At 64.5% G+C, this 49970-nt stretch carries 55 protein-coding genes and 3 pseudogenes; 30 read left to right on the top strand and 28 right to left on the bottom strand.

Annotated elements, in window-relative coordinates:
* Positions 1–56: 56 nt before the first annotated feature.
* The 5 genes from HGO92_RS19995 to HGO92_RS19975 form a co-directional block, all read right to left on the bottom strand.
* Positions 57–557, bottom strand: a complete 501-nt coding sequence (locus tag HGO92_RS19995) for a multicopper oxidase domain-containing protein (RefSeq protein WP_346769034.1) — start codon at positions 555–557, stop codon at positions 57–59.
* 9 nt (positions 558–566) lie between these two features.
* Positions 567–863 carry a hypothetical protein gene (locus tag HGO92_RS23485; RefSeq protein ID WP_205834793.1) on the bottom strand — a complete coding sequence of 99 codons (297 nt, stop codon included), beginning with the start codon at positions 861–863 and terminating at the stop codon, positions 567–569.
* A gap of 85 nt (positions 864–948) precedes the next feature.
* Complete coding sequence (gene lspA, locus HGO92_RS19985) at positions 949–1458, bottom strand: signal peptidase II (protein WP_169997967.1); 510 nt, start codon at positions 1456–1458, stop codon at positions 949–951.
* Positions 1455–3407 carry a heavy metal translocating P-type ATPase gene (locus tag HGO92_RS19980; RefSeq protein WP_169997965.1) on the bottom strand — a complete coding sequence of 651 codons (1953 nt, stop codon included), beginning with the start codon at positions 3405–3407 and terminating at the stop codon, positions 1455–1457. The genes lspA and HGO92_RS19980 overlap by 4 nt, the downstream gene beginning before the upstream one ends.
* The gene (locus tag HGO92_RS19975; RefSeq protein ID WP_169997963.1) at positions 3404–3796 is read right to left on the bottom strand and encodes an ArsR/SmtB family transcription factor; all 393 of its coding nucleotides are present in this window, start codon (positions 3794–3796) and stop codon (positions 3404–3406) included. The genes HGO92_RS19980 and HGO92_RS19975 overlap by 4 nt, the downstream gene beginning before the upstream one ends.
* 85 nt (positions 3797–3881) lie before the next feature.
* Here HGO92_RS19975 and HGO92_RS19970 point away from each other — a divergent pair, with 85 nt between their 5' ends.
* From HGO92_RS19970 to HGO92_RS19915, 12 genes are all read left to right on the top strand, one after another.
* On the top strand, positions 3882–4268 hold the full coding sequence (locus tag HGO92_RS19970) for an ArsR/SmtB family transcription factor (protein WP_169997961.1): 387 nt from the start codon (positions 3882–3884) through the stop codon (positions 4266–4268).
* Complete coding sequence (locus tag HGO92_RS19965; protein ID WP_169997959.1) at positions 4265–5182, top strand: cation diffusion facilitator family transporter; 918 nt, start codon at positions 4265–4267, stop codon at positions 5180–5182. Before HGO92_RS19970 ends, HGO92_RS19965 begins: the two co-directional genes overlap by 4 nt.
* A 48-nt stretch (positions 5183–5230) precedes the next feature.
* Entirely contained in the window at positions 5231–5887 is a 657-nt protein-coding gene (locus tag HGO92_RS19960; RefSeq protein WP_169997980.1) for a DsbA family protein, read from the top strand.
* Positions 5888–5897: 10 nt separating this feature from the next.
* A complete protein-coding gene (locus HGO92_RS19955) occupies positions 5898–6914 on the top strand; it encodes a cytochrome c oxidase assembly protein (RefSeq protein ID WP_240974805.1) in 1017 nt (338 codons plus the stop codon).
* Positions 6911–8815: a bifunctional copper resistance protein CopD/cytochrome c oxidase assembly protein gene (locus HGO92_RS19950; RefSeq protein WP_264669841.1), complete on the top strand. Its 1905-nt coding sequence runs from the start codon at positions 6911–6913 to the stop codon at positions 8813–8815. The genes HGO92_RS19955 and HGO92_RS19950 overlap by 4 nt, the downstream gene beginning before the upstream one ends.
* A gap of 5 nt (positions 8816–8820) precedes the next feature.
* Positions 8821–9561 carry a hypothetical protein gene (locus HGO92_RS19945; protein ID WP_169997957.1) on the top strand — a complete coding sequence of 247 codons (741 nt, stop codon included), beginning with the start codon at positions 8821–8823 and terminating at the stop codon, positions 9559–9561.
* Positions 9562–9604: 43 nt separating this feature from the next.
* Positions 9605–10237 carry a copper resistance CopC family protein gene (locus HGO92_RS24345; protein WP_169997955.1) on the top strand — a complete coding sequence of 211 codons (633 nt, stop codon included), beginning with the start codon at positions 9605–9607 and terminating at the stop codon, positions 10235–10237.
* A gap of 80 nt (positions 10238–10317) precedes the next feature.
* Positions 10318–11067: a cytochrome c biogenesis CcdA family protein gene (locus tag HGO92_RS19935; RefSeq protein WP_169997953.1), complete on the top strand. Its 750-nt coding sequence runs from the start codon at positions 10318–10320 to the stop codon at positions 11065–11067.
* A 15-nt stretch (positions 11068–11082) separates the two neighbouring features.
* A complete protein-coding gene (locus HGO92_RS19930; protein WP_169997951.1) occupies positions 11083–11712 on the top strand; it encodes a TlpA family protein disulfide reductase in 630 nt (209 codons plus the stop codon).
* 32 nt (positions 11713–11744) lie between these two features.
* A complete protein-coding gene (locus tag HGO92_RS19925) occupies positions 11745–12368 on the top strand; it encodes a vitamin K epoxide reductase family protein (RefSeq protein ID WP_413542066.1) in 624 nt (207 codons plus the stop codon).
* A gap of 170 nt (positions 12369–12538) precedes the next feature.
* A complete protein-coding gene (locus tag HGO92_RS19920) occupies positions 12539–13498 on the top strand; it encodes an arsenic resistance protein (protein WP_169997948.1) in 960 nt (319 codons plus the stop codon).
* A 182-nt stretch (positions 13499–13680) separates the two neighbouring features.
* Complete coding sequence (locus tag HGO92_RS19915) at positions 13681–13887, top strand: hypothetical protein (protein ID WP_169997946.1); 207 nt, start codon at positions 13681–13683, stop codon at positions 13885–13887.
* A gap of 258 nt (positions 13888–14145) precedes the next feature.
* On the opposite strand, the gene HGO92_RS19910 is transcribed toward HGO92_RS19915, so the two are convergent.
* The 3 genes from HGO92_RS19910 to HGO92_RS19900 are packed head-to-tail and all read right to left on the bottom strand — an operon-like array spanning position 14146 to position 15240.
* Positions 14146–14532, bottom strand: a complete 387-nt coding sequence (locus HGO92_RS19910; RefSeq protein ID WP_169997944.1) for a DsrE family protein — start codon at positions 14530–14532, stop codon at positions 14146–14148.
* Positions 14533–14949 carry a DUF302 domain-containing protein gene (locus HGO92_RS19905; RefSeq protein WP_169997942.1) on the bottom strand — a complete coding sequence of 139 codons (417 nt, stop codon included), beginning with the start codon at positions 14947–14949 and terminating at the stop codon, positions 14533–14535.
* Positions 14950–14982: 33 nt separating this feature from the next.
* On the bottom strand, positions 14983–15240 hold the full coding sequence (locus HGO92_RS19900) for a metal-sensitive transcriptional regulator (protein WP_142117514.1): 258 nt from the start codon (positions 15238–15240) through the stop codon (positions 14983–14985).
* Between the two features lie 122 nt (positions 15241–15362).
* Here HGO92_RS19900 and HGO92_RS19895 point away from each other — a divergent pair, with 122 nt between their 5' ends.
* From HGO92_RS19895 to HGO92_RS19850, 10 genes are all read left to right on the top strand, one after another.
* Entirely contained in the window at positions 15363–15986 is a 624-nt protein-coding gene (locus HGO92_RS19895; RefSeq protein ID WP_169997940.1) for a rhodanese-like domain-containing protein, read from the top strand.
* A complete protein-coding gene (locus tag HGO92_RS19890) occupies positions 15983–16894 on the top strand; it encodes a sulfite exporter TauE/SafE family protein (RefSeq protein WP_169997939.1) in 912 nt (303 codons plus the stop codon). Before HGO92_RS19895 ends, HGO92_RS19890 begins: the two co-directional genes overlap by 4 nt.
* Before the next feature lie 71 nt (positions 16895–16965).
* Complete coding sequence (locus HGO92_RS19885; protein WP_169997937.1) at positions 16966–17307, top strand: rhodanese-like domain-containing protein; 342 nt, start codon at positions 16966–16968, stop codon at positions 17305–17307.
* 44 nt (positions 17308–17351) lie between these two features.
* Positions 17352–17648, top strand: coding sequence for a rhodanese-like domain-containing protein (locus HGO92_RS19880; protein ID WP_169997935.1), 297 nt, complete (start codon positions 17352–17354; stop codon positions 17646–17648).
* A 77-nt stretch (positions 17649–17725) separates the two neighbouring features.
* The gene (locus HGO92_RS19875) at positions 17726–18088 is read left to right on the top strand and encodes a thioredoxin family protein (RefSeq protein ID WP_169997933.1); all 363 of its coding nucleotides are present in this window, start codon (positions 17726–17728) and stop codon (positions 18086–18088) included.
* Positions 18089–18102: 14 nt separating this feature from the next.
* Entirely contained in the window at positions 18103–18501 is a 399-nt protein-coding gene (locus HGO92_RS19870) for a rhodanese-like domain-containing protein (RefSeq protein WP_169997931.1), read from the top strand.
* A gap of 111 nt (positions 18502–18612) precedes the next feature.
* Positions 18613–20019 (top strand): MBL fold metallo-hydrolase, encoded by a 1407-nt coding sequence (locus tag HGO92_RS19865; protein ID WP_169997929.1) that lies wholly within the window; start codon positions 18613–18615, stop codon positions 20017–20019.
* An 83-nt stretch (positions 20020–20102) separates the two neighbouring features.
* A complete protein-coding gene (locus HGO92_RS19860; protein ID WP_169997927.1) occupies positions 20103–20375 on the top strand; it encodes an SHOCT domain-containing protein in 273 nt (90 codons plus the stop codon).
* Positions 20372–21868, top strand: a complete 1497-nt coding sequence (locus HGO92_RS19855; protein ID WP_169997925.1) for a multicopper oxidase family protein — start codon at positions 20372–20374, stop codon at positions 21866–21868. Before HGO92_RS19860 ends, HGO92_RS19855 begins: the two co-directional genes overlap by 4 nt.
* A 182-nt stretch (positions 21869–22050) precedes the next feature.
* Positions 22051–23346 carry an MFS transporter gene (locus HGO92_RS19850; RefSeq protein WP_169997923.1) on the top strand — a complete coding sequence of 432 codons (1296 nt, stop codon included), beginning with the start codon at positions 22051–22053 and terminating at the stop codon, positions 23344–23346.
* 100 nt (positions 23347–23446) lie between these two features.
* On the opposite strand, the gene HGO92_RS19845 is transcribed toward HGO92_RS19850, so the two are convergent.
* From HGO92_RS19845 to HGO92_RS19820, 6 genes are all read right to left on the bottom strand, one after another.
* A complete protein-coding gene (locus HGO92_RS19845) occupies positions 23447–24058 on the bottom strand; it encodes a recombinase family protein (RefSeq protein ID WP_169997921.1) in 612 nt (203 codons plus the stop codon).
* An 89-nt stretch (positions 24059–24147) separates the two neighbouring features.
* Positions 24148–25353 (bottom strand): TniQ family protein, encoded by a 1206-nt coding sequence (locus HGO92_RS19840; RefSeq protein WP_264669843.1) that lies wholly within the window; start codon positions 25351–25353, stop codon positions 24148–24150.
* Positions 25350–26258 (bottom strand): TniB family NTP-binding protein, encoded by a 909-nt coding sequence (locus HGO92_RS19835; protein WP_169997917.1) that lies wholly within the window; start codon positions 26256–26258, stop codon positions 25350–25352. The genes HGO92_RS19840 and HGO92_RS19835 overlap by 4 nt, the downstream gene beginning before the upstream one ends.
* A 2-nt stretch (positions 26259–26260) precedes the next feature.
* Positions 26261–27949 carry a TnsB C-terminal domain-containing protein gene (locus HGO92_RS19830; protein ID WP_169997915.1) on the bottom strand — a complete coding sequence of 563 codons (1689 nt, stop codon included), beginning with the start codon at positions 27947–27949 and terminating at the stop codon, positions 26261–26263.
* A gap of 277 nt (positions 27950–28226) precedes the next feature.
* Positions 28227–28568 carry a hypothetical protein gene (locus tag HGO92_RS19825; protein ID WP_205834791.1) on the bottom strand — a complete coding sequence of 114 codons (342 nt, stop codon included), beginning with the start codon at positions 28566–28568 and terminating at the stop codon, positions 28227–28229.
* The gene (locus HGO92_RS19820) at positions 28502–28702 is read right to left on the bottom strand and encodes a hypothetical protein (protein ID WP_169997911.1); all 201 of its coding nucleotides are present in this window, start codon (positions 28700–28702) and stop codon (positions 28502–28504) included. The genes HGO92_RS19825 and HGO92_RS19820 overlap by 67 nt, the downstream gene beginning before the upstream one ends.
* 248 nt (positions 28703–28950) lie before the next feature.
* Between HGO92_RS19820 and HGO92_RS19815 the strand changes: the two genes are divergently transcribed.
* Entirely contained in the window at positions 28951–29121 is a 171-nt protein-coding gene (locus HGO92_RS19815) for a hypothetical protein (RefSeq protein WP_169997909.1), read from the top strand.
* A gap of 133 nt (positions 29122–29254) precedes the next feature.
* Here HGO92_RS19815 and HGO92_RS19810 read toward each other — a convergent pair whose 3' ends face one another.
* From HGO92_RS19810 to HGO92_RS24905, 5 genes are all read right to left on the bottom strand, one after another.
* Positions 29255–30256, bottom strand: coding sequence for an ATP-dependent DNA ligase (locus HGO92_RS19810; protein WP_169997907.1), 1002 nt, complete (start codon positions 30254–30256; stop codon positions 29255–29257).
* Between the two features lie 288 nt (positions 30257–30544).
* Positions 30545–30688 carry a hypothetical protein gene (locus HGO92_RS19805; protein WP_169997906.1) on the bottom strand — a complete coding sequence of 48 codons (144 nt, stop codon included), beginning with the start codon at positions 30686–30688 and terminating at the stop codon, positions 30545–30547.
* 51 nt (positions 30689–30739) lie between these two features.
* Positions 30740–31390 carry a GntR family transcriptional regulator gene (locus tag HGO92_RS19800; protein ID WP_264669849.1) on the bottom strand — a complete coding sequence of 217 codons (651 nt, stop codon included), beginning with the start codon at positions 31388–31390 and terminating at the stop codon, positions 30740–30742.
* A 191-nt stretch (positions 31391–31581) separates the two neighbouring features.
* Positions 31582–31932: a DsrE family protein gene (locus tag HGO92_RS19795; RefSeq protein WP_169997902.1), complete on the bottom strand. Its 351-nt coding sequence runs from the start codon at positions 31930–31932 to the stop codon at positions 31582–31584.
* Positions 31929–32105 carry a DUF8730 family Cys-rich protein gene (locus HGO92_RS24905; RefSeq protein WP_502305992.1) on the bottom strand — a complete coding sequence of 59 codons (177 nt, stop codon included), beginning with the start codon at positions 32103–32105 and terminating at the stop codon, positions 31929–31931. Before HGO92_RS24905 ends, HGO92_RS19795 begins: the two co-directional genes overlap by 4 nt.
* Positions 32106–32286: 181 nt before the next feature.
* Between HGO92_RS24905 and HGO92_RS19785 the strand changes: the two genes are divergently transcribed.
* On the top strand, positions 32287–33696 hold the full coding sequence (locus HGO92_RS19785; RefSeq protein ID WP_169997898.1) for an MBL fold metallo-hydrolase: 1410 nt from the start codon (positions 32287–32289) through the stop codon (positions 33694–33696).
* Between the two features lie 431 nt (positions 33697–34127).
* Here HGO92_RS19785 and HGO92_RS19780 read toward each other — a convergent pair whose 3' ends face one another.
* Both HGO92_RS19780 and HGO92_RS19775 read right to left on the bottom strand, forming a co-directional pair.
* Positions 34128–34496, bottom strand: coding sequence for a hypothetical protein (locus HGO92_RS19780; RefSeq protein ID WP_169997896.1), 369 nt, complete (start codon positions 34494–34496; stop codon positions 34128–34130).
* A 375-nt stretch (positions 34497–34871) separates the two neighbouring features.
* Positions 34872–35158: pseudogene (locus tag HGO92_RS19775) on the bottom strand (DUF1540 domain-containing protein).
* A gap of 359 nt (positions 35159–35517) precedes the next feature.
* On the opposite strand from HGO92_RS19775, the gene HGO92_RS19770 reads away from it, so the two are divergent.
* The 3 genes from HGO92_RS19770 (at position 35518) to HGO92_RS19760 (ending at position 39691) form a co-directional block, all read left to right on the top strand.
* The gene (locus HGO92_RS19770; RefSeq protein ID WP_169997894.1) at positions 35518–36600 is read left to right on the top strand and encodes a TerC family protein; all 1083 of its coding nucleotides are present in this window, start codon (positions 35518–35520) and stop codon (positions 36598–36600) included.
* 641 nt (positions 36601–37241) lie between these two features.
* Entirely contained in the window at positions 37242–38660 is a 1419-nt protein-coding gene (locus tag HGO92_RS19765) for a hemolysin family protein (RefSeq protein ID WP_074703593.1), read from the top strand.
* A complete protein-coding gene (locus HGO92_RS19760) occupies positions 38657–39691 on the top strand; it encodes a CNNM domain-containing protein (RefSeq protein WP_074703594.1) in 1035 nt (344 codons plus the stop codon). The genes HGO92_RS19765 and HGO92_RS19760 overlap by 4 nt, the downstream gene beginning before the upstream one ends.
* Before the next feature lie 217 nt (positions 39692–39908).
* On the opposite strand, the gene nhaA is transcribed toward HGO92_RS19760, so the two are convergent.
* Positions 39909–41279, bottom strand: a complete 1371-nt coding sequence (gene nhaA / locus HGO92_RS19755) for a Na+/H+ antiporter NhaA (RefSeq protein ID WP_074703595.1) — start codon at positions 41277–41279, stop codon at positions 39909–39911.
* 241 nt (positions 41280–41520) lie between these two features.
* Positions 41521–42675, bottom strand: a complete 1155-nt coding sequence (locus HGO92_RS19750) for a calcium/sodium antiporter (protein WP_074703596.1) — start codon at positions 42673–42675, stop codon at positions 41521–41523.
* A 57-nt stretch (positions 42676–42732) separates the two neighbouring features.
* On the opposite strand from HGO92_RS19750, the pseudogene HGO92_RS19745 reads away from it, so the two are divergent.
* A pseudogene (locus tag HGO92_RS19745) lies at positions 42733–43050 on the top strand (MFS transporter); the annotation flags it as partial.
* Positions 43051–43304: 254 nt separating this feature from the next.
* Here HGO92_RS19745 and HGO92_RS19740 read toward each other — a convergent pair.
* Entirely contained in the window at positions 43305–44180 is an 876-nt protein-coding gene (locus HGO92_RS19740; protein ID WP_019481129.1) for a DUF6671 family protein, read from the bottom strand.
* Positions 44181–44439: 259 nt separating this feature from the next.
* On the opposite strand from HGO92_RS19740, the gene HGO92_RS19735 reads away from it, so the two are divergent.
* Both HGO92_RS19735 and HGO92_RS19730 read left to right on the top strand, forming a co-directional pair.
* Positions 44440–45384, top strand: coding sequence for a sodium-dependent bicarbonate transport family permease (locus HGO92_RS19735; protein WP_019481130.1), 945 nt, complete (start codon positions 44440–44442; stop codon positions 45382–45384).
* A 4-nt stretch (positions 45385–45388) separates the two neighbouring features.
* Positions 45389–45691 (top strand): P-II family nitrogen regulator, encoded by a 303-nt coding sequence (locus HGO92_RS19730; protein ID WP_019481131.1) that lies wholly within the window; start codon positions 45389–45391, stop codon positions 45689–45691.
* Here HGO92_RS19730 and HGO92_RS24575 read toward each other — a convergent pair.
* The 4 genes and pseudogenes from HGO92_RS24575 to HGO92_RS19710 form a co-directional block, all read right to left on the bottom strand.
* Positions 45688–46248: a helix-turn-helix transcriptional regulator gene (locus HGO92_RS24575; RefSeq protein ID WP_264669851.1), complete on the bottom strand. Its 561-nt coding sequence runs from the start codon at positions 46246–46248 to the stop codon at positions 45688–45690. The two genes, HGO92_RS19730 and HGO92_RS24575, sit on opposite strands and share 4 nt — an antisense overlap.
* Positions 46175–47376: pseudogene (locus HGO92_RS19720) on the bottom strand (IS110 family RNA-guided transposase). Before HGO92_RS19720 ends, HGO92_RS24575 begins: the two are co-directional and overlap by 74 nt.
* Positions 47377–47922: 546 nt before the next feature.
* Positions 47923–48303 (bottom strand): ParB family protein, encoded by a 381-nt coding sequence (locus HGO92_RS19715; RefSeq protein WP_074703598.1) that lies wholly within the window; start codon positions 48301–48303, stop codon positions 47923–47925.
* Entirely contained in the window at positions 48300–49223 is a 924-nt protein-coding gene (locus HGO92_RS19710) for a ParA family protein (RefSeq protein WP_205834790.1), read from the bottom strand. The genes HGO92_RS19715 and HGO92_RS19710 overlap by 4 nt, the downstream gene beginning before the upstream one ends.
* Positions 49224–49970 lie beyond the last annotated feature (747 nt).

Here is a 49970-nt window from a genome sequence, read left to right as displayed (position 1 = left end):
AACCGGGGACACCGGCGGCACATCAGGCACGTCAACCTGCCTCGGGGGATCAAAAGTCACGAACACCCCAAGCATCCCGACCCTGCCGGGAAAATCAACCAACCACGCCGAGGACCTGAATAGTTACATTCAGGGGCAAATTCATCCCCCGGCGCAATGACCTGGTGGGGACCGCCGTCGTAGATGGCCGGCAGGTGCATGCCGTGCCAGTGCACGGTCGTGGCCTCTTCGAGGGCGTTCTCAATGGCGACGCGTACTGTCTCACCGCGCCGTGCCCGCAGGGTGGGCCCCAGAAAGGCTCCGTTATATCCCCAGGTAGGGGTCCGCCCACCGGGGAGAAAACGGCTGCTTCCTGCTTCGGCTGTGAGCTTGAAAACCCTTGTCCCGTTGGTGGCAACGGTGGAGGGAGCCAGCGGCGGAATGTTGAGTGAATTCGCGAAGTCCAGTGTTCCGGCGGTGGAAATGGGGTCACTGGTGCTGCCGCATCCGGTCAGGAGCAGCGTTGCGGCTCCCCCCGTTCCGAGCAGGAACGTGCGGCGCGAAACATGGTGGTACACCATTGCAGCCTAGGCTCGGACCCGGTCCGGGAGTGAATCGCCTGTGCCCGGGCGGGCGGGCGGGTCCGGTATCCCGGGGCTGCTCGCTGACGCTGTGCCCGTCGGTTCTGCGGCCATTTCCCGGTAGCGGACGCGGCGGATGCGTTTGGCCATGGAGCGCATCAGCAGCACGATGGCGAGCACCATGAAGAAGGTCGCGAAGAATCCGAGTGCTCCGGGGGTGACCTGGTCGGGATCGAGGCCGGGACGCAGTTTGGTTTCCTGGTCGGGGAAAGGATTGGTGACGCCCAGGATGAGATGTTTCAAAGGGTTTTCTCCTCTACAAAAAGTGGTACGCCGGATAAGCCGGATGCCGCCACCTGCCCGACGCTGCGGCGGCCGTTGGCTTTCCTCAGGTATCGGTCCCGGTCCGGGGCTGCAGGAAGGCGCCCAGGACGAACAGCGCCACTCCTGCCGTGACGAAGATATCGGCGAGGTTGAAGGTGGGAAACCAGCCCGTATGCAGGTAGTCCACGACGCCGCGTCCGTCGAGCCGGTCGATGAAGTTACCGGCCGCTCCGCCGAGCAGCAGTCCCGCGCCGGCCCTGGACACCCGGGTCATGGTGGGGGCCGACGAGAGGGCATACCAGACCAGGCCCGCAATGATCAGGCCGGTGGCTGCGATGATCACCCAGTCCGGCAGATCCGCGCCGAAGCTGAACGCGACCCCGGGGTTGTACAGCAGCCGGAAATTGAGCACCCCCAGATCGGCCGTCGCTCCGCCGGAGAGCAGGGCCTCGGCCGTTGACTTGACGGCCAGGTCGGCGGCGGCCAGCACCGCCGCCCAGACCAGCAGCACCGCCCGGACCCGGCGGCCGGCCCGGATCGGTGTTGCGGTCCGGGCCGTGGATTCGGCGCTCATGCCGCCGGCTCCAGCACGGGAGCCTTCGCCGGAGCGAAGGCGGATTTGCGGCTGATCCGGCCTGCCCGCACGCCGTTGGCGATGACGACGATTTCCGCCAGTTCGTGCACCAGCACGACGGCGGCAAGGCCGAGCACCCCGAACAGGGCCAACGGAATCAGCACGGCAATCAGCAGCAGGGACAGGCACACGTTCTGCAGCATGATGCCCCGGGTCCGGCGCGCGTGGTCGAGCACCTGGGGCAGGTGGTTCAGGTCCTCTCCCATCAGCGCGATGTCCGCGGTCTCGATCGCGACGTCGGTACCCATGGCACCCATGGCGATGCCGGTATCGGCAGTCGCCAGGGCGGGGGCGTCGTTGACGCCGTCGCCGACCATGGCGGTCGGCTGCCGGGCCTTGAGCGTGCGGATAATCTCGGCCTTGTCCTCGGGGCGGAGGTCGGCGTGGACTTCGCTGATGCCGGCAGCCTTGGCCAGGGCGTTGGCCGTGATCGTGTTGTCGCCAGTGAGCATGGCCGTGGTGTACCCGGATTTGGCGAGCCGGGCGATGACGCCGCGGACTTCGGGACGCAGTTCATCGCGCACCGCCACGGCGCCGATCACCCGCGCGTCCTCTTCGATCAGCACCGCGGTGGCACCGGCCTGCTGCATCCTCTCGACCTCGGCGGCCAGCGGCCCGGGAGCGATCCAGCCCGGGCGGCCAAGGCGGAGGCGTTTACCGTCGAGGCTGCCTTCCAGGCCGGCACCGGGGACCGTGTCCACATCGGTGACCACAGCCCTGTCGTCGGTTGCGGCGAGGATCGCGCGGGCCAGGGGATGTTCGCTGCGCGCTTCGAGCCCGGCGGCCAAGGCGAGTACACGCTCCCGGCTGACACCGTCGACGGAAGCAACATCGACGACTGCGGGCTGGTTGCGGGTGAGGGTGCCGGTCTTGTCCAGGGCGATGGTGCGGATTTTCCCGAGGGTTTCCAGGGCTCCCCCGCCCTTGATCAGGACACCGATGCGGCTGGCGGCGCCCACGGATGCGACGACCGTGACGGGCACGGAGATGGCCAGGGCACACGGGGAGGCGGCGACGAGGACGACGAGGGCGCGTTCGAACCACAGCAGCGGTTCCCCGGCCAGGAAGCCGAAGGCGGTGATCAGGGCGGCAACGATCAGGATGCCCGGCACGAGCCGGCTGGCGATGGCGTCGGCGAGCCGCTGGCCCGGGCCCTTGCGGGACTGTTCGGCCTCGACGATGTGCACGATCCGGGCCAGCGAATTCTCTTCGCTGGTGCTGGTGACCTCGACTTCGAGCGGTCCGGTGCCGTTGATCGACCCCGCGTAGACATCGCTGCCCGGTCCGGCTTCTACCGGGACGGATTCCCCGGTCAGAGCGGAGGTATCCAGGGAGGTGCGGCCGGTAATGATCCGGCCGTCGGTGGCCAGGCGTTCGCCGGGTCGCACGACCATCCGGTCCCCGGGCACAAGCTGGGCCGGGGCGACCGTGGTCTCTGTGCCGTTGCGCAGCACGGTCGCTTCGGCCGGGACCAGATCCAGCAGGGCGCGCAGGCCGCGGCGGGTTTTCGTCAGGGAGTATTCCTCGAGCCCTTCGGAGATCGAATAAAGGAAGGCCAGCATGGCCGCTTCCTCGAACTGTCCGAGAGCGACGGCGCCGGCGGCGGCGAGGGTCATCAGGGTGCCGACACCGATCTTGCCTTTCGCCAGGCGCTTCAGCGTGGAGGGAACGAACGTCCAGGCGGCAACGAGCAGCGCCGCGATTTCCAGCGGCAGCACCAGCCACGAGGGGGCACCGGCCAGGCCGGCGACCCAGCCGGCCAGCAACAGCACGCCAGCCGTCAGCGCGAAGCGGACTTCGGTCACCTGCCAGAACTTCACGGGCTCATGCTCCGCTGCCTCTGCCCCGGACCGCGGTTCCTCGTCATGGCTGCAGCAGGCGTCGCTCATCGTGCGTTCTCCTTCGCGGCGCGTGCACCGGCGGCACGGGTTGCGGCGGTGCCGTAGTTCGGGCAGAGGCTGACCGCGTTGCCGGTGGCTGCCAGGAGGACCTCGGCGTGGGCGAGCATGTCCATCAGCTCCGGGCGGGTCAGCGAGTAGTACACGCTGCGCCCCTGGGCGCGTCCGTCCACCAGCCCGCAGTCGCGCAGGCAGGCTACGTGCGCCGACACGGTGGACTGGGCCAGGCCGAGTTCACCGGTGAGATCGCCCACACGCGCTTCGCCCCGGGCCATCCGCTTCACAATCGCGAGCCGGGTCGGATCGCTGAGAGAATGGAACAGGGCAGCCGCCGGATCCAGGCCGGAAGCGGCATCACCGCAGGATTCATTGATCGTCATATGCCGATAATACCAAGAACTACCGATCGCCCTTGCCGGTTTGCCAGAAGTGACTGAATTCAGAAAATTCTGTATGGTTTGGGCCATGAGGATTCTCTCCACCACTGATGTGCTGGCGCGTTTCGGGAAAGCTCTGGCCGATCCGACGCGTGCGGCCGTGCTGCTGGAACTGCGCAACGGCCCGGCGTTTCCCTCGGATCTGGCCGAACAGATCGGTGTCAGCCGGCAGACCCTCTCCAACCACCTGGCCTGCCTGCGCGACTGCGGTCTGGTGGTTGCCGAACCGGCCGGCCGCCGGATGAGTTACGAACTCTCCGATCCGAAGCTGGCCCACGCACTGGGGGACCTGTTGAGCACCATCCTCACGGTCGAGCCCGTCTGCAGCTGCGATGACCCCGGCTGCGAGGCTGCCGACCCGGCCCGGAACGGCTCACCCGCGGCACTGCTGGGCCCTGCAGGAGCCGGGACGTGAGCGGGCACGACCACGACCACGGCGCTCTGGCCCGGGGCCGGCGCGGCAAACTTGCGGTGGTCTTCGCCCTCACCGCGACGGTCATGGTCGCCGAGATCATCGGCGCCCTGGTTTCCGGAAGCCTGGCCCTGCTGGCCGACGCCGGGCACATGTTCACCGATTCCGCGGGACTGCTGATCGCCCTGCTGGCCGCGTCGCTGGCTCTGAAACCCCCGACGGACAAGCGGACCTGGGGATACAAGCGGGTCGAAATCATCGCTGCCGCCGGCCAGGCCGCCCTGCTGCTGGCCGTGGGCGGGTTCATCCTCTACGAGGGTATCCGGCGGCTGATTGACCCTCCCGAAGTCGAATCGGAGGCCATGCTCTGGTTCGGCATTATCGGCCTGGCCGGCAACCTCATCGGCCTGATCATCCTGGCCGCGGACCGGCGCAGCAACCTGAACATGAAGGCCGCGTTCCTGGAAGTCCTCAACGATGCCCTCGGCTCCGTCGCCGTCATCGTCTCCGCGGTCATCATCGCCGCCACGGGCTGGACCCGCGCCGACGCCATCGTCTCCCTGCTGATCGGTGCCCTGATCATCCCCCGGACCCTGGTCCTGCTCCGGGACACCATCGACGTGCTGATGGAAACCGCACCCAGGGGCCTTGACCTTGACCAGGTCCGCCGGCGCCTTCTCGCGCTGCCCCACGTCATCGACGTCCATGACCTGCACGCCTCCCGCGTCGATTCCGACACCCCCGTGCTCAGCGCACACGTCACGGTCCGGGACTCCTGCCTGACGGCCGACCACGTCTCCGTCGTGCTCGCCGATCTGCAGACCTGCGTCGCCGATGATTTCGCGGTGTCCATCGAACACTCCACCTTCCAGATCGAACCGGTCTCCCACCGCGGAACCGAAACCATCCGCCATTAACGGCCAGCACGATAGAACAGGAAACACGTGAGCACGAGCACTACCGGCATGGACAAAACGAAGAAAGCGAAAATCTTTCTCTGGATCCTTCTGGGCCTGATCGTCATCGGCGGAATCATCGGATTCACCCTCACGAAGAACTCCCTCACCGCTGCCGAACCCACGGACGGCGGCCAGGTCGTACGCGAAAACAGCCGGGTACTCTCCCAGGCGCCGGATGAGAAGGCGCAGTTCGTCGAATTCCTGGACTTCGAATGCGAATCCTGCCTCGCCGCGTACCCCTTCATCGAAGAGCTGCGGGCCGAGTACGGTGACACGGTCACCTTCATCAACAGGTATTTCCCCTTGCCGGGACACAAGAACTCCATGAACGCTGCCCTGTCCGTGGAAGCGGCAGCCCAGCAGGGTCAGTACGAGGCGATGTACCGCAAGATGTTCGACACCCAGAAACAGTGGGGCGAATCCTCCAACGATCAGAGCGCACTGTTCCGCACCTACGCCGAGGACCTGGGCCTGGACATGGGCGCCTATGACGCCGCGGTCGCCGACCCGGCCACCACGGAACGGATCGAAGCGGACAAGGCCGACGGGCAGGCCCTGGGCGTGTCCGGCACACCGACCTTCTACCTGGACGGAAAACTCCTCGAGCCCAAGTCCCTCGAAGAATTCCGGTCCGTGGTCGAGGCCGCAGCGAACGGCTCCTGACGTGCCCGTGATGTTCCGGCAAACCCCGTTCCCCGGGCTGGATGATCCGGGTGTTACCGGCCCCGTGTGGGTGCCGGCCCTGCCGCCGAGCCTGGAAACCCTGCTGGCGCCTACCCTGCAGCCGGTCCCGCTCATCCCGGTCCTGGCGGCGCTCATGGCGCTGGCCTACCTGGCCGGGGCGGCCCGGCTCTGGGCGGCCAACCGGCGCTGGCCGCTGTGGCGGACCCTGGTGTTCCTGGCCGGCTGCGCACTGATCGCGGTGACCATGGGCGCTGGCATCGAAGGCTACGGGCTGCGGATGTTCTCGGTCTTTATGTTCCAGCAGCTGACCCTGATGATGGCGGCCCCGCCGCTGCTGATCCTGGGCCGCCCGGGCACCCTGCTGCTGCGCGCGACCCCGCACAAGGGTCCGGGAAAACTGGTGCTCCGGCTGGCCCACGCAGGGCTGCGCTCCCGGTTGTCCCGGATCGCGATCCATCCCGGGTTCATGATCCCGCTGTTCCTGGTCGCCTTTTACGGCGTCTATCTGAGCGAACTGGCCGACACTCTGCTGCCGACCTGGTACGGACATATCGGCCTGGAACTGCTGTTCCTGGCCTCGGGCATCCTCTTCACCGTTCCGTTGATTTCCACGGATCCGTTGCCGATCCGGCAGACCCATTTCGGCCGGCTCATCGACATTTTCTCGGAAATGCCGCTGCACGCCTTTTTCGGCGTGATCATTATGATGGCCACCACCCCCATCGTCGGCTTCTTCGCCAACCCGCCGGACGCCTGGGGCGTGGACCCTGTGTCCGACCAGGGCGTCGCGGGGGGACTGGCCTGGTCCTACGGCGAGCTGCCGTCCCTGCTGATCCTGCTCTTCATCATGGTCCGCTGGCAGCGCGACGAATCCCGGCAGTCCAAACGCGCCGACGCCGACGCCGAGATCTACGGCACCCCCGAACTTGACGCCTACAACGACTACCTCGCCCGGCTGCAGCGCGGCCAAACATCCCCGGGGCAATCCAATGGCAGGTTCCCGTGAAAACACTTTCCACCCGGCACACCGGTACGCCGGCCCCACGCCGGCTGACCACCGGGATCATCGCGGCCGCCGCGGCAGCCCTGATAATTGCAGCGGCCGTGACCGGAATCGCCGGGCCCCGGCTCCTGGCCGATCCCGGCGCGATCGTGCGCTGGGGCCTGCCCGCGGCCACGACACTGCACCACCTGGCCATGGCCGTCACCCTCGGCGCCCTCGCCATCGCCGCCACCGTCCTGCCTCCGGCAACCGGGAACGGCCGGCCGCATCCGGCGCGGGAACACGCCATGGCCGTGGCCTCGGCCGCCGCGACCGTATGGGCCCTGGCCGCCGCGTCCATCCTCATCCTCGCCTACGCCGACACCGTCGGCCTGCCGGTCTCCGGTTCCCCGGAGTTCACCGAACAGCTTGCCTTCTACATGACCAACCACACCCTGGGCAGGACCTGGCTGGCCATCACGGTCATTTCAGCCATCGTGGCGACGCTGGCCTTCGCCGTGCGCTCCCCCGGCGCCGTCACCGCCACCGCCCTGCTGGCCGCGACAGCGGTCGTGCCGCTGTCGCTGATCGGCCATGTGGCCGGCAGCGACGACCATAACGGGGCGGTCAACGCTCTGGCCCTGCATCTGCTCGGTGCCAGCCTCTGGACCGGAGGAGTCATCACCCTCGGGCTGATAGCAGGCAAGCTAACGGCCGGGACCGACCTGATGCGCACAGCTCTCGCAAGATTCTCCATTATGGCCGGTACCGCGTTCGCCCTTGTCGTTGCCTCCGGCATCATCAACACCGCCTACCGGATCGGCGGCTGGGACGGACTGGCATCCACATACGGGTCCCTGGTCATCTTCAAAACCAGCGCAACCTTGGCCCTGGGCTACATCGGCTTCGAACACCGCCGCTGGATCGCCGGGAACACCGGCTCCCTGACCGGCCGCCGTCTCATCTGGCAGCTGATCACCGTGGAAACCCTCGTCCTGGGCGCGGTCATGGCCGTCGCCGCGGTCCTGGGCAAGACACCGCCGCCGGTGCCCCGTGTGCCGGAACCGCCGGCTACCCCGGCCAATATCCTCACCGGCTACGACCTCCCTCCCGAAGTGAGCGTCGGCGCCTGGCTGACACAGTGGCGCTGGGACTGGCTCTGGATCGCCGTCGCCGTGATCCTGACTTTGGCCTACCTCACCGCCGTCCGGCGGCTCCGCGCCGCCGGAAAGTCCTGGCCGTGGCGGCGCACCGCCGCATGGCTGGCAGGACTGGCGCTGCTGGTCTATGTGACCTCCGGCGCGCCCACGGTGTACCTGCCGGTCCTGTTCGGCATGCACACCGCCGCGCACCTGCTGCTCATCTTCGCCGTCCCGCTGCTGCTGACCGGTGCACGCCCCTATCTGCTGGCCTCGGCCACCCTCCCCCGGCGCACCGACGCCACCCTCGGATGGCGGGAAGCGATGAGCGCCTGGCCGGACTCCGGACCGGGTCGGCTGCTGGCCCGGCCGGCCGCAGCGGGCGTGCTCACCGCTGCAGCCCTGGCCGTCTTCTACTATTCCCCGCTGTTCCGCTGGTCGCTGGCTGACCATGTCGGGCACGAACTGATGATCTCGGCCTCCCTGGCCATCGGCCTGGTGCTGGCCGCCGCCGTGCTCGGCACCCGCCCGGGCAGTGGGAACCGGGCCGGTGTCTTCACACTGCTGGGCTTGTCCGCGTTGCTGGTGCTCTGGGCGGTCCACACCGCGGCCCTCGGCCAGCCGGTGCAGGGCGAATGGTTCGCGTCCCTCGGCCGTACGGACGCCGCCGGGGTGCTCGCAGACTTCCGTTCCGGGGCCGTGGCCATGCTGCTGGCCGGGGCCGTGCCGCTGCTGTGCGCCGCCGCTGCCACCGCTTTGCGTTCCACCCGAACGCGGAGGCTTTGACCGCCATGCCCGCTTCCACGGCCAACCGGCACCTGCGGAGCGCGGGTGCCCTGCCTCGCACCATCGTGGTGACGGTCGTGGTCATCGCCCTCGCCGCCGGGGCGCACACTGCCGGCGGCGGAACCCTGCCCGCGGCCGGCATCACTGCCACCTTGGGCGCATTGCTGTTACTTCCCGTGCGACTGCTGGTTTCCCGCCAGCTGCCTGCACGTGCCCTGCTGCCCGTGCTGGCCGCGGGCCAGCTGCTCCTGCATGAACTATTCGGTCTGCTCTCCCCGCACCAGGGATGCGCGCCCGCCGGCGGTCCACCGGCGCACCACGGGCCCGGACCGGGTACGTGGTGCGCCGCCGCCGCGGATGCCGTTCCGGCGGCCCATCTGCATCTGGGTGAAGGGCTCCCGGCCCTGCCCATGGCATTGGCGCATCTGCTTGCCGCGGCGGTCGCTGCCCTGATGATCGCCCGCGGTGAAACCGCCCTGCGCTTCGCCGCGGACTGCCTCCTTGCCTTGTTCCGCCTGCCCGCGCCCGCGCAGTGGATACCGGCGGTCCGTGTCCTTCCCGGAACATGTGGTTCCGTCCCGGTAGCCCGCACGGGGTACCGGAGGGACTCGCCGCGCGGGCCACCGGCCGGCATTGGTCCGGCTCCCACGCTGCGCCTGTGGCCCGAACGGGCTGCCGGCTCATGCTCTGATCCCGCTGCTCAACGAGCACGGCACTTCACCTATATTCCTGCCCGCCCTGCCTGAGACGACGCGGGGCCGGGCGACCCGTTTCTTTAAAGGAAAAACCATGAACAACCCGATGCCCTTCCGCCTGCCGCGCGCCGCGGCGGCGGCCCTTGCCTTCCTCCTGGCGGCAGCGCTTGTCCTGCTGCAGCCGGTATCCGGGGCTTTCGCGCACGATGAACTGCTGGGCAGCGACCCTGCCGACGGCGACACCGTCGAACAGATGCCCGGAGACATCGTCCTGCGCTATTCCGCGGACGTGGTCGGCCTCGGCAGCACCGTCCTGATCCAGGACGCCGAGGGCAACGACTGGACCGACGGCGAAACCCGCATCGTGGACGACGCCATGATCCAGGAAGTCCGCTCCGGGGCGCCGGCCGGTGACTACACGGTGCTGTGGCGCGCCGTGTCCTCGGACTCGCACCCCATCGAAGGAACACTGACCTTCACCGTTGCCGGATCGGCGGAGAGCCAGGCAACACCGGAAAGTACACCGGCTGCCTCCCCGTCTGCTGCTCCGGCACCGGCCACTCCCGCGGACTCCGCAGCACTGTCGACGGAAGCCGCAGGGGACAGCGAACAGGCAGCCACCGGTTCGGATGCCACCGGCGTCCTTATCGGGGCCGCGGTGGTCCTGGTCCTCATCGTCGCCCTGACCGCGTTCGTCGTGAGGAGGAAGGCCAAGGCCGGCAACTAGCCGCCCCTGGCCCTTTCCCGTTGCCGGTACACCCACGGTGTGCCGGCAACGGGCCCTCCGCCGTGCTGTAAAGGAACGACATGAGTATTGGCGGATACTTCGCCGAAATGGTCCAGTCCGGTGCGCTGCTGGTGGCCATGCCGCTGGCCATGACCGCCGGTCTGGTCTCATTCATCTCGCCCTGCATCCTGCCGCTCGTCCCCGGGTATCTGGGCTACGTGTCCGGGCTGGCCGACCCGTCCCGGCCGGACAGCCGGCGCCGGGTCCTGGCCGGCGTGGGCCTGTTCATCCTCGGCTTCGCCGCCGTGTTCACCCTCTACGGGGCAGCGTTCGGCGTGATCGGCGGGTGGCTGCTGCAATGGCAGGACACCCTGATCCGCGTCCTTGGCGTGTTCGTCGTGCTCATGGGCCTGGTCCTGGTCGGCAGGTTCTCCTTCTTCCAGACCACCAAAAAACTCTCCTTCAAGCCCAGGACCGGCGTCGCCGGCGCCCCGCTGCTCGGCGTGGTCTTCGGACTCGGCTGGACCCCCTGCATGGGCCCGACCCTCAGCGCCGTCCTGGCCCTGAGCACCACCACCGGGGACGCCTGGCGCGGCGCGCTGCTGGGCTTCCTCTACTGCCTGGGCCTGGGCATACCCTTCGTCCTCGTGGCCCTGGGCCTGGACTGGGTCACGAAAAGCCTGGGCTTCATCCGCCGCCACATCCGCCCGTTCAACATCATCGGCGGCTCCCTGCTCATCCTCGTGGGCGTGCTGATGGTCTCCGGAATCTGGATGCTCTGGATCTACCAGCTGCAAAACCTCGCCGGCACCTTCACCACCCCCGTCTAACCGGAAGGCACCACCATGAACCCCCGCATCCCCGTTCCTCCCGGCACACCGCGGCCTGGCCGCCGCGGCGTCCTGCTCGGCACGGCATTCGCTGCCCTGCTCCTCGCCGGCTGCGCCGCACCGGATTCGCTGGCCGCCCAGGCCAAGGCAGGAGACAACAAGAACTACATCGCCGGCGACGGCTCGGTCTCCGAATACGCCCCCGCAGGCCGGGGCAAACCCGTCCAGCTCACCGGCCGGCTCTACGACGGCACAGCCGTGGGCTCCACTGAGTGGGCGGACCAGGTCGTGGTGCTGAACTTCTGGTACGCCGCCTGCGCCCCCTGCCGCGTCGAAGCAGCCGACCTCGAAGCCCTGCACCAGGAATTCCAGGACGACGGCGTGCTGTTCTACGGCGTCAACCTCCGCGACTCCGCCGCCACCGCGGCGGCCTTTGAACGCAACTTCGGGACCACCTACCCCAGCTTCGACGACACCGACGGCGGAATCCTGCTCGTCCTCACCGAGTACGTACCGCCGCAGGCCGTTCCCACCACCCTCGTCCTGGACCGCCAGACCCGCGTGGCAGCCCGGATCCTGGGCGTGGCGCAGAAAAGCACCCTGAAGGCACTCATCTCCGACACGGCCAAGGGGCGCACCCCGTGAACACGTCAAATCGTACCGCCACGCCACGTCCCGTGACAGCGGCCCCGGAAGGCAATGCCGCAGGCGGTGCCCTGCCGGTTTTCGCCCGACAGCGGCCGTTCGGGTTCCTCCTGCTGGTCACCGGGGCGATAGGTTTCATTGCCTCAGGGATCCTGGTCCTGGAACGGCTGGAACTGTACAAGGACTCCGGGCACGCGACCAGCTGCGATATCAATCCCTGGGTCTCCTGCGGCCGGGTCATGAAAACCTGGCAATCGGAACTGTTCGGCTTCCCCAACCCCCTGATCGGCATCGCCGCGTTCGCCATCATCATCACCGTCGCGATGGCCATACTCGCGGGCGCCCGGTTCAGCCGCTGGTACTGGCTCGGGCTGCAAGCCGGCGTGACACTGGGCATGGTTTTCGTTGCCTGGCTATGGGGCCAGGCCCTCTTCGAAATCTACATCCTGTGCCTGTACTGCATGGTTGTCTGGGCCGCGATGATACCCATGTTCATCCTGCTGACCGTCAGAAACATGGCCCGTGGAGTCATCAAAGTACCAGCTGGCCTGGCCAGGGCCGCCTCCGAGTGGGCGTGGACTCTCGTGGCGGTGGTCTACGTCGGTGTGGCAGCCTCGGTTGTCGTTCGCTTTTTTAACGCTTTCGTGGGCGCTTAAGCCAATCCTGCGCTTACCTCGCGCAGGGCAAAGTGTCCGATCGCCGCGCATAAAAGAGTCGCAACATCCAACGGGTTCTCGTTTCCTCACGCAGGCTTTGTGCGCTGTCATGCGTCGGGTACGCATCTGTCTAGGCTTGGTACGTGGGAATAACGCCTTTGATCAAAACCATGGAACGGCATCAGATCGCCCTGTATCTGCTGGCCATCATCGTCGGCGCGGTGTTCGGCTGGCTGGTCCCTGCCGCCTCTGGGCCCCTCGAGCAGGCGATCAACCCCGTCCTGGGGTTGCTGCTGTTCGCGACGTTCCTGGGCATCCCGTTCGCCTCGACCAGCCAGGCGGTACGCGATGTCCGGTTCATGGCCACCGTTCTCGTCCTGAATTTCGTGGTCGTCCCGGCCGTGGTCTTCGGCCTGTCGCGGTTCATCGCCCATGATCAGGCCCTGCTGATCGGGGTGATGATGGTGCTCCTCACTCCCTGCATCGATTATGTAATCGTGTTTTCCGGACTGGCCGGCGGCGCCAATGAACGGCTCCTGGCTGCCGCGCCGCTGCTGATGCTGACACAGATGCTGCTGTTGCCCCTGTACCTGCTGCTGTTCATCGGCCCCGGCCTTGTTTCAGCCATCGAACCCGGACCTTTCATCGAGGCTCTGGTCCTGCTGATCATCATCCCGCTCGTGCTGGCGGCCCTCACGCAATGGTGGTCCCGGCGGGCAGCCGCCGGCCGGGACGTGATGGCGGTGATGGAAGGGCTGATGGTTCCGTTGATGATGCTGACGCTGGCCGTCGTCATCGGATCGCAGATCGTTGGCGTCGGGCACGAACTCGCATCACTGCTCTCAGTCATCCCCGTTTATGCCGCCTTCCTGGTGCTGATGGTCCCCGTCGGCAAGGCGGCGGCACGGGTAGCCGGGCTGGATGCGGGCAGTACGAAAGCCGTGATTTTCAGCGGCGCGACACGCAACTCGCTGGTCATCCTCCCGCTGGCCCTGGCCCTGCCCGAACCACTCGCCCTCGTGTCCCTTGTCGTCGTCACGCAGACCTTAGTCGAACTCCTCGGAATGGTCGCCTACGTCAAACTTCTTCCTCGAATCGTCAAACCGGACCACAAACTCCAGCCCAGCTAGGAGGGAACCGGGCATTCGGGACCGTAAGGCATCCCCGGCGTACCCGTGTTTGTGATGTCTTAAGATGCCACCCGGGCTGATATCGTCACCGCCGCCAAGCTGCGCGCCCACTGTCCGCCCCCGGGAGCCAGGCAGCGGGTTCGAGCGACGAGCTCCGTGCCGCCCTGGAGGCATACGCCCTCATGCTCCACCACCGCGGTGCCGGCGAGGCAGCGGCTTTCCTGCATCAAAACGCCCACGCAACCGATGCACAGCTGCACCTGCAGGACTTCATCGCCGAGCTCATCAGCCAGGCGGCAAAAGCCGGCGCTGTTCGGACAGACCTGGCACCACAGGACTTGGCGGTTTACGCATTGAGCGGGCTCAATGCCGCGGGCTCCGGGGTCTGAGGAGGATCGGTACGAAATTTCACGTTAGGCGTCAGGCGGCCCTTTTGCGCGTCCTGTTTGGGGATCCTTGACCGGGCGCTTTCTCAGGCGGGGCGAACGCGACATCGACCGAGGAATTGGAGGTGAACAGGCTGTTAGTTTCAGAAGTCGTCTGCACTTGCATGTCCGAAGTCGTCCGCACGGGTTGTACGGGGCTACGCAGAGATCGTGTTTTGTGCCTTGTCCGGCGCGGAGCGCGCGTCCGGAGAGCCACCTAATTTAGAGCCTGGCGTAGGCCCAGCCGTCCCATTGGCGCTGGGCCAGGTGTGAGATGGCCGCGGGAACCATGTCAATGCCGGGAGCGAGGTCTTTTTCTTCCAAGCCTGTTGAGCGCATGCTGTTGCCGCAGGCAAGGATGCTCACGTCCAGGTGCCGTGCGCTATTGACGGCCTCCGTGGCGTGTGAGTTTGTGGCGAGGAGTTTGACGCCGGGGCCCTGGACCACCACTTCGATGCCAGTTCCCGCGATGAGTGCGGCACGGGCGTTGGAGGCGCTGCGGAGGATGCTGGCAAGGGTGTCCTGCTCAAGCGGCCCAGCGGAGTGAATGAGAAAGCCCCTGCCGTGTCCATCTTTCACGGTTTCTGCCGGCGTCCTGTTTATGGACATTTACTTTGTTGCTTCACTCAGCCCGGCGAAGGCTGTACGGAGTCGGGTGCCGGCGTCGTCTGCCACTTCTTTCACGGCCGGCGTGTCGCTGAGTTGGACCATGGTCTGCGGGTCAATGGCCTCGATGATGGTCACGGCTGCGTCCTTGCTCCGCCGCACCACTACGTTGCACGGCAGCAGTGCACCGATTTCGGGCTCTGCGGCGAGGGCGCGGCTGGCCAGGGCCGGGTTGCAGGCGCCGAGGATGACGTAATCCCCGACGGCGTCCGCAGCTTCGGCGCCAAGCTTGGCTTCGAAGGTGGACCGGACGTTGATTTCGGTCAGGATTCCGAACCCCTGCGCGGCCAGGGCCCCGCGGGTGCGTTCCAGCGCTTCCGCCCAGGGAAGGGAGACGGTGGTGGCAAGGGTGTACGTCATGATGCTCCTCGAAGTTGCTCGACGGTCCGCTGTTTAGGCGAGGGAGAGGAAAAGCTTTTCCAGGTCTTTCCGGTCCATGGTCGCGTCCTTCTGGACAATGCACTGCTCCAGGCCGGTGGCAATGATGGCGAAGCCGGCACGGTCAAGGGCTTTGGACACGGCCGCCAGCTGGGTGACGACGTCCTTGCAGTCCCGGCCTTCTTCAAGCATCCGGGTGACGGCGGCAAGCTGGCCCTGTGCGCGCTTGAGGCGGTTGATCACTGGTGTGAGTTCGGTTGGGTTTAGTTCCATGGGGGTCTCCATCGATGGGGGTGCTGCCCTCAACTATATACCCCCGTGGGTGTTTTGACTACCCCCGGGGGTATCTGCAATACTCTGTGGGTATTCACCCGTCCCCTTCCGAGAGGCCACCCATGACGTCCCCTTCCAAGGCAACAGCCGTTACCGCACTCGCCCCCGGAACCCTCCAGTCCTGGTTCAAAGAGCACCAGGACCTCGTGGTGATCGACGTGCGTTCCGCCGCCGAATTCGAGTCCATGCACATCCGCGGCTCCTACAATGTGCCGCTGCCGCTGCTCTCCGAGCACACGGATGAGCTGGCGGCCCGGCTGGGCAGCCGCGTTGTGCTGGTCTGCCAGTCCGGTGCCCGCGCCGAGCAGGCACGGCAGCGCCTGGGCGGTGCCGGCATCGGCACCGCTTACGTCCTGACCGGCGGTGTCCCGGGGTTCGCGGCCGCCGGCGGCGACGTGGTCCGCGGCAAGAACCGCTGGGACCTGGAGCGCCAGGTACGCCTGGCCGCCGGCTCCCTTGTTGTCCTTGGCCTGGCGGGCGGCAAGTTCGTTTCCCCGAAGATCCGGATGCTTGCCGCCGCCATTGGCACGGGTCTGACCTTCTCCGCCGCGACGAACACCTGCGCGATGGGCCAGGCGATCTCGGCCATGCCGTGGAACAAGGCCGCCAAGGAGCCTACCCGCGAAAGCGCCATCCTGCAGTTCCCGGTCGGCCCGGCCGCAGAAGCCGAGGCCAAAGCGTCGTGACCATGACCCTGTTCCTTGTCCTTGCCCTGTCCGTGGTCATCGGGCTCTCGCTCGGCGTCCTGGGCGGCGGTGGCTCCATCCTTACTGTCCCGATCCTGGTCTATGTGGCCGGATTCGAGGCCAAGGAAGCGATCGCGGCGTCCCTGTTCGTGGTCGGCGTCACCTCCGCGGTGAGCGTGATCAGCCATGCCCGCGGCGGAAGGGTAATGTGGCGGACCGGTTTGATCTTCGGCGCCGCCGGCATGGCGGGCGCCTTCGTCGGCGGGCTGCTCGGCGGCCGGATCCCGGGTCAGATCCTGCTGATCGCCTTCGCCCTGATGATGGTGGCCACCTCTGTCGCGATGCTCCGCGGCAGGAAAAAGGCAGGCGGGGGTGACGGCGCCGAACCCGTGAAGCACGAACTTCCCCTGGGCCGGGTGCTGCTGGACGGCGCCGTCGTGGGTCTGGTCACCGGCCTGGTAGGCGCCGGCGGCGGATTCCTCGTCGTTCCCGCCCTGGCACTGCTGGGCGGCCTGCCGATGTCCGTGGCCGTCGGAACCTCGCTGGTGGTCATCGCCATGAAGTCCTTCGCCGGGCTCGCCGGCTACCTCACCACGGTGCACCTGGACTGGGGCCTGACCCTGGCCGTCACGGCAGCCGCGATAGTGGGTACCCTGGTGGGCTCCAAATTGGCGGGCCGTATCCCGGAAGCTGCCCTGCGGAAAGCATTCGGCTGGTTCGTCCTGGCGATGGGCACCTTTGTCCTGACCCAACAGGCGCCGGAGGAACTGCGCTGGATCATCGTCGCCGGTGTTGCTGCCCTGGCCGTGACTGCTGCCGGAATCTGCTGGTTTTTCGTCAACTCCTGCCCGTTGCGCAAGAACGACAGGAACAGCGCCCACAGAAGCGGCCAGCCCTCTCCGGCCTGACCGGCAGCCGAACCAGTACCGCTGCCGTCCCGCCGGGGCGCCACTCGATCAATACGAAAGGAATGAACGTCATGGGACTCATCAGCTCCCTGAAGAAGGCATTCAGCAAACCCTACAAAACCGTCTCCGTAGCCGAGGCCAAGGACCTTCTTTCCTCCGGCGCTACCTTGATCGATGTCCGATCTGCCCAGGAATGGCGCACCGGCCGGGCGCCCCAGGCCAAACACGTCCCCCTGGACCGGCTGCAGACCAGCACCGCCGGCATCCAGAAAACCCGGCCGGTCATCGCGATGTGCGCCTCCGGGGTCCGCTCGGCCTCCGCAGCCCGGCTCCTCGCCGCCCAGGGCTACGAAGTCTACTCCCTCCGCGGCGGCATAGGCGCTTGGCGCCAGGCCGGCGAAACCGTCCGCTAACCACACCACCCCGCTTTTGACCCGAACTTTCGAAGGAGAACCCCATGGCTGAAATCACCGTCACCGAAACCGACCAGCGCCGCGACCAGGCCCGGATCCTTGATGTCCGCGAAGATTTCGAAGTCGCCGACGGCATGATCCCCGGCGCCCTGCACATCCCCATGGGACAGCTGCAGACCCGCCTGTCCGAACTGGACCCCAGCGTCCCGGTCATCGCCGTCTGCCGCAGCGGGAACCGGTCCGCCCAGGTCGCTGACGCGCTCAACGGTGCCGGCTACACCGCGGACACCATGGCCGGCGGCATGACAGCCTGGACCCGCGCAGGCCTCCCCACCACCTGACCCCGTCATCTGGGCTCCCTTCAGGGCTCCACATCCTCCAAGCGCTTCGGACGACACCGGAAGGACACGAACGGATCATGGCAACCATCAACGTCACCCAAGAGAACCTCGCTGAAACCCTGGAGAACAACGGGATCGTCCTCGTGGATTTCTGGGCAGCCTGGTGCGGCCCGTGCCGCATGTTCGCCCCCACCTACGAGACAGCCTCCGTAAAGCACCCGGACATTGTCTTCGCCAAGGTGGACACCGAAGCTGAGCCGGCCCTCGCCGCAGCGGCCGGCATCATCTCCATCCCCACCCTGATGGCCTTCCGCGACAAAACCCTGGTCTTCTCCCAGCCCGGCGCCCTGAACGCCCGAGGACTGGAGCAGGTCATCCAGGCCGTGAAGAACCTGGACATGGACGAAGTCCACGCCGAAACCGCCCGGCAACAGGCCTGAAAAGGAACTACCACATGGCAGCCACGCGGACCATCACGGCCGATGAACTCGCCGTCACCTGGCCCGCAGCCGTGGTGGTCGACGTCCGCAGCCGTGAGGAATACGCCATCGCCCACATACCGGGCAGCCTCAACATCCCGCTGGATGACATATCCTCCCGGCTGAAGGACCTGCCGAACACAACGTTGCACCTGCTGTGCGGCTCAGGCAAGCGCAGCAGCCAGGCCGCACAAATCCTCGCGGACCGGGGTTACCAGACCGTGAACGTCGCCGGCGGGATCACCGAGTGGTACCGCAACGGCCGCCCCGTTATCTACGCCGCGGCCCCGGCGGACAACCCTCCTCCTGACCGGCGGCGCTCCCTAGGTTCCCTCCGGCACCGCCTCTTGAGTCGGGCGGCGCGGACATCCTGACCCTCAGGACCAAGGCCAGCTCCGGCCTTGCGTAATACCCCAGGGGGTATTAGTCTTGTTATCAGAACAACGGGGAAAACTCCCCCATCCCTTCCCGAAGGAGAGCATCACATGCTTATCGAGCGTATTTACGATGAAGACCTCGCCCAGGCCAGCTACCTGATCGGCTGCCAGGCCAACGGCACGGCTGTCGTGGTGGATGGCCGCCGCGACATCGCGGTCTATCAGGATCTGGCCGCGAAGAACGGCATGGAGATCGTGGCCGTCACCGAAACCCACATCCACGCCGACTACCTCTCCGGTACCCGCGAACTTGCCGCCGCCACGGGCGCGAAGATCTACGTCTCGGGTGAGGGCGGGCCCGACTGGCAGTACGAATTCGACGGTGAACGGCTCTACGACGGCGACGCGATCACCGTAGGCAACATCAGCATCCAGGCACTCCACACCCCGGGCCACACCCCCGAGCACCTGTCCTTCCTCGTGACCGACGGGGCGTTCAGCGACCAGCCCGGCTACCTGCTCTCCGGCGACTTCGTCTTCTCCGGCGACCTGGGCCGGCCGGACCTGCTGGACGAAGCAGCCGGCGGGATCGACACCCGGTTCGAGGGCGCCAAGCAGCTCTTCGCGAGCCTGCGGGATAAGTTCCTGACGCTGCCGGACTACGTCCAGGTCCATCCTGCCCACGGCGCGGGCAGCGCCTGCGGCAAGGCTCTGGGTGCCGTCCCCTCCTCCACCGTCGGTTATGAGCGGCTCTACTCCTGGTGGGGACCTTACCTGGCCGCGAACGACGAACAGGGCTTCATCGACGAGCTCCTGGACGGACAGCCCGACGCCCATGCCTACTTCGGCCGGATGAAGCGTGAAAACCGTGAAGGACCGGCCGTCATGGGCGAACGCGCCCCGCTGCCCGAACTTGCCACCGGGATCGTTGCCGCGGGCCTGGCAGAAGATACGCTGACCTTCATCGACACCCGCCCCAACAGCGAAGTCCATAAGGGCACCGTGGTCCGGTCCCTGAACATCCCTGCCGGCAAGTCAGTAGCGAGTTACGGCGCCTGGGTGGTGAACCCGGAAACCGACAAGAACCCGCTGGTGCTCCTGGCCAAGGACCAGGAGCAGGCGCAGGACATGTGGGACCACCTGGTACGGGTCGGCATCGACAACGTCGCCGGCTACCTCACCGGCATCGACGGGCTGCCCACCTTCACCCCCAAGCTGATCCAGCCCGAAAAACTCGACGGGTTCGACGCCGCCATGGTGCTCGATGTCCGCAACAAGACCGAGCACACCGCCGGGCACGTCCCCGGCTCGCACCAGCTCAGCGGCGGCCGCGCCATGTGGCACCTGGATGAACTCCCGACCGAAGGAACCATTGTGAGCTACTGCCAGTCCGGTGTGCGGAACTCCGTCGCGGCCAGCGCCCTGCGCCGGGCCGGGTACGACGTCGTCGAGCTCGAGGGCAGCTACGCCGCCTGGGACGCCTGGCACAACTCCCATCAGTCAGCCAAGGCCTAGAACCACGACCCACCGGCACGTCCTGGAAAACCTGCGGTCAGGAACGGCCTGGCCGTGCACGAAAAGAGATAAGGAATCCCTTGATGATGAACGGCTTTGGTATGGGCGGAATGGGATTTGCCTGGATCTTCTGGCTTCTGCTGATCGCGGGCGTAGTCGTGCTCGCCGTGGTGCTGGTCAAAGCCTTCACCAGCAACGCCGGCGGCAACACACCCGCCGATATGCAAGGACCACCGCGCACAGGTGTCGGCCCCGCCCGTGCCCGGGAGATCCTTCAGGAGCGTTACGCCCGCGGGGAGATCAGCGCCGAGGAATACCAGGAACGGCGGCGGATACTGGAGGAGGACGGCCGGTGAGGCCGTTGACACGCCGCCAGCTGCTGGCACTGGGCGCGGTCGGTGCCGGCGCTGCCGCTGCCGGCGGCGCCGGGCTGTGGCTGACCACCGGCAACGGCCCGGGCTTCGGATACACCGGGGGTGAGGACCTGGCCGAACCCCAGGTGCTGGCCAGCCGCGGCGGTGTACTGGAGCTGGACCTGACCGCCGCGCCGGCACGGATCCAGGTCGGCGGGCGGGAGGCCTCCGTCCAGGCGTTCAACGGCTCCCTGCCCGGCCCGACCCTGCGGGTCCGCGCGGGCGACACGATCCGGATCACCATGCGCAACGGGCTGCAGGCTCCCACGAACCTGCACGTGCACGGACTGCACGTCTCCCCCCAGGGCAACAGCGACAACCCCTTCGTCAGCATCGACCCGGGCGGGTCCTTCGACTACGAATTCACCCTGCCAGAGGACCACCCGCCGGGCACCTACTGGTACCACCCGCACCGCCACGGGCACGTCGCCGGCCAGGTCGCCGCCGGCCTCTACGGCGCCATCGTGGTGGAGGACCCCGACCCGGTCCCGGTCACCCGGGACCGGGTCATGGTGGTCTCCGACCTGTCCCTGGATGCTTCCGGGAATCTCGCCGAGGTGGACCAGATGCAGCAGATGATGGGACGCGAGGGACAGATCGTCCTGGTCAACGGACAACTCCGCCCGCAACTGCGCGCCGCGCCCCGGGAGCGGGAGCGCTGGCGGATCATCAACGCCTGCCCCTCCCGGTACCTGCGCCTGGCACTGGAGGGCCAGGGGGTCCGGCTGCTCAGCCGGGACCTCGGGCGCCTGCCGGTCCCCGAGGACGTCACCGAAGTGGTTCTCGCCCCCGGCAACCGCGTTGAGCTGCTCGTGGACACCCGTGGCGGGTCCTCCACCCTCACCGCGGCCCCCGTGGACCGCGGCAGCATGAACGCCATGATGAGCGGGGCCATGAGGGGTGACAACGTACCCGGTGGCGACCCGGTCGAACTACTCACCCTGGCCGTCTCGGGAAGCGCCGGCACTGACCCAGGGCCCGTGCCTGAGGGACAGCCGCTGCGCGATCTGCGGAACGAACCGGTCACCGCCGCCCGTACACTGGACTTCGCCATGGGCATGAACGGAAACATGAGCGGGGGAATGGGCATGGGCAGCGGACAGGGCACCATGATGGCCTTCACCATCAACGGACGGGAGTTCGACCCCGAACGGCTCGACGAGACGGCAGCAGCCGGGACCGTGGAAGAGTGGACCCTGGCCAACTCCAGCCCCATGGACCATCCCATCCACCTGCACGTGTGGCCCATGCAGATTATCCAGGACGGCGGCCGCGACGTGACCAGGCCCACTTGGCAGGACGTGGTCAACGTCCCCGCCCGCAGCCAGGTGAAAGTGCGGGTGGCCTTTGACGACTTTTCCGGCCGCACCGTGTTCCACTGCCACATCCTGGACCACGAAGACCAAGGCATGATGGCCACCGTCCAAGCCCGCTGACCAGCCAGCGACCGCGGGAAAACTCACTGCAACCCATGCATGGCTCTGCAACCTGTGCTCTACGACCCCCGGTGCGGATACGTCCAGAATCAAAACAGACACGGGCGGTAAACGGCCGGCTCCACAGGGACACCGCCGTCGGCTCAGCCGGATACCGCACCGAACACCGACAGGATCCGTCAATGGCCTCAGGCAACACCCCCGCCCGCCGGCAGCCCCGAACCCCAGAGGGCATCACGCTGGGCCTGCGGCAGAACCTGGCCCAGTTCATGCTCCTCGTCGCCGTCAACGCCCTGGTCGGCGGCACCCTTGGCCAGGAGCGGACGGTGCTGCCGCTGCTCGCCGGACAGGTCTTCCACCTCGACCAGTACACCTCCGCCCTGACCTACATCCTGGCGTTCGGGCTGGCCAAAGCCGCCACCAACTACTTCGCCGGAACCCTCTCGGACCGCCACGGCCGCAAACCCGTCCTGGTCGCCGGCTGGCTCATCGCCCTCCCGGTCCCGGTCCTGCTGATCTACGGACCCTCCTGGGGCTGGATCGTCGCGGCCAACGTGGTGCTCGGCATCAGCCAGGGCCTGACCTGGTCAACCACGGTGATGATGAAAATGGACCTCGTCGGCCCCGAACGCCGCGGCCTGGCCATGGGGTTGAACGAAGCAGCCGGTTACCTCGGCGTCGCAGGCACCGCACTGGCCACCGGTTACATCGCCTCCACCTACGGGCTGCGTCCAGGGCCGTTCCTGCTCGGTGCCGCCTTCATCGCGGTCGGACTCGGCCTGTCCGTCCTGGCCGTGCGGGAAACCCACCACCACGCCAAGGCCGAAGCCGCCGCCCATGTCCCGGTCCACGCCGGAAGCCAGGCCGGGCTGAGCAACCGTGCCGTCTTCACCCTGACCAGCTTCCGCGACAAATCCCTCTCCTCCGTCAGCCAGGCCGGGATGGTAAACAACCTCAACGACGGCCTCGCCTGGGGACTTTTCCCCGTCCTGTTCGCCGCCGCAGGGCTCAGCATCGAACGCATCGGCATCCTCGCCGCTCTCTACCCGGCCGTCTGGGGCGCCGGGCAGCTGGTCACCGGCGCGCTCTCGGACCGGATCGGGCGCAAACCCCTGATCGCCGGCGGCATGTTCGTCCAGGCCGCGGCGCTGGGCATGGTCGCCTTCGGGAATGACTTTGGAATTTGGCTTGCCGCCGTCATCCTGCTCGGTGCCGGCACCGCCATGGTCTACCCGACGCTGCTCGCAGCGATCGGCGACGTCGCCCACCCCGGGTGGCGGGCACGTTCAGTCGGCATCTACCGGCTATGGCGCGATGGCGGATTCGCCGTCGGCGCCCTGCTCTCGGGACTCATCGCCGACGCCTACGGCATCCCGGCAGCCGTATTGACCGTCACCGGCCTGACTGCGCTCTCCGGCTTCATCGTGGCCATCCGCATGCGCCCCATTGACCACATAAACCGCCGCCCCACAGGCTGATACATAGGGGATTAGGGCGGCGGCGGGGACAATTAGCCGCCCCGCGGCGCTGAACCGTAGGTTTAGGCCACTTTCCGTTCCCTGTTCACTGCCCGGCAGACTATCTGGAAAAAAGTTTCTCACCGTCCGGACGCAGTTCCCCTGTGGGTGATACGTGCCGGTACAGGGTCTGCCGGGTGATTCCCAGCTCGTCGCAGAGGTCTCCGACCTTGGTGTCGGGCTGGCCCATGGATGCCATGGCGAGCCGGACTTTGGCCGGTGTCATTTTGTAGGGCCGTCCGCCTTTTCGTCCGCGGGCCCGTGCCGAGGCGAGGCCGGCGAGGGTGCGTTCGGAGATGAGCTCGCGTTCGAATTCGGCCAGGGCCGCGAAGATCCCAAAGACCAGTTTCCCGGAGGCTGTGGTGGTGTCGATGGCTGCGCCCTGTCCGGTGAGGACTTTGAGGCCGATGCCCCGTTCGGTGAGGTTATGGACGACGTTGACCAGGTGGCGCAGGTCGCGGCCGAGGCGGTCAAGTTTCCAGACCACCAGGGTGTCGCCGTCCCGGAGGGCTTTGAGGCAGGCGGTCAGGTGCGGCCTGTCGTCGCGTTTGCCGGATGCCTTGTCTTCATACAACTGGCCGGAGTCGACGCCGGCGGCAAGCAGGGCATCGCGCTGCAGGTCGGTGGTCTGTGATCCGTCGGTTTTGGAAACCCGCATATAGCCGACCAGCATCGGTTGCCCTCCATCATTTATACGTTCGTTTAAGTGACAGTGCGATTCCGGATCCGGCTGGAATCAGACGATGTCACTTAACCCGTTATTTATTCTAAGTCAGGCAAAGGGTCATTGATTCTCTGTTTGTGACAAAAGTCGAGGGGTATGTGAAGCTCGGCGAAGGTTTCCCGGAGACTGCCCACGGATTCTTCACTCCGGCACCCGTATCGTGCGAAGTCGTAGAGCTGCTGCGCGACGAGCGGGTCTACTTTGGCTGCTGCGATGCAGACTTCCGGTGCGTCCGTTGCCTGTTTCCAGAGCTCATCGAGAGTCGGCTTCTCTTGAGCGGTTGCTGTCCGTGTGCCAGGCCGTGTTCCGTCGCTGATCCGGGGGTTCGGTTCGGGACGCAGGAGGTGCGCGGAGGTACCCAGAGCGGTCAGTGAGCCGGCTTCGATCAGTTCCATCGCGGCGGCGGCTGCTTCGAGCAGCTGCTGCTGGACGGCCCAATGAAGGGTCTCGAACGGCTGCCACGAATACAGGCCGGCCCGAAAAGGGTGGCCGCAGTGTTCCCAGACACGACGCACGTCCTCCAGTTGCCGGCCATATCGTCCCTGCGCGGTGGTGAGTTCGTCCAGGAGGGTCCGCAGCAGCCGGAACCAGATGCCGGCGTGAACCGGATACCGGGGAAGATCGACGGAACCGGTGGTTATCGCCTGCCAGGTCCGCCGGTCCATGAGGGACAGCGACTCCGGCAGCGGCCGCTGGTCATGGGCGGGAGTTGCCCACAGAATGTAGTCAGGAGGATGTCCTTCGTAGGTTTCGAGCCGGCGCCCGTGGACCAGGCAGCTGGCCATGAGCGGCAATTGCCGGAAGAGCAGTAGCGCCGGGCTGGATTCCAGGCAGTCCGGGCATCCCCGCCGCGCCCCGGTTTCCGGCAGCCATGGCCGCCACTTCCGCGGGGCGTAGATATTGCGCCGCTTCGGCGGCAGGAGCACCGAGAGCTGGTGCACATAGGTTTCGTAAGCGCCGGGGGCAGGGATGAGGCTGTCGAAGAGCCATGGCACCCAGCCGGCCATGGTCATTGCGTTTACGCGGTGTTGGTCAAGACCGGTGCGCTTGGCGAGCTCTTCGAGCAGGTCCGTCGGCGGGTTCAGATCCAGCTCGGGGTCGCTGAGTTCCCTTTGGCCGAGTCCGTATTCGAGCAGCGCGTCGGAGTACATGCCGTAGCTGGCAGCGATCCGCCGCAGCCAGGAAGACAACGATTCCATTTCTACAGGTGCCGGGTGCAGGGGCCAGCGTTCCGGCGGTCTCACATCAGTTCGCGTTCGAACAAGCGCCGCCGTTCGGTGGGTCCTGCGTAGTCGGCCATGACCAGGGTGCGGCGATTGATGCGTTCTTCACCGCTTTCCACGGCGGCGATCGCCGCGGTGGTCAAGAGCCGGGTGAGTTCGCCAATGGTTCCCTCGCTTCGGGTTAGCAAATACTGCGCCATATCGGGGGTAGCGATGTCCGAGGGGCGCTGCAGCGGCAGGGCGGCGGCGAAGCTGGCCAACAACGACAGTGTGTCCTCACCCGTATTCCACAGGGGAAGGACGATGGGTTCGAACCGGTTCTCCAACTGATCATCGGATCTGACCGCAAGATACGCCTCCCGTGTTCCGACGCCGATGATCGGGATGCGCAGCTCGTTGCCCAGGAATCGCAGGAGATTGAGGAACTCCCGGCGGCTGTTGCCCTGCCCGGCGAGGACATTGTGCAGCTCGTCGATGACAAGCATGCGCACTCCCGTTGAACGCAGCAACTTCAGCGAGATCTGCTCCACGTCGGCCAGACGCCGGCGTGGTTGAAGAGGTGCACCGAGCGCCGCCAGGAGCGCGATGTAGAAGCGCAACACGGAAGGCTCGGACGGCATCTGCACGCACAACACCGGAATGTTTTCCCGGTCTGCCTCGGTCACAGGTAGGTGCCCCCGGCGAAACTTTTCCACGATCATCGACTTGCCGTTGTTCGTCGGCCCAATCAGCAACAGGTTCGGCATTCGCTGTTTGTCCGGCCAGCACAGCAGGGTCTCCAGGCGGGCCACCACCTCCACCGCGCGCGGGTAGCCGATCCACCGGTCGGCCCGGATCAGTTCAACCCGTTCGTTCGCAGGCAATCGGGCCGTGTCCCGCACACTCGGGTGCAGGTGCGACAACTCTGGTGCCTCGTAGTCGGCCATGGTCACCACTGCTCGATCTGATCGAATCGCAGCACCCGGGCCGCATCCGACACCGTCTCCGGCGCCTGATCAGCAAGGGCTTGCGGCGGGAGCAAAGGGGCTGGTATCCCGCCGCGCCGCGTCGTCGCTGCATTGCGGCGGTCGGCGTCGCGTCGCATGCGCTTGGTTGTTTTCGACGCAGTAGCCGCGATCTCTCTCATCTGCTCGATCATGCGGAACAATGCCGCCTCATCCACTTGCGCTAGGCCGCGCTCGTGCAGCCGCGCCAATGCGTGTCTGTGCTCCCACAGGCTCACAGACGGGTTCGCCATCGTCCGGTAAGGAACCTCCACATAATGAACCCCCTCCGGTTCCAACACCCAGATCCGGCTGATGTCCCGGGGGTCCCGACGGATCAGAAACGGCCCAAGCGTGTCGCGCCGGCTGATCCACGGTTTCAGCACGTTCGAGAAATAGTGGACATGGTCGATGACGAATCCCGTTCGCGTCAAGGTACGCCGCACGACGGGAAGGAAGTCGACCAGGAACGCTGTCGGGTTCAAGGCAACCGCCGGCAGCCCTGTGGCCGCCACTCCTTCTGCCCACCGACCGGTGGGCGTCTGCCCCAAGGTGCTGTGGAGGGTGCCGTGGTAGCTGGTCACGGCCAGGGTCATCCATTTCTCCAGCTCGCGCAGGGTCAGCGCCGCTTTCCGGTCCGAGTCATACCGGCCCCGTTCGACGGGATTGGAAAAGGTGGTTCCGGGAAGTTCGTGGATTTGCTGCATCGCGGTGCCGATCACCCTTTCCACGATCCCGCCATAGTGAGGCCGGCCCGGCGGGCGGTAGGCCAGCTGGATACCGTGTTGCTCGCATCCTCGCCGGAGCGCCTCGCTCTTGAATTCGCTGGCGTTATCCAGGTGCAGCTGTCTCGGCTTCCCGCTCATGGACCACTGCGCCTCAATACCCAAACTTTCAAGCGATGGCCTTTTGTCTGTGCCGGCATGCGCCAGGCACAGCCCGACCGACACTGCCGAGGGCGCCTCCAGGGTGACGACCATGCCAACAATGCATCGGCTGTAGACATCGATCGCGACAGTCAGATACGGGCGGCCGATCGGTTGGCGCTCCCGTTCGTCGACGACGATGACGTCGATGACCGTGTGATCGATCTGCACCTGTTCCAAGATTGTGCCGATCACCGGCACCTCGTCCCCGGCAGACTGCAACTGCCGCACCGCATTGGGGCCACCCCTGCGCCGGCCTACCTCAACTGGATTCAGCGCCCGGATTCGCCGCTCGACCGTGTTTCGAGCCGGGACAGGGAGCTGCCGTGCGCGGCACGCTGCAGCGATGTCGCGATACACAGCCGCCAAGGTACGTTTCTGCCGGGTCAGGAACTGCTTCCGCACGATCTCGCGGACGAGGTCTTCGACTTCGTCCAACAGACGCGCGGTTCCTTTCCCTCCGGAGGAGCGGCCCGGGGCCAAATCCGTCAGCAACCCAGACCCGGCGCGATGGCGTTTGATCAGCACATACACCTGGCGTCGCGATATGCCCAACGCCAGGGCAGCCGCATCAACTGTCGCCCTGCCGACGACCGCGTGCGCTGCCAAGGGCGTGATCACCGCCGAAACTGACTTCGTCCGGTCCCACAAAGCATCGGGCATGGTCAACGTGCCCGGCTCACGAATGTGTGTAGATTCTGCATCCACTCCGCTACCTCCCTTGGTGTGCAGAGGAGTAGTAAGCAACATCGACATTAGTGCAGAGGAGTATTGAAAAACCAGCGCTCAACACTCGCCTGCACAACCGCGAAAACAGGCGGCCCGCCGTGCAGGCGAGTATGGAAAATGACAGGTTGTGAACCCTTCCCGCGCCAACGGGTTTGCGTTGCTGCGTTAGGTGGTCCCGATCCCCCACCCCTGTCGTCCCCAGCTGCTGTTCCTGGTGGTGGTCCACCCCGCCGGCGCGGGGTGGACCCGGTGCCGTTTAGGCGGCCGGCGCGGTCTGACCCGTGGCCCCGTATGTATCCGGTTGTGCGGTGTTCCAGCAGAGTCCCTGGGTGCTGAAGTCGTAGCACTTGATGCCCCTGATGGTGATGGCCGGGGCGGTTTCGGGGTTGCCGTTGCCGCTGATGTAGTGGATCCCGTCGGCTTTGACCTCGAAGTCATAGAACCCGGTCTTCGTCAGGTATGCCGGGGCGAGGCTGGCCGGCAGGCACGGCATGGCCCAGCCGTTCCACGTCCGCGGCCGCACAAAAACGTTCACCGGCTCGCAGTCATCGAAGAAGACGAGCCCGGGGCGGTAGTACCGTCCAGGGCTGCCTGCCACACCGGCGAGGCTTTGCACCTGCGGCAGTCCGTGAGCGTCGGATCGATATCGCGGCGCGAGTCGCGGCGCCCGAGCGCGTCGGCGCGGCAAACGAACGAGGAATCGGTGGGCCAGGCGATGAGGTGCTGGGTCATGGTTGTTTTCCTTTGGCGAGGTGTGGGGTGGGGGCAGCGGTTCTGCACCGGCCAGCTCTGCTCTTCCCCCCGTTGTTTTTTGCCTGCTGGCGAAGCTTGCGGAGCTGTGCCCGTCGGAGTACTGCTCAACCCCGCCAGGGGCAAGGGCACGGGAATTTCGGGAGGAAATAAGCGACGCAGGAGCGCCGGACGAAAATCCCGGGTCCGCGGCCGGCCGCAGGCCGGTTGACGGTACGGAGCGGGCACGTATGATCCGTCAGGACAGCAGCAAAAAAGAAAAAAACGCTTCTACAGCCGAGCGCAGCGAGGACCGCTTCCCGATGCGAGCGAGCGAGTATCGGACTCCTGCACACCGGAGAAAAACACCAGCGCAGTCAACAGGTGGTGGCGTTCCTGCCGCCAAGAAGAAGTCCTACTAAATGTATCCATTAGGACGAATGGATATTATGGACAGTCTGGGACGCGGTTCAGGGCACCGTTGATCCGACATTGAAAGTATGGAGACGTCGTCCGGCTCCAGCTCTGGCCGCGCACTGGCAAAGTCGCACTTGTTCAGGGCTTATCGAAGGGTGTCGAAAGCTCCTCCGGATGCAACTCGGGACGGGCACGCAGGAACCTGACGGCGTGGCGGAATGATGTGCCGGTCATCGCGGTGTCGGCTGAGACCTCGACGACGATCGGTTCGACGAGGGTCAGTTCGGTTTCGTCTTTGTCGGCGTTGAACCGGTCGAGGGCCGTGGATTTCACTCGGTGGGGCCAGGGGTGGCCGGGTCCGGCCGGTTGCAGCTGGGCTCCGAGGAGTTTCGCGGCCGCGGCCTTGAGCGGGGCGGAACGGCCGACGATGCGCAGTTCGCCGTCGATGGGCAAGCCAATGACGATGGCTTCGGGCCGGTTGATGGGACCGACAACTGCTCCGCAGACCACGTCGGCGGATTCTCTGTGCTTCAGCTTTTGCCAGATTCTCTGGCCTCCCGCGTAGGATTCTGTGGTCTTTTTAATTATCAAGCCCTCTACTCCTGTGGCCGGCAGTTCCTTGAACCAGGTTTGGGCTTGTGCGGGGTCGGTGGTGGCGGGTGAGAGGTCGAGCGGGGCTTCCCAGTCTTTGGCGAGTTCTTCGAGCAGTGCGCGGCGGCTGCTGAGGGGTTCCTGTCGGGTGTCGTGTCCGGCCACGGCGAGGAGGTCGAACGCGACGAAGTGTGCCGGCTTTTCGCGGACCAGTTTGACCAGGGACTTGGCTGAGGTCGTCAGCCGCTGCTGCAGCGCGGAGAAATCCAACCGGTCATTGGACCAGATGACGGCTTCGCCGTCGATGAGACAGCCGGGCGGCAGCTGCAGGGTGGCTGCCGCTAAGAGGTCTGGGAAGTAGCGGCCGAGGTTTTTGCCTTGGCGGGACCATAAGGAGGTGTCTTCCCCGTCTCTGGCGATTATCGCGCGGTAGCCGTCCCATTTCGGCTCTGCTTGCCAGGATCCCGCTGTCTTGGGGATGTTCTCCGCGACGCGGGCGAGTGCAACTGCCACGGGTGGGCGCAGTCCGGGCGGGAGCCTGGTTTCCATAAACTAACACTACAAACCTTGCAGCCCTGCCACTGCCGTGGGGCCCGTTTCTGGGCCTTCGCAAAGGGAATCGCTCGTGAGCGATTAAATGAGTGGGCACCGGCTGGTCTGGGAGGTTGGGGGATTACTCCTGACCATGGCCGGTGCCGTGTTCACTCGCACCTTTGAGGTGTCTACGACGTTAGCGCTGGTTTATGTGTGCAGCTGCAAAGTTTCCTGACGGTTGGCTGAGCGCCAGAGAATCAATCCCCAACCTCGGCAACGACGCCTAAGATCTTCTCGCGCTCGTTAGCGTGTCGTCATGACGGAAAGTACTTGCCAGCCTTCGGGGACCTGGGCCAGCAGTGCTTCGCGCGCCGCCGCGTAGTCTTCGCCTTCGGCTTCGAGTTCTCTTGTTTCCATGGGGCGGATAACGCCCTTTACCTTCACCACAGCATGATCCTAGATCAGCGCCGGCCCTCGCGCCGTTACGGCGCGTGTTGGCTAGGACACCTGCGGCGTGGTGACCGAATCAGCGGCCAGCCATCCTGCTTGTTGCCTCCCCGGGCAGCGCTTTAGCGGTGGTGGCGTTGGTTCTGGGCTGTGCCCGCCCCAGCGTGTCAGGCGGCGGCCGGAGGAGATGTTCCTATAGACAAATCGGCGATATGGATCGGTGCCTGTAATTCTCGTTTGTACGGGCCGATCTTCGCGCGGAAGACCTATGGACTTCCGGCGACATGCGCAACCGCGTATGTTCCGTTTTGGTTTGTGGGGAAGAGAGCTGTCCCGTCGGGAAGCACGGCTATGGGCGGAACTCCACGGTCTGGAGTGGTTCATACCGGATTCCTGGATGGAAGCCAGGATGCTGTAGATCGGGCCGTAGGCGGTGCTGCTGCCCGCAACCACAGCAGGCCTACGCCCAGGCTGGGCAGTGATATGTCCAGCCTCACGCAACGGGCGCAACGCAGCCCTGATCGTCCCCCTGCTCACGCCGTAGCGTTTGGCCAGCTCCACTTCCCCCGGGAAGCCCGAAGCGAAAACGCCGTTATGAATCTCTTCCATCAGGTCGGCGCTGACCTTCTTCCACAACGGCGCGCCGGTCCCGCCGGAGGCAGACAGCCTGGTGGGGGAAGACGACGGCTGGTGAGTGTCCATGAATGCCTCGACTGCTATTTGCGAACATTGCCGTGGTATGACACTAACGTCATTGCCCGGAGTCCGCTTGTGAGACTGAGTCACTGCGCCAGACGCGTGAACACGGACCGCGAATACGCCCTGTACGAAACGAAACCTGCGCCATGAGGGAAAGTAAACGCTGCCCTAGCCATCGGCAGCCCGACCCATGCTTACACCCGAAGGTAAGCCGCGCCGTCGAACTGACGGTGGGCGATGTGCGCGACGGCCGCGGGGATCACTTTCACCCCTGAAGGCAGGGCGGAAGGGTCGATCCCGGCGGACCGGAGGCTGTTCCCGCAGGCATAGACCGATACTGAGGGTTCCGGAACCTCTGCGATCGCCTTGTCTCCGATGAGCTGACCGACGCTCGGTCCCTGGACGAGAATTTCGATTTCCACGTCGGGCAGCTCCGCTGCGGCGTTGCCGGCGACCCGCATTGCCATGGCAAGGTCCGGGAAGGGCTCGTGCCCCGGTCCGGCCAGATGCAGGACCAGCACCCTGGGTTCAGATGTCGCGCTCATGCTGAGCGTCCGAACAGTCGACTCAGCCAGTTGCCGGCTCCGGAACCTTTTTCCTTTGTGGTGGTGCGCCCGTTGACCGTGGAGCAGGTGCAGCGCTCACTGTTGGGTACGCCTCGCATGACCTGGTCGACGTGGTTACCGCAGCCACTCCAGGTGGTCTTGCGGCAATACATGCAGGTGGTTGTCCGACACATCTGTGATTCCTTTTCCGTTGAATCAAACTGTCACCATAATACCCGCCGGGGTATTTCAGGGCGAGTCCGGAGGCACTTGCGCGGATACCCCCCTAGGTATTATTGTTGTTCCCAGAGCGATACCCCCCTAGGTATCTGAAAGACTATCGGAAGGAAGATCATGCTTCTTGAGCGTATTTATGACGAGGATCTGGCCCAGGCGAGCTACTTCATCGGCTGCCAGGCTAAAGGCGAAGCCGTAGTGGTCGATGCCCGCCGCGACATTACCCCGTATCAGGAGCTGGCAGCCGCCAATGGGATGAAGATCGTTGCGGTGACCGAAACCCACATCCACGCCGATTACCTCTCAGGGACGCGGGAACTGGCCGAAGCCACCGGGGCGGACATGTATGTCTCCGGTGAGGGCGGAGATGACTGGCAGTACGGCTTCGGCGCCGAGCGGCTCTACGACGGCAGCACCATCACCTCGGGCAACATCACGATCAAGGCCGTGCACACGCCCGGTCACACTCCGGAGCACCTTGCCTTCCTGATCACCGACGGCGCGTTCAGCGACCAACCCGGGTACCTCCTCTCCGGCGACTTCGTCTTCTCAGGCGATCTCGGCCGGCCTGACCTGCTGGATGAAGCCGCCGGCGGGCTGGATACCCGTTTTGTCGGCGCGAAGCAGCTCTTCGCGAGCCTGCGGGAGAAGTTCCTGACCCTGCCCGATCACGTGCAGGTCTACCCCGGCCATGGTTCGGGCAGCGCCTGCGGCAAGGCCTTGGGCGCGATCCCTTCCACGACCGTGGGCTATGAGCGCCTGTACGCATGGTGGGGTCCGTACCTTGCTGCCAATGACGAGGAAGGCTTCGTCCGCGAACTTCTCGACGGGCAGCCGGATGCTCACGCCTACTTCGGGCGGATGAAGCGGCAGAACCGTCTCGGCCCGGATGTGATGGGGCCCCGCAGTGAGCTGCCGCAACTGGACAACCAAGCGCTGGCCGGTGACCTGACGGAAGACCGCGTGACCTTTGTTGACACCCGCTCGAACGGTCAGGTGCACCAGGGAACAGTGACGGGGGCCTTGAACATCCCCGCCGGGACGAAGATGGCCAGCTTCGGTGCCTGGGCGTATGACCCGGAAACCGATGACCGGCCGCTGGTCCTGCTGGCACCGGACCAGGAAGCAGCGCAGGAAATGTGGGATCACCTGGTACGGGTAGGCATCGACAACGTCACCGGCTTCACCCCCACCCTGGACGGGCTGCCGATGACCACACCGAAGGTACTCGCACCCGGTGACCTCGAGGACTTCGGCGCAGCGCTGCTGCTCGACGTGCGGAACAAGACCGAACACGCCGCCGGCAGCATCCCGGGCTCCAAGCAACTCAGCGCCGGCCGGGTGCTCTGGCACCAGGACCAGCTCCCCTCCGAGGGCACAATCGTTACCTTCTGCCAGAGCGGGGTCCGGAACTCCGTCGCGGCCAGCGCCCTGCGCCGCGCCGGGTACGACGTCATCGAACTCGACGGCAGCTACGCAGGCTGGGCAGCATGGAACGCCTCCCAGCAATCAACCTCGGTCAGCTAACAGCCCGACTCCACCGACAGGCAATGGGCCCGCTGCTTATGCGCGGGCCCATTGCCGTGCCCACACCCTGACAACTCCCGGAGCACCTGATGGCACGCAATTATCTGGCCGGTACGGCCAAACTCGGCTTGAGGGCCAACGCCGCGCAGTTCAGTTTGCTGCGCACTCGTTGGAGGTGTGGTCGGTGCCCGCAACAACTCCACCCCCTGATGCCGAAAATCATGGTGGGTAGCAACCGGTCAACCCACTGTGGAGTCCAACAAGACCGGGGGCAGTCCCGGTTGCCGTTGTCGTCTACTGGGGATAGCTGACTGAACGTTGCAGGGGTATCAGATCGTTGCCCCGCAAGCCGATTCTTGACCCTGATACGTGAAGCGTTTTTCCTCTGCGAAGAGCCCGTGATCTGATCCCGCCTGCGGCGGAACCGGAGGTCAAGCCGCTGCTGATTTCCGGCGGCGGGCGGCGATGAATGAGCGGATGCCGAGCACCACATAGATGATGAGCAGGACGAAAGTGATCGTGCTGGTGATCACCGCGGCAGGACGGTCAGCCTCCCCGGCGAAGAGAGCGCCGAGCTGCAGGACGTTCATCGTGGTGCCGAGGACGCCGAGCACTGCCACAACTAGGGCGATGTGGATGCCGATCTTCTGATTCTTCAGGCCGATGAGGCCGGAGATCAGTATGACACCTCCCAGGACGGCCGGGATCAGCGCCGTCCAGCTGGCGAAGGCGGCGATGATGTAAGCGGTGACGCCGAGGGCGATGAGAACGACGCCGAGTCCGATGGTGATGCGAGCCATGCCGCTCCTTACGCTGTTGGTGATTTCTTCTACACAGCGTAGTAGAAATTCGATCACGACTGGGACCGCTGAACTAAGTCATGAAAAGCCGCCATTCGAAGTTAATAGTCACAGGCACTTATCCGCAGCCAACAGGCGCACGCCAGAACGCATCATGTTATTCCTGTGCCGAGTGAAGCTGTCACGCGGACAGTACTTGGAACAGGGGTGGTTAGCCGACCCAGTGCACCAGACATGCGTCAAGGGGGGGGCGGGGCGCCACTCCAGCAGCCCACTGTCAGACGGCGGAGTCCCTTCGGTATCACCGAATGTTTGGCAGCCAGCGAGCAGCAGGATCCTCCAACTGAAGTTTTCTTTCGCCGTGCAGCTTCTGGCCTAATTTTGCGCGTAAGTGAGGCAGTCGGCGTTGTCCGGACCAGGTCCGACGTGGACTTCGGCCGCCGTGCACATCAAATGACCGTTGTGGACGCGCATTCGGCTCGCTGGCATGCCCCGACACCGGCCAGGACCTTGGGCAGGCCACCGTGTGTGCCGGTGCCGATAAAGGTGGAGCAGGAGGCATGGTCTTGTGTGCCACCGACGGTAATTGCGGCGGCATTGCAGGCAGAGTGGTCGTTGAACGAACAGTTGGTTACGCTGCACTCTGCTACATGCGTTGTCATCAGGGATCCTCCGTGCTTCGGTCGCCCGGGCCGGGTGGCTCCAATACCTACGGTAGGCCAGTCCAACCTCATCAAAAAGACCCAAATATCTGATCTAATCTCCGCCGTCCGTGGGGTTCGACGGTAGTAATAACATCGCACGGTCATACGATGCGGCATGCTCCCTGGCATGATCGTGTCGGTTAGGATGACGGTTTTGCATAGGTTAGAATTTACTCATCAAGGGGAGTACTCCCGTCTGTGATCGGCCCGTCATTACGGATGCACTGAAGCATCTCGGGTCGTCGGTTCCGGTGTCGTCCGGGCGGAGGAGACCTTGGCGTATCCGTTCAACGCCTACCCCCTTGGGAGCCACCCTTATGCAGGTCACACCTATGATCTGGCTCATCACCATTGCTGTGACGATCCTGTTCTTCGTCTACGAGTTCTTCGCCCACGTGCGTAAACCCCACGAGCCCTCCATCGCGGAATCGGCGCGCTGGTCGGCGTTCTATATCGGGCTGGCACTGCTGTTCGGTGTGGGAATCGGCACGGTGTCGGGATGGACGTTCGGCGGGGAGTACTTCGCCGGGTACCTCACCGAGAAGGCGCTGTCGATCGATAATCTGTTCGTCTTCCTCATCGTGATGGCCGGATTCGCGGTTCCTAAGAAGTACCAGCAGAAGGTGCTGATGATCGGCATCATCATCGCCCTGGTCTTGCGCGGCGGGTTTATCGCGATCGGGGCGGCCCTGATCGAGAACTTCTCCTGGGTTTTCTACCTCTTCGGCGCCCTGCTTCTCATCCTCGCCTACAAGCAGGCCTTCGGCAGCCACGAGTCCAACCCGGCCGAGGGCAAGTTCATGACACTCGTGCGCCGGGTCCTGCCCGTCACCAACGAGTATCACCAGGACAAGCTCACCGTGGTGAAGGGCGGGAAGCGCTTCGTCACGCCGATGCTGCTCACAATCATCGCGATCGGTTTCGTGGACCTCATCTTCGCCGTCGATTCGATCCCGGCAATTTATGGCCTGACCAACGAGGCCTACATCGTTTTCACCGCCAACGCGTTCGCGCTGATGGGTCTGCGCCAGTTGTTCTTCCTCATCGGAGGACTGCTCGAGCGTCTGGTCTACCTCGCCCAGGGATTGGCCGTCATCCTCGGCTTCATCGGCGTCAAACTCGTCTTCCACGCCCTGCACGTCAACGAGCTCCCCTTCATCAACGGCGGGGAACCGCTGCTCTGGGTGCCCGAGATCCCCATCTGGTTCTCGTTGCTCTTTATCGCCGCCACCATCGTCGTAGCGACCGCCGCGAGTCTGCTCAAAACCCGCGGCGACGAGAACAAGGACGACCGCTCACTGGTCCAGGGCGAACCGGTGATCACCGCGGACCCAGAGGGCCGGGACGAGGAATCCGAAATCGGCGAGAAGACAATGTCCACGGCAGACATGTCCAAATAGCACCCCGTCGGCAGCTGTGAAAGGGGTGGCCCACCGTGGGTTAGGATCGCTACCCGCGTCCCCCGGTCACGAGACAACGCCTGAATAGAGCTCGTGACCGGGGGCCTAACGTATGCCTGTGAGTATGTGCGGCACGTACGTCGCTGTCATCCTGCCGTTCCCCTTGGCAGGATGACGTATTGGGCCGTTATCGGCATTCTCCAGTCCTTCCCACGCGTTGTGCAGTGAAGATAGCCGTCCTATTTCGGCTCAGGGGCAGTAGCCCTTCCACGCACGCCGTACGGGGCACCTTGTCGGGCTTCCCTTCGTAACATAGAACAGCGTCTGCACACCGGTGGTCGTTGCGCCGTCGAGGAACGACCCACGGGTTGGTGCATGGCGCATCAGGATTCGGTTGCGGCCGCTCCCGCAGCTGTCTCGCCGGGACCGCGCTCTCGTTCCTGCCGGGATCACCTCGGTAGGAATGGTTTAGCATGGAGCGTACCCGTCAATTTTTGGAGAGTGTAGAGCAGTAGCATGGGTCGATCAGCCGCCAGAGACGGGTCGTCCGACGACCCCGGCGATAGTTGTTCCACTTCCGCGATATCTGAGAACGGCCGCAGGCGCCGGTCAGGCCTCCCTGGGGTAGGGGAAAATACCCGATGATCGAAGCGGTATTGACGCTCCTTCTCGGGATTATCGTGATTCTTGCAATCATCGCGGCCAACGGTTATTTCGTGGCGCAGGAGTTCGCCTACATGTCGGTGGACCGCGCCAGCCTCGGAGCGCGCGCCGCGGCCGGCGACAAGGCTGCGCAACGCGCGCTGAAAGTCACGCGCCGCACCTCGTTCATGCTCTCCGGCGCACAGTTGGGCATCACTGTCACCGGACTGCTCATCGGCTATGTCGCCGAGCCGCTGGTGGGCGAGTCCCTGGGTGTACTGCTGGGTGGTGCCGGGGTGCCGGCGGCGCTGAGCATATCGGTGGGCACGGTGAGCGCGCTCGTCGTGGCCGCTGTTGTGCAGATGATTTTCGGTGAGCTGTACCCGAAGAACCTGGCGATCGCCAACGCCGAACCTCTCGCCCGCGCTCTTGCCCGGTCGACGACGATTTATCTCGCGCTGTTCGGGTGGCTGATCACGGTGTTCGACCACGCGGCTAACGCTCTCTTGCGTGCCGTGCGTGTCGAACCGGTGCACGACGTTGACACGAGCGTGACAGCCGAAGATCTTGAACGCATTGTCGCTGACTCCCGGGAGAGCGGTGACCTGCCCGAGGAGCTGTCGGTGCTCATTGACCGCATCCTCGACTTCCCCGACCGGACCGTCGAACACGCCATGATCCCGCGCTCACAGGTCGGCACCGTTACACCGGACACGACCATGGGCCAGCTGCGCGCTCTCATGGCGCAGGAGCACACCCGCTACCCGGTGATCTCCGAGACGGAGGAGCCGCTCGGAGTCGTCCAGCTCACGGACCTACTCCGCAGCCGCGCGCCCGAGGAGGCCCCGGTGTCTTCCATCATGGTGCCCCCGCTCGTACTGCCAACGCTCATGTCGCTGCCTGACGCGCTGGCCAAGCTCACGCGGTCGCGCAACGAGCTTGCCTGCATCATCGACGAATACGGTGGCTTCGCGGGTGTCCTGACGGTCGAGGACCTGTCCGAGGAACTGGTCGGGGAACTCACTGACGAGCATGACGACGACCCGCCCGCTGTCATCACGCCCGAGCAGGAGAACACCTGGCGGATGAGCGGTGATATCCACGTCGACGAAGTCGAACGCGCCGTCGGCTACGAGTTGCCGGCCGGTGACTACGAGACCATCTCGGGTCTGCTCATTGCCCACCGCGGTGAACTGCCGGTCACCGGCGAGGTGCTGCGGGTCGAGCTGCCCGACGACCCTCGTGATCTGGTGTTGGATCGACCTGTCCACCGTGTGCTCGAGGTTGAAGTGCTGGAACTTTCCCGGCACGTCCCCAGCGAACTGCTCGTGCGGCTTGTCCGGACCGCCGCTGACGGCGCAGGCTGCACGGATGAGACCGCGATCGGCACCGAGGCCGAGACCGAGGAGGATCGATGAGTGATCCGCTGATCGTGACCGCCGTGACCGTGCTGCTCATCGTACTGAGCGCGTTCTTTGTCATTATCGAGTTCTCACTGCTCGGTGCCCGCCGCCACCGGCTCGAGGCCGAAGCTGCGACGAACCGGTCCGCCCGTGCGGCGCTGCGCGGCATCAACGAGCTGACGATCATGCTCGCCGGTGCGCAACTGGGTATCACCGCAGCCACTTTCGCCCTCGGCGCGGTTACCAAACCGGCCATCGACGCATGGCTGGGCCCCGTGCTCGCGTCCTGGGGGACTCCGGAGCAGTTTGCCGGCGGCGCCGCTTTCGCCCTCTCGCTGCTGTTCGTGACATTCCTGCATCTAGTCGTGGGCGAGATGGCGCCCAAGTCCTGGGCGATCGCGCACCCGGAAACCTCGGCCAAGCTCATCGGTGTGCCCGCGCGCGGCTTCATCTGGTTGGTGCGACCGTTGCTGAGCTGGGTCAACGAGATCGCCAACCGGCTGGTCGCAGCCAGCGGAGTAACTCCGTTGGACCGTGCGGTCGTCGGCGGCCAGGACGTCGACACGATCCGACACCTCGTTGAGCACTCCGCGTCCGTCGGTGCCCTCGACGCCTCCTTCCGCACCCAGCTCTCCGGTGTCCTTGAGCTCGAGAAGCTCACTATCCAAGCGCTGATCGCACCGGGCGGCGCGCCGACCATGGTGCCGGCCACAGCCACGGCCTCCCATGTGCAGGAAGCCGCCGCCCGCTCGGGCCACCTACGCATCCTCGTGGAGGACCTGGACGGGGGCATCCCCGGAGTCGTTCACGTCCGCGACACACTGCTCGAATCGCTGGAAAGGCCGGTTAGTGAGCTGACCCGCCCCGCGTTCACGCTCGACGCCGGAACACCGGTCTACGAGGCCCTTGCCCAGATCCGGGCAGCCGGGGAGCAACTCGCCGCCGTCATGCACCACGGGCGTTTCGTCGGGGTGGTTACCCTCTCCGACGTCCTGTGCCGGGTCCTTCCCCGAGAACTCACCCAGGAGAAGCACACCGGTCAATGACGGGCGGAGCGCCGGAGGAGCAACAACTCCGGGAACGGTCGAAAACTGCGAGAAGGGCGGGCTTGAGCCCCCTGAGGCCAGCGATCAGCCACACTTAATCGCGGCACTCTACGGCCTGAGACCTATCGAATCCGGGAATCGCGAAAACCCTGGGGGCGGTCCGGAACCGAGAGTGCAGGGATCGTTCCGGTCGAGGATCAGGTGTTGAGTGCCGCTCCTACGGGCGCCCGTCCCTGGCTTCATCGTTCTGGTAGATGTCGGGGACGCCGTCGTGGTCGGTGTCGATGGACTCGAGATTCTCGATAGCCCGGTAGTGGCGGTTGCGGGCCTGCAGCAACGCTCCGGCCAGCAGAGCCGCTGCCACAGAGCCGGTGAGGACCGCGACCTTGGCGTAGTCGGTGTCGACACTGCCTGCAGCGAAACTCAGCTCGGCGATGAGCAGGGAGACGGTGAAGCCAATCCCTGCCAGCAAGGACACGCCCACCAGGTCGATCCATTGGAAGGACGGGTCCAGGCGCCGGCGGGTGATCTTGGTGGTGAGCCAGGTGGCACCGACGATCCCGATCGGTTTGCCCATGATGAGCCCGGCGATGATACCCACAGCGACGGGGGCGGTCAGGGCTGTGGTGAGTCCTTCCCAGCCACCCACTGCCACACCGGCAGAAAAGAAGGCGAACACTGGCACTGCGAACCCGGCAGAGATGGGGCGGAAGCGGTGTTCGAATTCCTCAGCCAAACCCGGGCCGGCCTCAGGTCCGCCGCTGGCCTTGCTGCGCATCACCGGGACTGCGAAACCGAGCAAAACGCCGGCAACGGTGGCATGGACGCCGGCCTCGTGAACCAGCACCCAGACCACCAGTCCCAGGGGCAGCAGGATGATCCAGAATGCCCAGGCGTGCCGGCTGAAGAACCGGGAGAAGCGATGCGTGAAGAAGGCGAAGACTGCCAGCGGGACCAATGCGAGCAGCAAGGGCGTGAGCGCTACGTCATCGGTATAGAAGACGGCGATGATTGTTATAGCCAACAGGTCATCCACCACCGCAAGAGTCAGCAGGAACAACCGCAACGCGGGAGGTAGGTGGGAGCCGATGATGGCCAGCACCGCCACGGCGAAAGCGATATCGGTGGCTGTGGGAATAGCCCACCCGCTGACCGTCTCCGGGTTCACAGCGTTGAATGCAACGTAGACGAGCGCCGGAACAGCAACCCCACCGACGGCTGCGGCGACCGGGACCACGGCCTTGCTGAACTGGCGCAGGTCACCGGCCACGAACTCCCGCTTCAGCTCCAGACCCACGAGGAAGAAGAAGATGGCCAGCAACCCGTCGGCCGCCCATTTGCTGAGGCTGAGCCGCAGGTTCCAGGGCTCGTAACCGATCTCGTAGTCACGCAAGGCGAAGTAACTATCCGCGGCAGGAGAGTTCGCCCACACGATGGCGGCCAGTGCTGCAACGACCAGCAGTATGCCCCCGACGGTCTCTTTACGCAGGATCTCCCCGACACGGAGCACCTCGCGGTAGCTGCCACGGTGGAGGCTATCGTGGCTGTGATCCTCCGGGCCAGTGGTGGGGTCGTCGTGGCTGGACATGGGCGGCTCCTTGGTCTCCGGGTTCGTCGAATGTGCTCATGCCGACTAGATTTCCTTAGCTCACCAGATCGACAGTCTACGCACGGACCGCCTCGACAGCCACCCCTTGTCCGGTTCACCTCCGGCTGGCAATGGCCAGCAACCGGAGCGGGCCCGGGAGCGAGCGCCCCCACACGGTCGCTGCCGCTGTGCCGGTAATGTGTCCGCCTCGTCGATTCCGGCCCGAACCGAAGACCCCGGACTAGGGCGAGGTTCGGGTCTGGTCCGGGTTCCGGCGGCCCTTGTGGAGCCCGATTTCGTAGGCTGTGAAGGAGATGAGGGTGGCTGCGATCAATGGTAGTACGAACCAGGCCATGGCTGCGGTGAACCCTTCCAGGGCATCGTGTGCGGTAGCGGTCAGAACGACATATCCGGTGTAGGCCAGGTACAGCCCCACGAACAGGATGCCCTCCCAACGCGCGATCGCGAAGCCGGTGAACGCGACGGGCAGCAGTGCCACCGCGGCTGCCAGCATCACCGGTATATCGAAGGCCACCGCAGCAGCGGATACGGGAATGCCCTCAAGAGAGATCAGGGCGGGCAGTCCGAGCACCACCCCAATGTTGAATATGTTGCTGCCGACCACGTTACCCACGGCCAGGTCTCGTTCACCGCGGCGCACCGCAATGATGGATGTCGCCAGTTCGGGCAGCGACGTCCCGACTGCCACTACAGTCAGACCGACCACGAGACTGCTCACGCCCAGTGTGGCGGCAATGCTCACCGCGCCTTCCACGAGCAGTGTGGCACCGGCCACCAGTAAGGCGATCCCCAGCAGCACGAGCAGGAGCGATTTGGCGAAAGAGTCCGCAGGCGCCGCCTCTTTCTCTCCGGCCGAATCGGCGGTAGCTGAATCGGCGGTAGGCGAACCCCCGGCCGGGTCCGGCGTCGTGGGGATCTTCGCGTCGCGGCGGCCGATAACGACGGTCATCACAGTGTGCACCACCACGACGCAGAAGAGAACCAACCCATCCACGGCACTGATCCTCCCGTCCAGGGACACGAGGAGCACCCCGACTGACAGGGCGACCATCAGGGGCAGGTCAAAGCGCACCAACCGCTGCTTCACAGCAAGCGGAACAACCAGTGCGGAAAGTCCGAGGATGAGCAGGACGTTGACGATGTTGCTGCCGACAACGTTGCCCACAGCGAGCCCGGGTTCGTCGCGCAGGACAGCGCCGATGGTCACGGCGAGCTCCGGTGCTGATGTGGCTGCCGAGACCACGGTGAGCCCGACCACCAGCGAGGAAATCCCCACGCGACGGGCCAGCGCTGAAGCCCCCCGCACCAGGAATTCCCCACCCAGCACCAGCAACACCAGCCCAGCCACGATCCGTCCCACGTCAAGTGCATCCATGGGTAAGAGTGTACGGAGCACAGCCCAAGTCCTGCGACCGGCCAGCAGCAGACCGTCCTGCCCCTGCTGGCCGCCGAGGACTTCGGCCTGACCGGTTACACGGTCATCTTCACCTATATCGCCGCGTTCGGAATCACCAAGGCAACCAGCAACTACGCCGCCGGGATCCTCGTCGACCGCCTCGGACGCAAACCCGTCCTCCTGACCGGCTGGCTCTTCGCCGTACCGGTCCCCGCGATGCTCATCCTGGCCCCGGACTGGGGATGGGTAGTCGCGGCAAACGTCCTGCTCGGCATCAACCAGGGCCTCACCTGGTCAACCACGGTCGTCATGAAAATCGACCTGATCGGCCCCGAAAAACGCGGACTCGCCATGCCGGACGAAAATCCCGGGTCCGCAGCCGGACGGAGTCCGGTTGACGGTACGGAGCGGACACGTATGATCCGTCAGGAATCTCAATGATGTTGTCAACGGATTCCTGCGGGTCGGTTAGGGCCCCGGTCACAATGAGGTGATCCACCAATGGGGCTTTGGAATCACGGGTGGGGATCCCCCCTCTGGATCAAGCGATCTCCTGTAGGGTTTCCGACCTGACACGTAGGGCGGCGGCGCAGAAGGAGGGGCAAACGTCAGGGGTTGCAGTAGTCACAAATACTTGGGGGTGCGGACGTTGTATCGGCTATGTCGCGGGTGTCGTGGTAAGGGCATTTGAGGCATCCAAACGTCTCAGCACGCGTCTCGCTGGTCGGCGTACCGCATGCACTGCACTGGAGCCCCGGTACCCGGCCGACTCGCCAGAACCCTGGAGTGCCGCAGGCTGGGCACAAGGAGCGAAGCTTATGGGCAAGGTCTTCGGCCGCGAGGCCGATTACTTCCATGCGTGTTGGGTTTGCGCTGGCACGCATGTCGGTCTCGATTAAGACCAAGCCGTTTGAAGATCGAGTCAACGCTCTCGAAAAGGCGCGCTCCAGGTCCTGCCAGCTCGCGATTCCCTTGCAGATGTACGTTCCGTCCTTGCCGTCAGGGCGAACGACCAGATGGTGTCCAGGAAACTGCACTTCACGGGCGAACGCCTGGGCTGCCGCCCACTCGCCGGTGAGCAGGTGATTGAAGTTTGTTTTCCCTTCGCCTATTCCCACCACCTCGAGATTGCGCTCGTTGTCCATCCAAACGATTAGTTCGATGTTCCACGGGAACATGCCGATGTAGGGATCCGGCCCAAAGGAACCCTCGCTGGCGATACCCAGCAACAGGCCCGATAATTCCATGCCCACCGATGCCTTCTTACGGGCAGTTTCCGATTGTGTTCCTGCGCGGGAAATGTCACGTGTGAAAGTACCGAGCAAGTCCGTGTCGTAACCCGTGACATGTTCAACCCGGCACCCAAGTGCATGCTCCAGCGCGGGTCCTAGCACCCGCTCCTTCCCATGTTGGGTCAGCAGAGCGACGCGTTCACCGGCATAGATTGCATGCGGGATTGGATCATCAGATTCGGCCTTGGTCACAACTCACCTTTCATGGAGCAGCAGAGGCTGAAGTGGCCGGCACCTCATCCCAGGTGCCGAGGCCGGGACAGTCCCCCAAACCTTCGAAGACATCCTAATAGACGAATTACGTTTCATGAATAGCAATGCGTATGTATGCGGCGATTTGTGAAATGCTGGCAGCACGAGCTTGCATCTGCGGCCAGTGAGTCCAGGGGACCCGGCAGGGTTCATTACTGCTCTTGTTCACTCCGTCGGGAAATAATCAGAGAGTCCTAATGTGGTAGACCCCATCATCCTTTTCTTCATTCTTGGGGCGCTGGCCGGGCTGCTCCGGTCGGAGCTGCGCCTTCCGGCGGCAATCTATGAGTTCGTCACCATCGTGCTGCTGCTGGCCATTGGCCTTAAGGGCGGTGTGGAACTCGCCAAGCAGCCCTTTGGCGAACTGCTACCCCAGATCCTGGCCGTAGTGGCGATGGGATTCTTCCTTTCCCTTCTGGCCTTCCCGGTGCTGCGCTACCTCGGACGCTTCAAACGTGCCGACGCAGCCTCCATTGCCGCCCACTATGGCTCCGTCAGTGTAGGTACCTTCGCCGTAGCCATCGCCTACCTGGGCACTCGACAGGTCGTCTTCGAAGAGCACATGCCGCTGCTTCTGGTGATGCTGGAAGTACCAGCCATCATCGTGGGCATAGTTTTGGCGCGGGGAGTCTCCAAGGAGACCAGGTGGAAAACGGTCGCTCACGAGGTCTTCCTCGGAAAAGGCATTGTCCTGCTCCTGGGTGGCCTGTTCATCGGCTGGATCGCCGGACCCGACGGCCTGTCCTCCATCGAACCCCTGTTTGTGGACATGTTCAAAGGGATCCTTGCCTTATTCCTGCTGGAAATGGGGCTGCTGACAGCAACGCAGCTCGGAGGCCTGCGCAAATACGGCGTGTTCCTAGCGGCTTTTGCCATCATCATGCCGCTGTTCTCAGCCGTCATAGGTGCAGGGCTGGGCTGGGCATTAGGACTGTCGGTGGGCGGAACAGCTATTCTGGCAACACTGGCGGCAAGTGCCTCCTACATCGCGGCGCCGGCGGCCATGCGCATTTCCGTACCGGAAGCCAACCCCACGTTGTCGCTGGCGGCATCCCTAGGGATCACCTTCCCGTTCAACGTGGTGGTGGGGATCCCGCTCTACCACGCCCTGTCCATCTGGATCCATACCTTCGCGAGGGGATAAAGCCATGGAAAGCCACCGACGCAAGCTCCTGACCATCGTCACCGAGGCCGTCCTCGAATCAACCCTCGTCCGCGACATCGAGCAACACCACGCCCACGGATACACCATCACCGACGCGCGCGGGAAAGGCAGCCGGGGCGTCCGCGGAGCAGGCTGGGAAGCGAACAGCAATATCCGTATCGAGGTGGTCTGCGACGCCGTGATAGCGGAAGGCCTTGCTGCACACCTTCGCGAGCACTACTACGAGGACTACGCCATGATCCTGTTTCTGAGCGACGTCGAGGTCCTGCGGCCGGCCAAGTTCTAGGCCTTCGTGCCCTCCGCGGGCTGCCCCTTTTCAGGCACGAGCACAGCAAGGAGTTCGTCAAGCTGATGGCCGGCATCAACAGGGTGCCGGAACGGGCGGCCGAACACCACAGAATAGATGTTCCGCCTGCCTGCCCGTGTCCTGGTGATGTAGCCGGCCTCGACAAGGTCAGCAGCAATCTTCTGGGCGGCACGCTCCGTGACCCCCACCGTGGCAGCCAGGTCACGTAGCCGTATCTGCGGATCACGGGCAATGGTCAACAGTACGTGGGCGTGGTTAGTCAGGAACGTCCACCCGATGCCGCTGCCTGACACTTCGCTTTCCTTTGCTTCAAAATCTTCAGTCGCCACCCCTTGGACAATAGCGGATCTGGGCACGACGAAAGCGCCGCCGGTCCCAATCCACAGCAAGCACCCACAACGCTTATGATCGCCAGGCGCAGGAATCGTCTCGTTACCAAGCCGCCGGTCGTAGACGGCTAGATCAGGCTGTAAGTGGTGGTGCCAGCGATACCAAGGTGTAAGTAGTGCCGTCGCGGAGCATGGCCCAGAGGACATTGAGCCGCCGTCGGGCGAGCGAGAGCATGGCCTGGATGTGAGATTTCCCTTCACCCGTTTTCGGTCGTAATAGGCACGTGAGGCCGGGCAGGATTTAAGCGCCGAGAGCCCGGAGAGGAAGAAGACGCGGAGCAGCCGGCGATCGTATCGTCTTGGCCGATGGTGGTTGCCGCTGATCCTTCCGGAGTCCCTCGGCGCCGGCGCCAATCCAACAACACCGGCGAACCGGTCCGCAGACTGAAAAACCGTCATATCTCCGCCGGTGGCACCAAGGAATTCGGCGGCAAGGACAGGGCCAAAGCCGGGCATGCTCAACAGCACCTCGGTATGCCGGTGTTCAGTAACCTTCTCGCTGATCAGCGCATCCAGTTCTTCCAGTTCCTCGTTCAAACTTGCCACTTCGCGGGCGAGGGCTGCGACAATCACCTCCCCGATGCGTTGGGCAGGAACGACGGTCTGCTGGGACTTCGCGGCTTCTACCGCAGCCGCAGCAACCGCTGCCGAGGAACGAGCACCGTGTTTCTTCAACCACGCCTGGGTTCGCGCCTGGCCGGCACGGCGGATCCCATCCGGAGTCCGGTACTTGGTCAGCAACATCAGCGCGGCTTTGGATCGGCTGTAATCGAAGGTCCGCTCCAGCGCGGGGAAATACTCCAGGAGCTGAGCTTTGAGTCGATTAATCGACCTCACCCGATCCGCCGACTTGTCAGCCCGCCGGGCCGTTAGGAGTCGCAACCCGACGCTGATCTCGTCACCGGCGCGCAAAGGCTGCAGGTCAGTCCGCATCCGGGCCTGGTCGGCGATCACAGCGGCATCCTTGGCATCTGTCTTGCCGTCACCCCTATAAATCTTCGAGGCGTGGTGCACCGTCCGCCCAGGAATATAGAGAAGGTTCTGACCATGACCGACAAGCAACGCGATGAGCAGCGCCGGTCCGCCATGATTCAAGTCCATCGCCCACACCAAAGGACCACCGTCCGACAAGTCCAGGACCGTGCCCAAAAGTTGGATGAGCGCCGCTTCGTCGTTGGGAACCTTCTGCGAGAGCAGCCTGTTTCCCTCGCCATCGATCACAACGCAGTGGTGATGGGCTTTGCCGGCGTCGATGCCGGCCCATAATTGCACCAAGAACAGCCTCCAGTCTGTTGGATGAGAAGAGCCCAGCAGATAACCGCGCCGTCGTGTCCTTATCCGGCGATCATGTCGCGTCTCTCAATCAGCGGTCGGGTCATCGCGGGGTGGCGGGCGGCCAATCCTACGGAGCCGTCACGTGCAAGCGTGCGGTCCACAGCAGCCAAGCCATACCCGCCTCCCCTGGGTAGCCACGACCCTACAATGACCGCGGAACTGAGCCCGGTAACAACATAAGGACAGCAGCAAAAAAAGAAAAATGCTTCTACAGCCGAGCGCAGCGAGGACCACTCCCGATACGAACGAGAGGCTCTCTGCCGTCACCCACCTGCTGATGGACGCGGGTGGCCACGCCAGGCTGACCTTCAGACGAACTTGTCTTTTTATACACATTCGGCCCCTTGCCATCAGGCAAGGGGCCGAATTGTTAGCGCATAACCAGATCGGGCCGGCAGGGCTTCGTTCCGGAGCTACTAGCGCTTTACTGCTTTCCTTGATTTACAAGTATTGCTGGTGAAGCAAGTAAGAAAAGTATTACCAACTTCAGTCTTGGAGTTTGCGACCGGGGGCTAACCGCTGGTCGCCGCCGTCATATGCTTCCCCCCCGTTGTGCGTCGCTTCTCGACGCGAGGTTTCGGACTCAAGCGCCTTTGAAACCATATGCGACCAGGAGTGGTCGTTCTCAAGATAGCTGGTTGCTTTGAATGCGGCGCGGGCGCGAGTCCTCAGTGATTTGGGGATAGAAATCGTTACATTCACCATGGGCTCTTCGGGCTCCTGGCCGGCGCGGGCTTCGTCATCCCGGACCTTGCGCAGCAGCCGGCCCAGCGGGGCTGGCTCAGAAGGTGCGGTATCGGTCTTCGATGCGCTCCTACGCGGCGCGAGGCCGGCGACCTTACGATCGGATTCAATTGCATCGCTCATACGTTCTGCTCTTCCTTTTCGCTTTCAATGGCCACGATTCTCGCGATTACTTCTTGTGTGACTGCATGAAGGTCACCTGCAACGTTGGCTGCTGAGCGGGGCCCTGCCTCGCTTGCATCAGCTTGTCCCTTGAGTACTTCGAACCATTTGGGTGCACTGTTGACTTGCTTCTCGACTTCGTGAGCCAACAGCCCCTTTTGGCGAGTGACCTGGGCCGTGGATTCGGCATGGCGAACCGTCATGGGGAATAGCACGGTGTCCACGCCGAAGAGTTGCGTGACGTGTTCACGCGCTACGCGCTGAACCTTACTGGCACTCTTGGCAGTTCCGACCAAGACAACTCCGAGCAGGTCGAGCATGGGGTTCAACTTGACCACTCCATCCAGACGTTTGGCGACTGCGGTCATGCCTTTGAGACTGGAAAGGTCAGTCTTTACTGGAATCAATGCGTAGCGGGCCGCTGCCACTGCTGCAGATTGCAGTGGTTCGTTTCCTGGTGGGCAATCGATGATGACCATGTCGTAGTCACCAGCGATCGGCGCCAAGACCCTAGCTAGGGCCAATTGGGCTCCATCAGGGTCTTTCTGCGTCCGTGAGGCGAGACTTGCGGCAGCAGAATCGAGATAAGGGCCGCCAGGTAGCACGTCCAGGTTCTCACGTCCAGATTCAACGGGGGTTACCGGTCCATCGAAGGCGATAGCTGCTGCTAGGGCTTTACCATCGTCGTTGTGTTCTTTGCTGGTGTAACCGAGGTCTTCAGCTAGATTCCCTTGGGGATCGAGGTCGACTAGGAGTACACGGTAGCCGGATTGCGCCAGCAGTCCCCCGATATTGGCAGTAAGCGTCGTCTTGAAAACTCCACCTTTGCCGTTGATGACTGCTATTACGCGGCTAAGGGCCGCGCGGTCGATCTGGTTCAAGGGGTTCCCTTTCGATCCAAGCGTTGTTTCTGCCAGCGTACTGGGGGCTGCTGGCTAACCTTGGGATGCTGGCTTTAGTGTCGCTACTTTTTTTACATTGATTACTGGGTTTACTGGAAACACTTGTATTGGCAGTAATTTCCGTCAGCCTTGAAGACTCTTCCCGCATCTGGGATCGAGGTGGACCGGTGCGACGATTCACGTTTAGTACCCCACCTACTGCCCATCGCTCCCCCGCTTCGAGAGATGCGATAGCCGGTGTGACGGCTTTGCACCATTGACAGTGCCCCTAGGGGTTGCAGCCCTGCATTCTTGGCTGGGGGATACGGGCCTAGTTGCATAACCTCCTTCACTGTATTTAGTAGCCTTACTGGAATTACTTGTATTGAAAGTTTTGCAAGTATCGAATGCTGGCGCTTACAGCCACTCTCGGTCCCGATCTTCCTTTCCGGGACCAATGGTTTCCAGGACCCCGAAGTACTCAGCGAGGGTCCGCAGGCTGGTCTCTTTAACGATGTGCCGGCGTCCAGCGACACGGCCGGTCGTATTCCAGCAGCCATCGGTCACTAGGGGTTGCAGCCATTCTTGGCTGGGGGATAGGGGCCTAGTTGCATAACTTTCTTCACTGTATTTAGTTGCCTTACTGGAATTACTTGTATTGAAAGTTTTGCAAGTATCGAATGCTGGCGCTTACAGCCACTCTCGGTCCCGATCTTCCTTTCCGGGACCAATGGATAACTCTAGCCG

Origin of the sequence: Crystallibacter degradans, from assembly GCF_012952295.1 — a bacterium.
GTDB classification, from domain to species: Bacteria; Actinomycetota; Actinomycetes; order Actinomycetales; family Micrococcaceae; genus Crystallibacter; species Crystallibacter degradans.
Note: the sequence above shows the minus strand (reverse complement) of the source record. Positions and strands in the feature narration are given on the sequence as shown.

What these genes read in the sequence shown, in the direction of transcription:
- lspA (WP_169997967.1), bottom strand. Translation starts at nt 1,458, where the DNA reads ATGAGCGCCGAATCCACGGCCCGGACCGCAACACCGATCCGGGCCGGC.
- HGO92_RS19980 (WP_169997965.1), bottom strand. Translation starts at nt 3,407, where the DNA reads ATGAGCGACGCCTGCTGCAGCCATGACGAGGAACCGCGGTCCGGGGCA.
- HGO92_RS19975 (WP_169997963.1), bottom strand. Translation starts at nt 3,796, where the DNA reads ATGACGATCAATGAATCCTGCGGTGATGCCGCTTCCGGCCTGGATCCG.
- HGO92_RS19970 (WP_169997961.1), top strand. Translation starts at nt 3,882, where the DNA reads ATGAGGATTCTCTCCACCACTGATGTGCTGGCGCGTTTCGGGAAAGCT.
- HGO92_RS19960 (WP_169997980.1), top strand. Translation starts at nt 5,231, where the DNA reads ATGGACAAAACGAAGAAAGCGAAAATCTTTCTCTGGATCCTTCTGGGC.
- HGO92_RS19955 (WP_240974805.1), top strand. Translation starts at nt 5,898, where the DNA reads ATGTTCCGGCAAACCCCGTTCCCCGGGCTGGATGATCCGGGTGTTACC.
- HGO92_RS19945 (WP_169997957.1), top strand. Translation starts at nt 8,821, where the DNA reads ATGCCCGCTTCCACGGCCAACCGGCACCTGCGGAGCGCGGGTGCCCTG.
- HGO92_RS24345 (WP_169997955.1), top strand. Translation starts at nt 9,605, where the DNA reads ATGAACAACCCGATGCCCTTCCGCCTGCCGCGCGCCGCGGCGGCGGCC.
- HGO92_RS19935 (WP_169997953.1), top strand. Translation starts at nt 10,318, where the DNA reads ATGAGTATTGGCGGATACTTCGCCGAAATGGTCCAGTCCGGTGCGCTG.
- HGO92_RS19930 (WP_169997951.1), top strand. Translation starts at nt 11,083, where the DNA reads ATGAACCCCCGCATCCCCGTTCCTCCCGGCACACCGCGGCCTGGCCGC.
- HGO92_RS19920 (WP_169997948.1), top strand. Translation starts at nt 12,539, where the DNA reads ATGGAACGGCATCAGATCGCCCTGTATCTGCTGGCCATCATCGTCGGC.
- HGO92_RS19915 (WP_169997946.1), top strand. Translation starts at nt 13,681, where the DNA reads ATGCTCCACCACCGCGGTGCCGGCGAGGCAGCGGCTTTCCTGCATCAA.
- HGO92_RS19910 (WP_169997944.1), bottom strand. Translation starts at nt 14,532, where the DNA reads ATGTCCATAAACAGGACGCCGGCAGAAACCGTGAAAGATGGACACGGC.
- HGO92_RS19905 (WP_169997942.1), bottom strand. Translation starts at nt 14,949, where the DNA reads ATGACGTACACCCTTGCCACCACCGTCTCCCTTCCCTGGGCGGAAGCG.
- HGO92_RS19900 (WP_142117514.1), bottom strand. Translation starts at nt 15,240, where the DNA reads ATGGAACTAAACCCAACCGAACTCACACCAGTGATCAACCGCCTCAAG.
- HGO92_RS19895 (WP_169997940.1), top strand. Translation starts at nt 15,363, where the DNA reads ATGACGTCCCCTTCCAAGGCAACAGCCGTTACCGCACTCGCCCCCGGA.
- HGO92_RS19885 (WP_169997937.1), top strand. Translation starts at nt 16,966, where the DNA reads ATGGGACTCATCAGCTCCCTGAAGAAGGCATTCAGCAAACCCTACAAA.
- HGO92_RS19880 (WP_169997935.1), top strand. Translation starts at nt 17,352, where the DNA reads ATGGCTGAAATCACCGTCACCGAAACCGACCAGCGCCGCGACCAGGCC.
- HGO92_RS19875 (WP_169997933.1), top strand. Translation starts at nt 17,726, where the DNA reads ATGGCAACCATCAACGTCACCCAAGAGAACCTCGCTGAAACCCTGGAG.
- HGO92_RS19870 (WP_169997931.1), top strand. Translation starts at nt 18,103, where the DNA reads ATGGCAGCCACGCGGACCATCACGGCCGATGAACTCGCCGTCACCTGG.
- HGO92_RS19865 (WP_169997929.1), top strand. Translation starts at nt 18,613, where the DNA reads ATGCTTATCGAGCGTATTTACGATGAAGACCTCGCCCAGGCCAGCTAC.
- HGO92_RS19860 (WP_169997927.1), top strand. Translation starts at nt 20,103, where the DNA reads ATGATGAACGGCTTTGGTATGGGCGGAATGGGATTTGCCTGGATCTTC.
- HGO92_RS19850 (WP_169997923.1), top strand. Translation starts at nt 22,051, where the DNA reads ATGGCCTCAGGCAACACCCCCGCCCGCCGGCAGCCCCGAACCCCAGAG.
- HGO92_RS19845 (WP_169997921.1), bottom strand. Translation starts at nt 24,058, where the DNA reads ATGCTGGTCGGCTATATGCGGGTTTCCAAAACCGACGGATCACAGACC.
- HGO92_RS19835 (WP_169997917.1), bottom strand. Translation starts at nt 26,258, where the DNA reads ATGGCCGACTACGAGGCACCAGAGTTGTCGCACCTGCACCCGAGTGTG.
- HGO92_RS19820 (WP_169997911.1), bottom strand. Translation starts at nt 28,702, where the DNA reads ATGACCCAGCACCTCATCGCCTGGCCCACCGATTCCTCGTTCGTTTGC.
- HGO92_RS19815 (WP_169997909.1), top strand. Translation starts at nt 28,951, where the DNA reads ATGATCCGTCAGGACAGCAGCAAAAAAGAAAAAAACGCTTCTACAGCC.
- HGO92_RS19810 (WP_169997907.1), bottom strand. Translation starts at nt 30,256, where the DNA reads ATGGAAACCAGGCTCCCGCCCGGACTGCGCCCACCCGTGGCAGTTGCA.
- HGO92_RS19800 (WP_264669849.1), bottom strand. Translation starts at nt 31,390, where the DNA reads ATGGACACTCACCAGCCGTCGTCTTCCCCCACCAGGCTGTCTGCCTCC.
- HGO92_RS19795 (WP_169997902.1), bottom strand. Translation starts at nt 31,932, where the DNA reads ATGAGCGCGACATCTGAACCCAGGGTGCTGGTCCTGCATCTGGCCGGA.
- HGO92_RS24905 (WP_502305992.1), bottom strand. Translation starts at nt 32,105, where the DNA reads ATGTATTGCCGCAAGACCACCTGGAGTGGCTGCGGTAACCACGTCGAC.
- HGO92_RS19785 (WP_169997898.1), top strand. Translation starts at nt 32,287, where the DNA reads ATGCTTCTTGAGCGTATTTATGACGAGGATCTGGCCCAGGCGAGCTAC.
- HGO92_RS19780 (WP_169997896.1), bottom strand. Translation starts at nt 34,496, where the DNA reads ATGGCTCGCATCACCATCGGACTCGGCGTCGTTCTCATCGCCCTCGGC.
- HGO92_RS19770 (WP_169997894.1), top strand. Translation starts at nt 35,518, where the DNA reads ATGCAGGTCACACCTATGATCTGGCTCATCACCATTGCTGTGACGATC.
- HGO92_RS19765 (WP_074703593.1), top strand. Translation starts at nt 37,242, where the DNA reads ATGATCGAAGCGGTATTGACGCTCCTTCTCGGGATTATCGTGATTCTT.
- HGO92_RS19760 (WP_074703594.1), top strand. Translation starts at nt 38,657, where the DNA reads ATGAGTGATCCGCTGATCGTGACCGCCGTGACCGTGCTGCTCATCGTA.
- nhaA (WP_074703595.1), bottom strand. Translation starts at nt 41,279, where the DNA reads ATGTCCAGCCACGACGACCCCACCACTGGCCCGGAGGATCACAGCCAC.
- HGO92_RS19750 (WP_074703596.1), bottom strand. Translation starts at nt 42,675, where the DNA reads ATGGATGCACTTGACGTGGGACGGATCGTGGCTGGGCTGGTGTTGCTG.
- HGO92_RS19730 (WP_019481131.1), top strand. Translation starts at nt 45,389, where the DNA reads ATGGAAAGCCACCGACGCAAGCTCCTGACCATCGTCACCGAGGCCGTC.
- HGO92_RS24575 (WP_264669851.1), bottom strand. Translation starts at nt 46,248, where the DNA reads ATGTCCTCTGGGCCATGCTCCGCGACGGCACTACTTACACCTTGGTAT.
- HGO92_RS19715 (WP_074703598.1), bottom strand. Translation starts at nt 48,303, where the DNA reads ATGAGCGATGCAATTGAATCCGATCGTAAGGTCGCCGGCCTCGCGCCG.